47 protein-coding genes, 2 tRNA genes and 1 CRISPR repeat array (1 of these 50 running past the window's edge) are annotated in these 57671 nt (G+C 43.4%); of the genes, 13 read left to right on the forward strand and 36 right to left on the reverse strand.

Translation table 11 applies throughout. The annotated features are described in order from the left end of the window. The first annotated feature begins 29 nt into the window (after nt 1-29). Nucleotides 30-1182: direct repeats of the CRISPR family, unit length 36 nt; unit sequence GCTGTGATTTGATGTAATTTCTTAATAAGATATAAC. Between the two features lie 280 nt (nt 1183-1462). From D1136_RS09510 to D1136_RS09555, 10 genes are all read right to left on the reverse strand, one after another. Further along, complete coding sequence (locus D1136_RS09510) at nt 1463-1915, reverse strand: DUF4252 domain-containing protein (RefSeq protein WP_161877408.1); 453 nt, start codon at nt 1913-1915, stop codon at nt 1463-1465. Beyond that, nucleotides 1912-2442: a hypothetical protein gene (locus tag D1136_RS09515; RefSeq protein WP_161877409.1), complete on the reverse strand. Its 531-nt coding sequence runs from the start codon at nt 2440-2442 to the stop codon at nt 1912-1914. Before D1136_RS09515 ends, D1136_RS09510 begins: the two co-directional genes overlap by 4 nt. Beyond that, the gene (locus D1136_RS09520) at nt 2429-2941 is read right to left on the reverse strand and encodes an RNA polymerase sigma factor (RefSeq protein WP_161877410.1); all 513 of its coding nucleotides are present in this window, start codon (nt 2939-2941) and stop codon (nt 2429-2431) included. The genes D1136_RS09515 and D1136_RS09520 overlap by 14 nt, the downstream gene beginning before the upstream one ends. Beyond that, a complete protein-coding gene (locus D1136_RS09525) occupies nt 2928-3413 on the reverse strand; it encodes a DUF4252 domain-containing protein (protein ID WP_161877411.1) in 486 nt (161 codons plus the stop codon). Before D1136_RS09525 ends, D1136_RS09520 begins: the two co-directional genes overlap by 14 nt. Nucleotides 3414-3758: 345 nt before the next feature. Next, nucleotides 3759-4940, reverse strand: coding sequence for a sodium:proton antiporter (locus D1136_RS09530; RefSeq protein ID WP_161877412.1), 1182 nt, complete (start codon nt 4938-4940; stop codon nt 3759-3761). Nucleotides 4941-5114: 174 nt separating this feature from the next. Continuing rightward, entirely contained in the window at nt 5115-5336 is a 222-nt protein-coding gene (locus tag D1136_RS09535) for a DUF2795 domain-containing protein (RefSeq protein WP_161877413.1), read from the reverse strand. Between the two features lie 147 nt (nt 5337-5483). Then, complete coding sequence (locus tag D1136_RS09540; protein WP_161877414.1) at nt 5484-6353, reverse strand: cation diffusion facilitator family transporter; 870 nt, start codon at nt 6351-6353, stop codon at nt 5484-5486. 9 nt (nt 6354-6362) lie between these two features. Beyond that, nucleotides 6363-8141 carry a chloride channel protein gene (locus tag D1136_RS09545; protein WP_161877415.1) on the reverse strand — a complete coding sequence of 593 codons (1779 nt, stop codon included), beginning with the start codon at nt 8139-8141 and terminating at the stop codon, nt 6363-6365. A 24-nt stretch (nt 8142-8165) separates the two neighbouring features. Then, on the reverse strand, nt 8166-9290 hold the full coding sequence (locus D1136_RS09550) for a DUF4831 family protein (protein ID WP_161877416.1): 1125 nt from the start codon (nt 9288-9290) through the stop codon (nt 8166-8168). Nucleotides 9291-9312: 22 nt separating this feature from the next. Beyond that, complete coding sequence (locus D1136_RS09555) at nt 9313-10830, reverse strand: NAD(P)H-hydrate dehydratase (RefSeq protein ID WP_161877417.1); 1518 nt, start codon at nt 10828-10830, stop codon at nt 9313-9315. 93 nt (nt 10831-10923) lie between these two features. On the opposite strand from D1136_RS09555, the gene D1136_RS09560 reads away from it, so the two are divergent. From D1136_RS09560 to D1136_RS09575, 4 genes are all read left to right on the forward strand, one after another. Next, nucleotides 10924-12612, forward strand: a complete 1689-nt coding sequence (locus D1136_RS09560) for a peptide MFS transporter (RefSeq protein ID WP_161877418.1) — start codon at nt 10924-10926, stop codon at nt 12610-12612. Nucleotides 12613-12808: 196 nt separating this feature from the next. Then, a tRNA-Gln gene (locus tag D1136_RS09565) sits at nt 12809-12882 on the forward strand. 157 nt (nt 12883-13039) lie between these two features. Next, nucleotides 13040-13113 (forward strand) — tRNA-Arg (locus tag D1136_RS09570). 68 nt (nt 13114-13181) lie between these two features. After that, a complete protein-coding gene (locus D1136_RS09575; RefSeq protein ID WP_161877419.1) occupies nt 13182-14468 on the forward strand; it encodes a Na+/H+ antiporter NhaC family protein in 1287 nt (428 codons plus the stop codon). Here the strand turns inward: D1136_RS09575 and D1136_RS09580 are convergent, their stop codons facing one another. The 8 genes from D1136_RS09580 to D1136_RS09615 form a co-directional block, all read right to left on the reverse strand. Further along, nucleotides 14469-15737 carry a TolC family protein gene (locus D1136_RS09580; RefSeq protein ID WP_161877420.1) on the reverse strand — a complete coding sequence of 423 codons (1269 nt, stop codon included), beginning with the start codon at nt 15735-15737 and terminating at the stop codon, nt 14469-14471. It lies immediately after the preceding gene. Nucleotides 15738-15761: 24 nt separating this feature from the next. After that, nucleotides 15762-18827 carry an efflux RND transporter permease subunit gene (locus D1136_RS09585; protein WP_161877421.1) on the reverse strand — a complete coding sequence of 1022 codons (3066 nt, stop codon included), beginning with the start codon at nt 18825-18827 and terminating at the stop codon, nt 15762-15764. A 13-nt stretch (nt 18828-18840) separates the two neighbouring features. Next, nucleotides 18841-19893 carry an efflux RND transporter periplasmic adaptor subunit gene (locus D1136_RS09590; RefSeq protein ID WP_161877422.1) on the reverse strand — a complete coding sequence of 351 codons (1053 nt, stop codon included), beginning with the start codon at nt 19891-19893 and terminating at the stop codon, nt 18841-18843. 222 nt (nt 19894-20115) lie between these two features. After that, nucleotides 20116-22515 carry a gliding motility-associated ABC transporter substrate-binding protein GldG gene (gldG, locus tag D1136_RS09595; protein WP_161877423.1) on the reverse strand — a complete coding sequence of 800 codons (2400 nt, stop codon included), beginning with the start codon at nt 22513-22515 and terminating at the stop codon, nt 20116-20118. A gap of 45 nt (nt 22516-22560) precedes the next feature. Then, complete coding sequence (locus D1136_RS09600) at nt 22561-23340, reverse strand: 3'-5' exonuclease (RefSeq protein ID WP_161877424.1); 780 nt, start codon at nt 23338-23340, stop codon at nt 22561-22563. Nucleotides 23341-23412: 72 nt separating this feature from the next. After that, nucleotides 23413-24537, reverse strand: coding sequence for a DNA polymerase III subunit beta (gene dnaN, locus D1136_RS09605; protein WP_161877425.1), 1125 nt, complete (start codon nt 24535-24537; stop codon nt 23413-23415). A gap of 166 nt (nt 24538-24703) precedes the next feature. After that, complete coding sequence (locus tag D1136_RS09610; RefSeq protein ID WP_161877426.1) at nt 24704-26095, reverse strand: aminopeptidase P family protein; 1392 nt, start codon at nt 26093-26095, stop codon at nt 24704-24706. A gap of 86 nt (nt 26096-26181) precedes the next feature. Next, entirely contained in the window at nt 26182-26607 is a 426-nt protein-coding gene (locus tag D1136_RS09615; RefSeq protein WP_161877427.1) for a hypothetical protein, read from the reverse strand. A gap of 296 nt (nt 26608-26903) precedes the next feature. Here D1136_RS09615 and mce point away from each other — a divergent pair, with 296 nt between their 5' ends. From mce to D1136_RS09640, 5 genes are all read left to right on the forward strand, one after another. Continuing rightward, a complete protein-coding gene (gene mce, locus D1136_RS09620; RefSeq protein WP_161877428.1) occupies nt 26904-27308 on the forward strand; it encodes a methylmalonyl-CoA epimerase in 405 nt (134 codons plus the stop codon). 49 nt (nt 27309-27357) lie between these two features. Next, nucleotides 27358-28920, forward strand: a complete 1563-nt coding sequence (locus D1136_RS09625) for an acyl-CoA carboxylase subunit beta (RefSeq protein ID WP_161877429.1) — start codon at nt 27358-27360, stop codon at nt 28918-28920. A 12-nt stretch (nt 28921-28932) separates the two neighbouring features. Beyond that, nucleotides 28933-29301: an OadG family protein gene (locus tag D1136_RS09630; RefSeq protein WP_161877430.1), complete on the forward strand. Its 369-nt coding sequence runs from the start codon at nt 28933-28935 to the stop codon at nt 29299-29301. Between the two features lie 93 nt (nt 29302-29394). After that, nucleotides 29395-29823: a biotin/lipoyl-containing protein gene (locus tag D1136_RS09635; protein WP_161877431.1), complete on the forward strand. Its 429-nt coding sequence runs from the start codon at nt 29395-29397 to the stop codon at nt 29821-29823. A gap of 469 nt (nt 29824-30292) precedes the next feature. Further along, nucleotides 30293-31489 carry a sodium ion-translocating decarboxylase subunit beta gene (locus D1136_RS09640; RefSeq protein WP_370461330.1) on the forward strand — a complete coding sequence of 399 codons (1197 nt, stop codon included), beginning with the start codon at nt 30293-30295 and terminating at the stop codon, nt 31487-31489. Between the two features lie 116 nt (nt 31490-31605). Here D1136_RS09640 and pepT read toward each other — a convergent pair whose 3' ends face one another. The 4 genes from pepT to D1136_RS09660 all read right to left on the reverse strand — a co-directional run bounded on the left by pepT (nt 31606) and on the right by D1136_RS09660 (nt 37512). Further along, nucleotides 31606-32823: a peptidase T gene (gene pepT / locus D1136_RS09645; RefSeq protein WP_161877432.1), complete on the reverse strand. Its 1218-nt coding sequence runs from the start codon at nt 32821-32823 to the stop codon at nt 31606-31608. A gap of 42 nt (nt 32824-32865) precedes the next feature. Beyond that, on the reverse strand, nt 32866-34830 hold the full coding sequence (locus D1136_RS09650) for an OPT family oligopeptide transporter (protein WP_161877433.1): 1965 nt from the start codon (nt 34828-34830) through the stop codon (nt 32866-32868). 133 nt (nt 34831-34963) lie between these two features. Continuing rightward, nucleotides 34964-36688: a VWA domain-containing protein gene (locus D1136_RS09655; RefSeq protein ID WP_161877434.1), complete on the reverse strand. Its 1725-nt coding sequence runs from the start codon at nt 36686-36688 to the stop codon at nt 34964-34966. Beyond that, entirely contained in the window at nt 36685-37512 is an 828-nt protein-coding gene (locus D1136_RS09660; RefSeq protein WP_161877435.1) for an AAA family ATPase, read from the reverse strand. Before D1136_RS09660 ends, D1136_RS09655 begins: the two co-directional genes overlap by 4 nt. Nucleotides 37513-37619: 107 nt before the next feature. Here D1136_RS09660 and D1136_RS09665 point away from each other — a divergent pair, with 107 nt between their 5' ends. Further along, nucleotides 37620-38222 carry a nitroreductase family protein gene (locus D1136_RS09665; RefSeq protein ID WP_161877436.1) on the forward strand — a complete coding sequence of 201 codons (603 nt, stop codon included), beginning with the start codon at nt 37620-37622 and terminating at the stop codon, nt 38220-38222. Between the two features lie 46 nt (nt 38223-38268). On the opposite strand, the gene D1136_RS09670 is transcribed toward D1136_RS09665, so the two are convergent. The 8 genes from D1136_RS09670 to D1136_RS09705 form a co-directional block, all read right to left on the reverse strand. Next, on the reverse strand, nt 38269-40110 hold the full coding sequence (locus tag D1136_RS09670; protein WP_161877437.1) for an endonuclease/exonuclease/phosphatase family protein: 1842 nt from the start codon (nt 40108-40110) through the stop codon (nt 38269-38271). 58 nt (nt 40111-40168) lie between these two features. Beyond that, nucleotides 40169-40756 (reverse strand): nitroreductase family protein, encoded by a 588-nt coding sequence (locus D1136_RS09675; RefSeq protein ID WP_161877438.1) that lies wholly within the window; start codon nt 40754-40756, stop codon nt 40169-40171. A gap of 5 nt (nt 40757-40761) precedes the next feature. After that, a complete protein-coding gene (locus tag D1136_RS09680; RefSeq protein ID WP_161877439.1) occupies nt 40762-41757 on the reverse strand; it encodes an MBL fold metallo-hydrolase in 996 nt (331 codons plus the stop codon). 8 nt (nt 41758-41765) lie between these two features. Beyond that, on the reverse strand, nt 41766-42224 hold the full coding sequence (locus D1136_RS09685) for a shikimate kinase (protein ID WP_161877440.1): 459 nt from the start codon (nt 42222-42224) through the stop codon (nt 41766-41768). A 48-nt stretch (nt 42225-42272) separates the two neighbouring features. Beyond that, nucleotides 42273-44858 carry a DNA gyrase/topoisomerase IV subunit A gene (locus D1136_RS09690; protein ID WP_161877464.1) on the reverse strand — a complete coding sequence of 862 codons (2586 nt, stop codon included), beginning with the start codon at nt 44856-44858 and terminating at the stop codon, nt 42273-42275. A gap of 191 nt (nt 44859-45049) precedes the next feature. After that, complete coding sequence (locus tag D1136_RS09695; RefSeq protein WP_161877441.1) at nt 45050-46885, reverse strand: DNA topoisomerase IV subunit B; 1836 nt, start codon at nt 46883-46885, stop codon at nt 45050-45052. Nucleotides 46886-47130: 245 nt separating this feature from the next. Next, on the reverse strand, nt 47131-47874 hold the full coding sequence (locus D1136_RS09700) for a biotin--[acetyl-CoA-carboxylase] ligase (RefSeq protein ID WP_161877442.1): 744 nt from the start codon (nt 47872-47874) through the stop codon (nt 47131-47133). 12 nt (nt 47875-47886) lie between these two features. After that, nucleotides 47887-49734: an OmpA family protein gene (locus tag D1136_RS09705; protein WP_161877443.1), complete on the reverse strand. Its 1848-nt coding sequence runs from the start codon at nt 49732-49734 to the stop codon at nt 47887-47889. Nucleotides 49735-50073: 339 nt separating this feature from the next. On the opposite strand from D1136_RS09705, the gene D1136_RS09710 reads away from it, so the two are divergent. After that, the gene (locus D1136_RS09710; RefSeq protein ID WP_161877444.1) at nt 50074-50613 is read left to right on the forward strand and encodes a ferritin-like domain-containing protein; all 540 of its coding nucleotides are present in this window, start codon (nt 50074-50076) and stop codon (nt 50611-50613) included. Between the two features lie 78 nt (nt 50614-50691). Here the strand turns inward: D1136_RS09710 and rbr are convergent, their stop codons facing one another. Both rbr and D1136_RS09720 read right to left on the reverse strand, forming a co-directional pair. Continuing rightward, entirely contained in the window at nt 50692-51270 is a 579-nt protein-coding gene (gene rbr, locus D1136_RS09715) for a rubrerythrin (RefSeq protein ID WP_161877445.1), read from the reverse strand. Nucleotides 51271-51474: 204 nt separating this feature from the next. Next, nucleotides 51475-53160 (reverse strand): tetratricopeptide repeat protein, encoded by a 1686-nt coding sequence (locus tag D1136_RS09720; protein ID WP_161877446.1) that lies wholly within the window; start codon nt 53158-53160, stop codon nt 51475-51477. A 164-nt stretch (nt 53161-53324) separates the two neighbouring features. Here D1136_RS09720 and D1136_RS09725 point away from each other — a divergent pair, with 164 nt between their 5' ends. After that, a complete protein-coding gene (locus D1136_RS09725) occupies nt 53325-54164 on the forward strand; it encodes a 1-acyl-sn-glycerol-3-phosphate acyltransferase (protein WP_161877447.1) in 840 nt (279 codons plus the stop codon). Between the two features lie 7 nt (nt 54165-54171). Here the strand turns inward: D1136_RS09725 and D1136_RS09730 are convergent, their stop codons facing one another. The 3 genes from D1136_RS09730 to D1136_RS09740 are packed head-to-tail and all read right to left on the reverse strand — an operon-like array spanning nt 54172 to nt 56424. After that, nucleotides 54172-54972 (reverse strand): MBL fold metallo-hydrolase, encoded by an 801-nt coding sequence (locus D1136_RS09730; RefSeq protein WP_161877448.1) that lies wholly within the window; start codon nt 54970-54972, stop codon nt 54172-54174. 26 nt (nt 54973-54998) lie between these two features. Continuing rightward, a complete protein-coding gene (locus D1136_RS09735; RefSeq protein ID WP_161877449.1) occupies nt 54999-56060 on the reverse strand; it encodes a winged helix DNA-binding domain-containing protein in 1062 nt (353 codons plus the stop codon). A 13-nt stretch (nt 56061-56073) separates the two neighbouring features. Further along, nucleotides 56074-56424 (reverse strand): helix-turn-helix domain-containing protein, encoded by a 351-nt coding sequence (locus tag D1136_RS09740; protein WP_161877450.1) that lies wholly within the window; start codon nt 56422-56424, stop codon nt 56074-56076. Between the two features lie 167 nt (nt 56425-56591). On the opposite strand from D1136_RS09740, the gene D1136_RS09745 reads away from it, so the two are divergent. Next, a complete protein-coding gene (locus tag D1136_RS09745) occupies nt 56592-57119 on the forward strand; it encodes a DJ-1/PfpI family protein (protein WP_161877451.1) in 528 nt (175 codons plus the stop codon). Between the two features lie 79 nt (nt 57120-57198). On the opposite strand, the gene msrB is transcribed toward D1136_RS09745, so the two are convergent. Then, nucleotides 57199-57671, reverse strand: the 3' portion of a protein-coding gene (msrB, locus tag D1136_RS09750; RefSeq protein ID WP_237567048.1) for a peptide-methionine (R)-S-oxide reductase MsrB. 565 nt of this gene lie beyond the right edge of the window; only the last 473 of its 1038 coding nucleotides appear in the window; its start codon lies beyond the right edge, outside the window — the gene reads right to left on this strand; its stop codon occupies nt 57199-57201.

The raw sequence follows: 57671 nt of genomic DNA on the forward strand, positions 1-57671 counted from the left end.
AGGCTGAGTACGAGTAAAATGTCTATGACCGCTGTGATTTGATGTAATTTCTTAATAAGATATAACTGCCGTAAACGGCATGTGTTTGGACAAATCGCTGTGATTTGATGTAATTTCTTAATAAGATATAACCATATTATAAGGATTCAAGCCAGCAGCCTCGCTGTGATTTGATGTAATTTCTTAATAAGATATAACTTAGCGGCAAATTTTTTCTTCTTCTCATACGCTGTGATTTGATGTAATTTCTTAATAAGATATAACTTAGCAGCAAATTTCTTCTTTTTCTCATATGCTGTGATTTGATGTAATTTCTTAATAAGATATAACTCATCACAATGACACCGAATGCGAGCTTCGGCTGTGATTTGATGTAATTTCTTAATAAGATATAACACATCGCGAGACACCAACGGATCTACGGAAGCTGTGATTTGATGTAATTTCTTAATAAGATATAACTGAACATGATAGATACACATCAAAATGCCGGCTGTGATTTGATGTAATTTCTTAATAAGATATAACAGCGCGTAGAGTTAAATCATTAACAATAGGCTGTGATTTGATGTAATTTCTTAATAAGATATAACTAATGCTGATGTTGTTAAAACAACAGAGGTGCTGTGATTTGATGTAATTTCTTAATAAGATATAACGTGAGCTAAACTACCTAAGGCAGTTTGCTTGCTGTGATTTGATGTAATTTCTTAATAAGATATAACAAGACTGTTTGAAATCGAAAAGAATTGTAAGCTGTGATTTGATGTAATTTCTTAATAAGATATAACAAAATCTGCAAATGACGCATCACAATGCTGCTGTGATTTGATGTAATTTCTTAATAAGATATAACCTAATGCACGAGCATATTTACGAAGCTGAGCTGTGATTTGATGTAATTTCTTAATAAGATATAACCAAATTCACGAATAAGAAACTCGTTAATGCTGTGATTTGATGTAATTTCTTAATAAGATATAACACGTATAAGCTTCGTTCTGTTCCCATTGAGGCTGTGATTTGATGTAATTTCTTAATAAGATATAACTCGAACAATGAAGAGTTCATTGAAAGTCAGCTGTGATTTGATGTAATTTCTTAATAAGATATAACTTCATGTTTACCAAAGATATCCAATTCTTGGCTGTGATTTGATGTAATTTCTTAATAAGATATAACAGTAATGCAAATATAAGTTATTTGTATTAATTCTGAAACAGAGCCAGCTATGCTGCGGCATGTGCGCTCGTAGGACTACTTCGGTAGTTACTGCTGAAGCGGAGGTTAATCACCTGCCGCTTCTTTTATATAATAGTTTTGTATTTTATTGAGAAACATACAATAAAGGAATTTCCGGATTTAAAAGAAGTCATTATACCGGATAAAAAAGAGAAACTGATTTCTGAAAATACATCCGCGGATAACAAATGTAAACATTAGCTGTCCGTGGATGTGCTTCTTAATTGACAATGCCTTGCACTTCTTGCAACGTCAGCTTTCCTATGATAAAAATAAGGTTGAAATCTTCTTTTTGCCTGTTCACCAAAATAAACTCGTTGGTACCATTCTTATTCTGTTTCAGATAAATAGTGGTTTTTTCTCCCTCCTCGTTTATATCCATTAGTTCTTCATAACCATTTTTAGAGGTAATAAAAGAAGTTTCTTTCTTCAACTTAGCAATGAGTTCTGGTTTCTCACAACTAACTATCCGAATACAGTCCAGTTTGGAAGCTACTTTGCCTATGTCCACCCCCTCAGCCTGCACATCAGGTATCAACCTGAGCATCGCTTTGGATATATAGACGGACGTCACACCTTCCATATCGGCAACCTTATCGAAAAAACTGTCTTGTGCATAAGTAAACAAAGAACACAAGGAAAATAACAAAATAATGATAGAGGTACGTTTCATAATTTTATGTTGTTTATTCGGTTTAACTGTTTGTTTACACTCTCTTGAACTTTTCCGGTAGTTTCCTGTAAGGATTCTACCTTTGCCACTCCTTTGTTAAGGCAGACAGAAAGCATGACGAGTGCCTTTTGAGCCTGTACGTACGCTTCTTCGGAAGTAACACAGGTATCTTGCATCGTGGAGGAATAAGGTTTGTATAGGCATATCCCAACAGAGAACAAGATAAACAAACCGGCAGCTATGCTTCCGACCCATCGTGCCCGGGTCTGTCCAGTTCTGTTTACTTTCAGCGTTCGTTTCTCACAGATAGCCCACTCATCTATCTTTGCACTCAACCTGCATTCCAACCCGTCCGGTATTTCGGGTTCAGAGAAGTCACCCAATTGCATGAAAATTTCTTTCTGGGCAAGCAGATGAGCGGGCACGTCTTCTTCAGTAAAGAAACGCTTCAATTCCTTTTCTTCCGCCTCGTCAGTCACTCCGTCATAGTAACGAACTAATATTTTGTCTATTTCACTTGCTTTCATAATTCATCATAATACTATATTGTTCACGTATCTTTTTCCGGGCACGGCTCAACAACACACGAATGTTGACGGCACTCAGGCCTGTGGCCTCTCCTATCTCTTCAAAAGAAAAGTCATTCACATCCCGAAGCAAAAGCACCTGTCTCTGCTGGTCAGGCAAACGGTCGATCAGTCGCCTCAACTGGTTCACCTCATCTTGTTGTTCCACCTCCCGAATTATGTTCGTGTCTGCCGGAAGTTTTAGTTCTTCAGATACCCGTCCGTCCTTATCCGGTTGAACCCGGCGTAAGGTATCATAGCACAGGTTCTTGATAAAGACGACACAATAGGCTTCGGGGTTTAGGATTTCAGTCAGTTCATTACGCTTGTTCCACAATTTCAGATACGCTTCCTGCACCATATCTTCCGCATCCCGGGAATTTCCCATAAGCCGGTAGGCCGTCCGGTAAAGTTTCTGGTGGCAGGGCAAAAATTGTTGTTTGAATTCAGCTGCGTCCATGCTTCTTCCCTGTTTCCTGATTTACCAGTTTATCTATATCGTCTTTGGTAAATTTTCCGTTTATCTGTACTATTGCACAGTCTTCTTTTCCGGCACACACGAGCAATAATTCGCAAATAGTTTCTTTCTTCATCCTCATCAGCACACGCACCTTTTCACCTTCATCGTTTACACGTATCAGCTCATCATACCCGTTAAAGCATAGTTTATCCACTTCCCGATGAAAGCGTTCCTTTACGTTCGTCTGACAGTCATCCAAATCCAGAACTCTTATTGATTTTATCTTTCTCAATATCCAGGCATCTTCATCCTGTCCGACAAACATGCTCCCTAAGGACATGATTAGACGAGGGACTTTCACACATTCGGCATTCTTTTCGCTGCTAAATTTATCCAAAAGCCCGTCTACATTTGGGGCAAAACTCATGCAACAGACGCAAAATAGCAATAAAGTAAATAAACATTTCTTCATGGTTCGATTTTTTTGTTCACACTAAACTTGTTTTTTAAAGCGCTTTCAACATCATAGACGGGGAATAGAAAAAAGTTGTTACAAACAAAAATGATAATAATATTTCAATTACACTAAAATTCTCCCTTTATTCCTTCAAATTAAAGACCTACGGACTCTTCCCCCCCTCAGACAAAGTCTTTCAGAGATATATCCATAATGGCCATATCTGAACCGATACTGATATCTTCCAACCACAAAGCCCGACTGATTAACCGTACAGTTATACACCCGGCCGAGGCAAAAATAAACAGAGAAAAAAATCTAAAGGAAAGACAAGTCACCTTTATTCAGGATAAAAACATTCTATTCTTTTACCCCATACACTTTTTGGGCCAGCAATTTCACCCAATAAACAAAAACTCCGGTCAATAACAGATTTAATACCAAACTGAACACGGATATAATCAGGAAAGGGCCGCCTAAATTATACCCCAAAGCTATTACTATGATACCAGCTCCAACCTCTCCGCGGGTAAACATACCGATAGAAAGAGCCAACCGTTCCTGTATCTGGCGGTCACGATAGAAAAACAAAGGAAACATCTTTCCCAAATTAGACAAAAAAGTAACCACCAACACATGTCCGAACAAAACTCCCCAGGAAGGCATGGGCTGGGATGCAATCACACCGCTTGCCTCCACTGCCCGGGCAGCATGGTCTATCCCCATAAATTGAGGAGTACTTAACCCCACCAAAAACATAAATAAATAGGAAATGATTCCGGTCATCCTTTCCTCCTGCCGGCCGTGTTGATGTACGGTTTTTATTACCATCCCCAGCACGAAAGCAGGTAACAACACTTCAATATGTATTCCCCCATCCGCTCCCATCAACATCTTCGATAACAGATAAATACTTTCCGTAGCAGCAACGATACACACTGCATACAACAAAACAGCCTTCCATCCCTGCGGTATTCGAAAAGCACCCAATTTTTTCCATCCGATAGCCAGCAATACACAAACCACCACGATCACCACCAGCAATTGCCACTTGAATCCGATCATCAGAATCTGCAAAGGAATCATCAACAAGATGGTATCCAGATCATCAAAAATCGCCAACACTTGGGTTTTCTTATAAATCCACTCCTTTCGCAAACCCGCCGCAGCCAACATAGTAAAAAGAATACCCGCCGAAGTCGGAGCAGCAAACCGACTCAACAATAAATTTTCTTTACAAGCCTCCCAATTCCAGAACAAATGGGAAGGTAAAAGGCACATATAATAAAATGCAATCAATAACCAGGGAACAGCAGCCGTGGCCATTGCTATAAAATAATCCGCAGTATAGGACTTCCAACAACTTTTATCCAATTCAAACTCCCTACCAACATTAATCATGATAAAGGCCAGACAGACAAACATCAAAGTCTTGATCCCCTTTTCAATAACATCAAACGAACTCTCTAACCAGACAGGCAAACACTGTGAGAACACCAATCCCAACACCAAAAAGAAAGAAAACAATAAAACTTTTTTCATATACGCTAATTATCCATTTATTGTCTAAGAAAGTAACCATTCTTTCTTAATCCGGGGACAAAAATAAAAAAATAGGCAGATACCCCCAATGATACCAAAGAAAAATACCAGCGAGATAAACCATAAGGATTTGTTTATCTCGCTGGTATTAATTATTTAATCTTCTAAAACAGACTAATATTCATCCTCGTTGAAGAAAAAATCATCCTTGCTGGGATAATCCGGCCAGATATCTTCTATACTTTCAAAGATTTCTTCATCATCCTCAATATCCTGCAAATTCTCAATCACTTCCAGAGGAGCGCCTGAACGAATTGCATAATCAATTAACTCATCTTTGGATGCAGGCCATGGTGCATCTTCCAATTTTGAAGCAAGTTCCAGTGTCCAATACATAGCTATATTGTTTTTTAACGTTTCCCTAAAAATTTCCGCAAAAGTATATTTTTTTCTCTAATAAACAAGAATAATACATTAAATTAACACCTTGACTTTGCAAGAATGTTGATTTTAAAACGATATAAATGCGGAAATGTTACAATATCAGAGAGGTTCAATATGAATAGTTGCCTCCATATTCATTTTTTCCTTAATTTGCTTTTCAACAAGGGTTGCCTGGGTGTGAGCCTCCCGGACAGTCTCGTCCCCCAGAACCTTCACATGAAAAGTAAATTCTATATGGTCCCCGTAATGATGGATGTGGTAATGATGAGGATATGACTGCTCCCCCATATAAGTTTTCACAATAACAGCAACCTGCCGGGTAACATCTTCTGCCGGTTCCTCGCCAAGAATCTTATTAACAGCTTCCCGAATAATGCCATAGGCAGCATGAAAAAGCATCAGAGAAACAATTATTCCCAGACCTGCATCAATCCACCAGAAATAACCGCTTAAAAATAATCCGGCCAAAACCACCAATGAAGACAAGGCATCACTCCGATGATGCCAGCCATCCGCTTTTATGGAAGAATTTCCGGTCAAACGGGCTACACGGAAGGCATATTGTGCCAATGCCTCTTTCCCTACAACAGAAATAATCGTCACAACATAAGCAAGCCAACCGAAATCGGCAGTCTCATGCTGTTGGAACTTCCGGAAAGCACTTGTCACAAATTCAATTCCAACAAATACCAGAACCATAGCTATCATCAACGCAAAGACCTGCTCCCATCGTCCATGCCCGAAAGGATGCTTCTTATCCGGTTTCTGTGAAGAAAGACGGATGCCCCAAATCACCATAATGGAAGTCAGGGAATCGGACAAAGTATGCCACGCATCTGCCACCAAGGCAACAGAAGCGGAGACAATTCCTGCATAATATTTTACCGCAAAAAGGAAAAGATTCACCACAATCGAAACAATTCCTTCCCGATACCCTAAACCGGTATGCTGTTGCGTATCCGTATTCATTTTCTTTGACTATTCATCGGAAAAGTGTTGCAACACCCTGCGATAAGTGTTAAATATTTTCGCTTTAGATACAAAACCGACGTACTTCTCGTTTTCTATCACCGGTAAATTCCAGGCTTGCGTATCTTCAAATTTCTTCATAACAACATCCATCGGATCGGTTACATCCACAACAGTTGGAGGTGTTGTCATGAAATCCCGCACAAAAGTAGTATCGTATAAATCCTGATTAAACATTATCTTACGGATATCATCCAACAGAACAATACCCAGCAAACCTTCATCCTCATCTATCACCGGAAAAATATTCCGGCTCGAACGGGATACTTTCTTCACCAAATCACCTAAGGTGGCATTTACCGAAATAGTTTTCAGGTCTGTCTCAATCACTTTATCCAATTTCATTAAAGTCAAGACAGCCTTATCCTTGTTATGTGTAATCAAATCTCCTTTCATGGCCAGACGGCGGGCATAAATAGAATAAGGTTCCATCCCCCGTCCTGTAAGATGAGCAGTAACCGAAGCAATCATCAAAGGCACCAACAGGCTGTACCCGCTGGTAATCTCAGCAATCAAAAACATAGCTGTCAAGGGAGAATTCATAACACCCGACATCACTCCCGCCATTCCCGCCAAGACAAAATAACTTACCGGCACTGTCACGATCCCCGTCATATTAATCAAAGTAGCTATCAAGAAACCAGTCACCCCACCCGTAAACAAACTGGGTGCAAAAACTCCTCCCACACCGCCACTACCATTCGTCAATGCCGTTGCAACAACTTTCATAAAAACCAGACCCAGCACATATAAAACCAACACAAACGCATAATTCCGGAAATCAAAGAAATAGGTATTTTTTAAAATAGCATCGGCATTATCAGTCAATAAATTTTCCAAAGACGTATATCCCTCCCCATACAACGAAGGAAAAACATAAATCAATAATCCCAACAATGCACCTCCGATTAATATCCTCTTAAACTGATTCTTTATTCCCGTAATCCACTTTTCAATCTTTATATTCAGACGGATAAAGTAAACAGACACCAATCCGCAAAGAATGCCCAAAAGAATATAATAAGGGACATTCGCCAAGGCAAAATGGTCATGCACGGCAAATTCCAGCACAACCCCTTCTCCCATCAGAAAATAAACAATAACATACGAAGAAATGGCGGAAATCATCAAAGGCACCAAAGAAGCCATCGTCAAGTCAAGCATCAGTACCTCAAGGGTAAAAACGATACCGGCAATAGGAGCTTTAAAAATTCCGGCAATGGCCCCGGCAGCACCGCACCCGATCATCAGGGTCATTACCTTATAATTCATCCGGAAAAAACGGGCCAGGTTAGAACCGATAGAGGCACCCGTCAAAACAATAGTTGCTTCCGTTCCGACAGAACCTCCGAAACCTATCGTAATCGTACTGGCAATCATGGAAGAATAATTATTATGGGGCTTTATCATGCTGTTTTGCCTCGAGATGGCATACAACACCTTAGTAACCCCATGGCTGATATCCTCCCTGACAAAATAACGCACAAATAAGGAAGTGAGCCAGATACCAATAAAAGGATAGATAAAAAAAAGCAGACTGCCGCTGTCTATCTGCAAACGTTCCGTAAAAAACTGATGGGTAAGATGTACTGAATTTTTCAAAAATACACCGGCCAGCCCCGTAACAATTCCCACCAATAAACTCAGAATGATTATAAAATTTCTTTCCTTAATATGACGCACGCGCCAACTCAAGAAACTGACATACCAATTATTCCACCACGACATACCACAAATTTATCGACAATTCTTTTACTTACGGTTGATTTTTTTCAAAGAACCGAATTGAGGATAGAATTCTATGCTGATTCCTTCATTACTGATTATATCCACCGGAAACTTCTTGATTTCTCCCAACTGAGGAACAACAGCCCGAAAACTCATCACTTCCTCCTTTCCCCGTAAAAGTTGCAGTTCTCCGACAGCCGGTACCCGGTAAAATATGGCGGAAGTAGCAGTTTCCCCGTTTACCGGTGTGGAAGCAGCCACAGTAACATCTGTTATTTTTAAGCAATAAGCCAAAGCAGAAACATTCTTTTTATCCGCAATACCATTCTCCTCTGTAAAACGGAAAATCACCACCGGTTCCTCTTCTTTTTCGGGGACACATTCAAACACCCTTTTTATCCGGTAAGTTTCTTTCCCACCCATAAACAAACTCAGATAATTCTGCTCCATCCGGTCAAATTCTTTTAAAATAAGCTCCAACGACTTTCCGTCCGGTACATTGTTTTCTGCGCCTAAAAGCTTTACCCTTTCGGAACGAATCCGAAAAATCTCACTTACAGCCTCTTTCACATTATCTGACTCCGTCTTGGGAACATAACGAATAATCGGGTCCCATATCTTTTTCATGACTCCGTCTATCTCCTGAAAAGTATAATTTGTATCTAATACCTCTTTCAGATGATTGTAAGTATTCAGCTTCATCATATCTATACGGCTTTGTTCCGGTTGACGGTCTGACTGAAACTCCATCCGAAGCTCTTCATTGAACACACTTTCTTTTCCTGCCGACACTCCCGCCAGAAATCCCTCTCCGGTCAGGCTCAACATAACAGGCAGGTAATCTCCGCTGGCTGAAACGGAATAAACAGCTTTCTCATCCGGAATATACTGAGGTTCAATATCTATTGCTGTAACCTTCCAGACTTCCCTTGCCCTGTCAATCTCCGGCTTTATTCCCAATTCTTTCTCTGCATAATTCCGGTAAGGACCGGGTATATATTTTTCACATTCCAACATAACCTCTACCCGGTAAATCACCTTAGGCAGGCAATAGTTGACGTTCACCAACGTAGTCAGTTCCTTTTTCTTCTGTGCCTCTGCCGATACCCCCAGGCATACCGCCAATAGGACAACAAAAATACTTTTCATAAAAAATCACCTTAAATATTGATCAATTTTCCAATTCTTTCCATGCTTCACTCATTGCCTCTGCCAGCATACCGGCAGAAATACCACGGTAACCGTATTGACGGGCGAGAATATCTCCCGCCAGACCGTGAGCAAAAACTCCGCAGCGGACCACATCAAACACCTCCATCCCGCATGCAGCCAAAGCCAGCAATACTCCTGTCAGCACATCTCCGGCCCCTCCTTTCGCCATTCCCGGATTGCCGCTCATATTAAAAAAAAGCTTTCCTTGCGGGGTTGCAATGGCCGAATAAGCTCCTTTCAATACCACATACGTATGGTATTGACATGCAAAAATGCTTAATTTTTTTAATCTGTCAAAATCATTTTCACTTTTTCCTGCCAGCCTCTCAAATTCTTTCGGATGAGGTGTAAGAATACATTTCTCATGAAGTAAATCCAGCATTTCGGGATGCTCCGACATCAAGTTCAAGGCATCGGCATCCAGAACAGTCACCCCCCTCCATTCCTTCAACAACCGCCGTAAACCGGCACAAGTTTCGGGAGATTGGCCTAACCCCGGCCCGACAGCAACAGCATCAAACCTTCCACATCCGGAAATAAAAGAGAATCCTTCCTCACTGCTATCAAAATCCAGTATGGCTTCCGGAACCGACATTTGTAAAATCCCACCTTCCTGTTTCGGAACATGGCAATACAGCAAACCTATCCCCGAACGCAATGCAGCCTTTGCAGCAAGCACCGCCGCCCCCATCATTCCTCTGCGGCCGGCAACCAGTAAACCACAACCGTTCAAACCCTTATGAGCAAATTTCAACGGCACAGGCAAAAGCTTCTTCACCTCTTCTTTGTCAGTATAATACCAACAGGTTTCCGTATTAACTATGGCGCGAACGTCCAAGTGAATATCCACAACATGCCATTCTCCGACATATTCCGCATTCTCCGGCAAAAGAAAAGCCAGTTTGGGAAATTGAAAGGTAAAAGTATAGTCAGCCTTTATAATATTCTCCCTATCATTCAAAGTATTATCCTCCCCCATCAAACCGGAAGGAATGTCTACAGCCACCACCTGATTTGCCAGGCAGTTTATCAAACGAATGACTTCTCCCATTACTCCCTCCACTTTCCGGTTTATACCGCTTCCCAAAATAGCATCCACTATCACAGCCTGTTTTCCAGGAACAAAATCATCAGCTTGCCGCACATCCACAATTTGTCCGCCCATGTCCAACCATCGCTGATAATTCACCTTACAATCCACGGATTGAGTACTGTCAGGCATTAGACGAAAAACAGTCACATTCCAGTCATGCTCCGCCAACAAACAGGCAATGCAATATCCGTCTCCTCCGTTATTCCCGTTACCGGCAACAACCGCAACTTCAGCCGGAATCCTGAATACGTCCAGAAATTTTCGCGTCCAGACCATAGCCGCCCGCCACATCAAATCTAAAGGACTTACCGGCTCATACTCAATAGTATACTCATCCAGCATCTTTACCGAAGCCGCTTTAAAAATTTTATTTAACGTTTCCATAACATTAACTCAATCGTTCTAAAGACGAAAAATACAGAAAAATTCTTACATTTGCGCGTGTATCTATTAATAATAACTTAAAATAATACATCCATGTTTAACAATCAACCCAAAGGATTGTATGCCCTGGCTCTCGCCAACACGGGAGAACGTTTCGGGTATTACACCATGCTTGCTATTTTCACACTTTTCCTGCAAGCGAAGTTTGGCTTCAGTTCCGCAGCCACATCTAACATTTTTGCCGGATTCTTAGCCTTTGTATATTTCCTGCCTGTCTTAGGTGGTATTCTTGCAGACAAATTTGGCTACGGAAAGATGGTTACAGCAGGTATCATCGTCATGTTTGCCGGTTATACGTGTCTCGCCATCCCCACTGCCGGCAACTCATTCGGAATAGCAGCCATGTTCGGTGCGCTTTTTCTGATTGCCTTAGGAACCGGACTTTTTAAAGGAAATCTGCAGGTGATGGTCGGAAACCTATACGATGACCCCAAATATGCAGACAAACGGGACACCGCTTTTAGCTTGTTCTACATGGCTATCAACATCGGTGCACTTTTTGCTCCGACAGCCGCATCTAAAATCACAGAACACTTCCTGGGCAAAGCTGGCCTGAAATATCAAGGGGATATTCCTGCACTTTGCCATGAATATCTGGAAAAAGGGCAGCAAATGGCAACTGAGTCACTCCAGACTCTGACAGAATTTGCACAATCGCAAGCTGCTGCTTTCAATGGTGACTTAACAGTTTTTGCCCACAAATACATCAACGAGCTATCTCTTTCCTACCACTACGGTTTTGCTGTAGCATGTGTTTCGCTTATTGTTTCCATGCTGATTTATCAAGTATTTAAAAGAACATTCAAACATGCGGATGTAAATACCAAACAAGCAGCAACTTCCGGAAAACAAGAAAACATAGTCGAATTAACTCCGGCACAGACAAAATCCCGCATGACCGCTTTATTCCTGGTATTTGCAGTGGTGATTTTCTTCTGGATGGCTTTCCACCAGAATGGTCTGACCCTGACATTCTTTGCCCGCGACTACACGGCCAGAACAGCTGCCGGTGCGTTAGGTATGACTTTCAACGTATTTAACTTAGTATTTGTCATCACCTTAATATACAGCTTATTCTCTCTCTTCCAATCCAAAGAAGCCAAATCAAAACTGATATCTGCAGGTGTCGCATGCCTTTCTATTGGTATATTAGTATACAAATACATGACCCTGACGCCGGGCTCCTTTATCGAAGTTCTTCCTCAAATGTTCCAACATTTCAATCCGTTCTTCGTGGTTGCCCTGACACCGGTATCTCTGGCTGTATTCGGAGCGTTAGCTAAAAGAGGTAAAGAACCTTCCGCTCCGCGGAAAATCGGTATCGGTATGCTGATTGCAGCATTAGGCTTCACCATTATGGCCTTTTTCTCCATGGGCCTTCCGACTCCCAATCCGGACGGAGCAACGGTTGTTTCCAGCAATTTGCTGGTATCTCCCTCTGTGCTCATCAATACCTACCTGGTATTGACCTTTGCAGAATTGTTCCTGTCACCTATGGGTATTTCATTTGTGTCAAAAGTAGCTCCTCCAAAATACAAAGGACTCATGATGGGTATGTGGTTCGGTGCTACCGCTATCGGTAACTATCTGGTATCCATTATCGGTATGTTGTGGGGACACATGGAATTATGGGCATTATGGTCCATCCTTATCGTTCTCTGCTTGATCTCTGCCCTGTTCATCTTTATGATGATGAAACGTTTGGAGAACGCAACAAAATAATAGAGGCCAAAGCTTTAGAGCAAAAAGCTTTATCCTGAAATAAATAAAAGCTGTCCGTAACCGGACAGCTTTTATTGTGTACTTCCCCAACTTCCGAACGAATAAGAAAAATCAAAAGAAATCAGAAAAAAAATATTTTTGTTTTGTTGAAATAAAAAAAAAGACTACTTTTGTGTCGTCAAAGAAAAGAGACCACTGTTCAATGGTGTAATGGCAGCACAACAGATTCTGGTCCTGTTAGTCAAGGTTCGAATCCTTGTTGAACAACCAAAATAAAGTAGTTTGATATACAAACTACTTTATTTTTTTATGGAAATTTCCCTTTCCTAAAAACTTCATGAATCTTTGCACTCACTCAAAAAAACATGGATTTATTTGCAAAAAGGAATTTAATAACCTATATTTGCACCGCCAAACCGTAAATGTTGGTTCAGTAGCTCAGCTGGATAGAGCAACGGCCTTCTAAGCCGTAGGTCGTGGGTTCGAATCCCGCCTGAATCACGAAAAGCAACCTCTATATCGGTTGCTTTTTTTATTTGTCCCCAATATAACACCTTGATAAAACCGATATGGAACAAATACATAAACCCTCCCTGCTGGCTCTGACTCCCCTGTTCGTCTTTCTGGGGATATACCTGGTCACTTCGTTGATTGTCAATGATTTTTACAAAGTACCCATTACTGTCGCCTTTATCATATCCGCCATTTCTGCCCTGGCCATAACACGGCATTTATCATTATCCGAACGCATCACTCATTTTTCTGCAGGAGCTTCTGACAAAAATATATTACTGATGATCTGGATATTCATATTGGCAGGAGCTTTTGCACAATCGGCAAAATCCATGGGTGCCATCGAAGCCACCGTCAATCTGACCCTCTATCTCTTGCCGGATAATCTTCTTCTGGCGGGAATCTTTATGGCAGCCTGCTTCATTTCTTTATCCGTAGGCACTTCTGTCGGTACCATTGTGGCTTTAACTCCCGTAGCTGTCGGAATAGCAGAAAAAACAGCCGTTGAATTACCTTTCATGGTTGCCATCGTGATAGGAGGTGCATTTTTCGGTGACAATCTCTCTTTCATATCCGACACGACCATTGCAGCAACCAAAACACAGGAATGCGACATGAAAGATAAATTCAGAGTAAACAGTCTTATTGTCATGCCGGCAGCCATCTTTCTTTTCCTCTATTATATTTTCGCCGGAATCCGCATATCCGCCGTTCCCCAGCCGGTTTCCATAGAATGGATAAAGGTCATCCCCTACCTCATTGTACTGGGGACAGCCCTGGCCGGTACCAATGTAATGCTCGTATTATTTATGGGAATCCTTGCTTCCGGCATCATCGGTTTACTTACTTCAGGTTTCAGCTTTTTCGGATGGTTCGGCGCTATGGGCAATGGCATAACCGGCATGGGAGAACTCATCATCATTACCCTCCTGGCCGGGGGAATGCTTGAAATGATTCGCTATAATGGCGGGATTGAATATATCATCAACAAACTCACCCGGAACGTGAATTCCAAACGAGCCGGAGAGTTAAGCATTGCAGGCTTGGTATGCCTTGCGAACCTGTGTACGGCCAACAATACCATTGCCGTGATTACCATTGGCCCCATAGCAAAAAAAATTGCCGACAGATTCGGTATTGACAACCGGAAATCTGCCAGCATTTTAGATACTTTTTCCTGTTTCATCCAGGGAATTATCCCTTATGGAGCCCAAATGTTAATGGCTGCCAGCTTAGCAGCAATCTCCCCCTTATCCATCATCCGTTATCTGTATTATCCTATGCTTATCGGAATCAGTGCCTTACTGGCTATTTTACTCCGATATCCCCGAAGATATTCTTAATCACACTCCGGTATTTCCTAAAGCCTTTGCATAAGCAGCCAATGCCACCTTATACTGATAATTTACAGAAACCACATTCGTATAAGCCTGCAACCAGCTCACCTGAGCCGATAATACGTCCAGGATCGGAAGTTTACCTTCATTATAGCTAAAAGTATTCAATATCAGAGTCTCTTTAGCTATATCCAAAGAAGAATATACAATCTCCAGCTTCTTTGCCGTCTCAGTGACATTCACCCAAGCATGACTTAACTCCTCACTCACCCGGTCCTTTAACTGGCTGCGCTCCAATTCCCGCATCTCTTCCTGGCTACGTCCCAGTCTCACCTCCTGACGCATTTTTCCCCAATGAAATACGGGAATGTTAATTTGGGCAAAAGCTGTGGTAGCCCATTTGGCCTTCCCATCCACATTGATCAAAGTCGTACCATATTTTTCCTTTACTCCAACCACCAATTGAGGCAAAAACTGGGAACGGGCCAAGTCAGTCTGCAATTTAGCCATTTCAATATTCATAATAGCCGTCTGATAATCCGCCCTTCTCTCCAGAGCTTTATCCAAACCCTCCTCTTTCGGACCCCAAATTACCGACTGAATCGAATCAGTCAATACCACTTCATGGTCCGGTTCACTCCCCATCATAATATTCATGGCCTGTAAAGCTATTTTATAATTAGTAGAATTCGTATTCAGTTGCAACTCCGCTTCTTTCAGACGATTCTGTACCATCAGCACGTCGGTTTTACTAATAGCTCCTTCAACAAAACGCTTATTCACAATCGAGTACAACTCGTTAACTAACTTCACATACTGCCCCGACAATTCATACAAATCCCGGTTAGCAACCACAGCCCAGTAACTCAGGTCCGCCGCATACACAATATTATCTATCGTATGTTCCACACCCAATTGAGCAATCGCATGCTGTAATCTACCTACATCATACTGTTTACGGACAGCACTGCCGGAATACACATTCTGCACCAGACCGGCCTCTATTCCGTAATTATCATGTTTGAGGTCAGCTCCCGGAAGAAATTCTACCTCCTCCACCTGATAGGAATAATTGCCATTAACATCCAGTTTCGGGAAAAAATCGGTCTTCACACTTTTCAAGGAATACAGGGCGCTGTTTACCGCCTGACGAGACATCTGAATATCCTGATTATATTCCAATACCCGGTTTCTGTATTGTTCCACGGACAATGTCTGGGCTGTCAGCATACCCGCAAAAAACATTGCCCCTGTCATTAAAAATATCTTTTTCATAAACCCATTATATTTATCCACCTTTTACTCATCTATTGTCTCCTCTGTCCGGTCCGTCACTTTTACCCTGAACAATAAACTGTACGTAACAGGCAATACAAAAATAGTCAACAAACTGGCCACCAGCAGCCCCCCCATGATACAAGCGGCCATCCCCCCGAACATGGCATCAAACAACAACGGCAACATACCCAGGATAGTCGTACCCGAAGCCATAGATACGGGAACGATTCTCGACTTTGTAGCCTCTATGATAGCCTCAAGGCGCGGAGTTCCTTTTGCTTCTTCAATACCAATCTGATCCACCAACACAATGGCATTCTTAATATTCATCCCTATCAGTCCCAATACTCCCAAAATAGCAAAGAAATCAAGCATCTTGCCCGTAACGGCCAGCCCAAAAACCACTCCGATAAATATCAACGGAACCATCAACAGAATAATGGTCGGTTTTCGGTAAGTCCTGAACAAAAACAACAACACAACAAACATCAGAATAAAAGTCAACGGTAAATTAGCAGCCATAGCACTGTTTGATTCTTCCTGAGTTTCATCTTCCCCGAATATTTTCATCCGATACCCCTGCGGCACAGCAACCTCATCCTGTACCATCCGTTTCATTTGCGAAAAAGCAGCCATTGTATTAGCCCCCCTCTTAGAATCACACTGAGCCATCATTACCTTCTCCCGGTTATAACGCTTGACTACATTGTAATTATAATTAAAAGCAAAACTGTCAACCACCTGAGCCAGAGGTACAGCATAGCCCGATTGGGAAAAAACAGGCAACGTCCGCATATTGTCAATATCAGAAGATGCTATATTGTCTTCTTTCAACAAAATCGGCATAAACAAATCTTTTTCCCGATAATCCCCGATAGGCAAACCGTTAGTGGCAATCTTCAAAGCATAAGCAACTGCCTGTCGGGTGATACCCAGACGCTGACCGCGTTCCTGAGAATAAACCGGTTCCCATATCGGTACCTTATTCCCCCAACTATTTTTTATATCGGTTACCATATCACATTTTCTCATCACAGCCATCGCTTTCTCCGTAAGCATTGTCAAAGTATCGATATTGTCCCCGATAAAACCAAACTCAATATTAGCTTCCACGGCCGGCGACAATTTAAACAGAGAAGAGCGAATCAATATATTGGGATAATTCTCCCGCACATATTCATTCAGACGGGATTCTACTGCAGCAGTATATTTTTTATCCTTCACCTCCACCAACAGATTCCCAAAGTTGGACTTCGGCCCGAAAGAAGTACTGGCCAGATAATAACGCAAAGGAGAACTACCATAAGTGCCTGAAACATTCACCACTTCTTCCTGCTGCATCAGAAAATCTTCAATCTGTCCCATATCCCGTTCCGTTTCACGAATACTGTATCCTTCCGGCAAAAAACAATCGGCCCGGAAATAGGGTTTATCCATATTCGGAAAGAAATTCTGCGGCAACGCCCCCATGACCACCAACGACAACATAAAAAGTCCGATCATGACTACCAAAGTCGTGACTTTGTAACGGATCAGGAAACGCAGCAAACGTCCGAATTTATGATAAAAAGGTTTATCGTATGGGTCTGCACAGGCTTCTCCGTTTCCTTGTTTCAGAATAAAATTCCCGAAAACAGTTGTCTGGGTCAATGCCAATACCCAGCTCAATAAAAGAGATACCGCCAAAACAATAAACAAGGGCTTGACCATTTCAGCCACAGACGACTGGGCCAGATACAACGGCAAAAACGAAAATACAGCTATCATAGTAGCTCCGAGCAATCCCCATTGCGGAACCGTTGCTCCGTCTATCAAGGCTTGCCTGCGCCGTACACCGCGCTGGATAGCCACCTGAGCATTATCCGTCACCACAATAGCATTGTCAACCAACATCCCCATGGCAATAATAAACGCAGCCAGGGAAGTCCGGTTCAGCCCCACCCCCATAAACTGCATAATCAATAATGTCCCGCCGATACAGAAAACCAAGGAACTGCCTATCAACAAGCCAGCCCGGACTCCCATCACCAACAGGATAATCAGGATAACGATAAACACCGATTCTATCAGATTCAGAATAAATCCATTGTTCGCCTCCCTCGCAATCTGGTCCTCCGGATAAAGGGTGACCATCTCAATACCCACAGGCATCTGTTCTTCAAGCCGTGCCAACTTCAGGCGCACCGCCTCGCCAGCCTTCACCACATCATAATCCGGAGCGGTAGAAACGCCTATCCCGATTGCTTTCTTCCCATTTACCCGAATCAGCGTACCGGGCGGTTCAAGATATCCTTTCTCTATCATGGCAATATCCCCCAACCGCACCTGCTGACCGGTCTCCGTTGAAATCAACTGGTTCTTTATATCGGTCAGATTCTTGTAAGTTCCCTCGGCTAAAATTTTTAACTGAATACTACCAGCTCTTTTTTCCCCGGTATTAATCAGAGAATTCTGCGCCTTTATGGTCTGCATCAGATTATTCAGATTGATACCTGAATTAGCCAGTTTTGACATGGATATAAAGACATTCACTACCTCAGTCTGCTCACCAAACAACGCAACCTTTTGCACCCCTTCTATGGTCACCAGTTCAGTCTTGAGGCGCTGTCCCCAATCCCTCAGGTCGCGGTAAGTAAAGCCTTCATCTGCCGTTAATGAAAAATAAATCCCGAAAACATCCCCGAAGTCATCCGATACCTTAATGGTAGAAGCTCCCTGAGGCAACTGGGATTGTACATTCAGCACCTTACGCCTTAACTCATCCCACATCTGGGGCATTTCTTCCGGAGGTGTAGCAGGGCTCAACTCTATATTAATCTTGGACATCCCATAATAAGAATCAGATTTTATCTTATAAACCCTGCGCATAGACTGGATTTCCCGTTCAATGGGTTCCGTAATCAGTTCTTCCACCTCTTTCGGAGAAGCTCCGGGATATTGTGTAATCAATACGGCGGTTTTTATTACAAAAGGCGAATCTTCTTTCTTCCCTAAAGATCCGAATGACAATACTCCTCCTATCAGCATCACTGCCAGGAAAAAATAAATCACTTTCGGATTATCCAATGAATATTTGGCTATATTCATGTGCTTATTTATTTTAATTTTTAACGACAGAAACTTTCTGACCTTCTGTGATATAATTCACACCAGCCACTACAATCACATCATCTGCTGACAAACCGGTATGAATCTGAACACGGTCTGTTCCAAACAATTGTTCCGTCACAACCTTCTGACGTCTGACCGTATTTTCCGTACCATTATACAACCATACCGAAGTTTCTCCTGTCTTCAAATCCTCAAAAACCGCACTCAACGGTACAGAGTATCCCTCCCCGGACAGATTGGCTATGCTCAACATCACTTTACAAGAAAACCCGGGATAAACCTGATATTTCTCCCGGTTAAAAGCACTGTCAGTAATAGCCAGACGAACAGGAATACCGCTTCCGTCCGGAGAAGCATCCACAAATTCCTTTACCTGAGCATGAAACCATTTTCCCTTGTAAGTATCAAACTCCACAGCTACCTGCATTTTTTCCCTTGTCAACCGTACATTTGTCTCCGGAAGAATAAAACTAACCTCCAACTTATCCGGATTCACTAATTTTATAATCGGTTCACCCGGCTGCACCTTTTGATAATTCTCCACATACTTTTCTTCCACAAACCCTTCGAAAGGAGCTTTTAATTTGGTATCTGTCAAGGTATTCTGGGAAGTTTCATAAGCAGATTTCGCTTTCACGTAATTGGCTTCGGCAATCTCATAATCCTGCTTTGAAATGGCTTGCATAGCCAAGAGCTTTTTATTACGCTCCATCTGGGATTTACTGGTTATATAAGCCGCCTTATTGGCTTCATACTGCAAATTATAATCCAAAGGGTCTACCACCGCCACCACTTCACCTTTTTTCACCTTCTGGCCGGCATCTACATTCATTTCAATAAGCGGTCCTGCAACCTTAAAGGCCAGTTTGCTATATTCTTCTGCTTCCACAATTCCCGTATACATCTTCTGCATAGCACCCAAGGCCTGAACTTTTATCACCCTTACCGGACGGATAATTTCCTGATAACCTGTTTTCTTTCCCCCGCAAGAAATCCCTAAGACCACACATAAACCTGAAAAAATAATTAATTTTAATTTCATGAGAGATTTATTAATTCTAACTTTATTTTATTCCCGTATACATTTACGCCTCCTTCTACAAAAGACAAGCCAAAAGAATAGTCATAAAGTTAAAAAACGTTTCTTTATCTAAAGAAAATCAATTCCGTCAAAATCATCTTGTGTTTTTACGGAATTTTAATCAAAAAGTTCAGAAAAAACAGGCATTTATCGGACGACGAAATACCCTGAAAATATCAAAACCTATTTTCTTCCCGGTGCCATTTTATTCTTACGTCTCCACGCAAAAATTCCTCCGGCTAATACAACGATAAACAAAGGAAGTAACAAATTAACCATCTCCCATTTCCGGCGCTCGGCCTTCAAAAGAGTTTTATTCAGAAGATATAAATCCAGATGCCGGCCCCGCAACTGCATCCACCCCTCGTCATCACACAACCAATTCACACAATTCAGGATAAAATCCCGGTTTCCGTACATCTGGCCGCTATACTCATCATACCCGAGAGGCAGAGCCGTCGCATTTTCTCTGACACCCCGCACTTTATTCCGGATAATATCTCCGTCGGCAATGAAAACCATCCGGTTATAATCACTCTCAGAACGGAAATCAACATCCACAATCCCCGGCCTATTGCGATATTGAAACAAAGAAGAGAAATTTCCCTCTACAGCAACAGCCACCGGAACAAACTGCCGGTTGAACTTTTCAGGCGACATTCTCTCTTCCGTAATCTGCAAAGTCACAGGACACGGAGTCTTCAACAAAGCAGCATACCGGGAAGTCGACAACAAAACCGTTTTTTTTAATTTCTCATTCCCTCCAACGGTATCTACGCTATTGGCATAATCCGCTCTCACCGGATGAACACCCGCCGTAACAGGATGACGCTGCTGCCAGGGCATCAGCAAAGGAGAATAGTACCAACTCCCGGGATGATACTCTGCCTGACCTTCATGCACTCCCGTCACCACCGGAATAAGTACGCAATTCCCATCCAAAACCAAATCCGGATTTATTCTCACCCCAAAGCGAAACAATAAATCCTCAATATTCAATGGACGATAGACCGCCGCAACACTCTCCTGAATCTTGAGCGCTTCTTCTTCCACCTCCACCTCATCTATACACCATAATACCCGCCCCCCATGCATCACAAACTGATCCACAATAAACTTATCCTTTTCCGAAAAATCTTTCACAGGACGGGCAATAATCAAAGCAGCATAACGATTCAGGTCAGCTGCCAGAGAATCAGCCTCAACAAAATCCACCCGATAATAATAGGACAATGTATTGGCAATATCCTTCACTTCCGGATAGGGCAACTCTCCATGTCCGCTCAGAAACGCCACGGATTTTACCTCCTTACGCATCAACAGGCGGATCGCACGGGTAAGCTCATATTCCAAAGCTTCTATGGAATGATTGATATTCTGCTCGGCACTTTGTCCCGGAACATTCTGCAGTAATTCCACACTAACCTCCGTCTGATGGTCGTACACCAATAAACCGGGAAAAATATATTGTTGGGAAAGAGTTTCATCCTCCGTACGACGATTCAGACTAACCGGCTGAATGCCCCGGTCAGCCAAATACTTTACCAGAGCTTTCTTCTCTTCTATATCCGAAATTTCAGCAGGATCTATGATATCATACCGGAAATTTCCACCGGAAATACGCCTGAATTCCTCCACCATCCGGGTCAAAGCATATTGAAGTTTCTGCATCCCGGGAGGAAGAGACCCCGCTAAAAAAATATCCAGATGAATGGGACGGTCAACTTTTTCCAGCAATTGCCGGGTATTCTCCGATAAAGTATAACGTTTATCATTCGTAATATCCATGCGCCAGTACATCCGGGTACAGCACAGATTCAACAACACAAAACCAACAACCGGCAAAAACCACTTTAAACGGGTTCCTTTAAATTTTTTGACCGTAAACCACAGGAACAGTCCTATCAAAGAAAGGAAATACACCCCATCACTCCAGGCAAGTACCCCCCGGGACATCGGCTCATAATGATACTCTATCCCCCAAAAGCAAATCGCATTCTGATAATCGGCAAACGCCGGAATCTCCCCGAAATAATCCAATCCAGCATAACATACAAAAGCGGCCACTAAGGCATAAAGGAAAGCCACCACCTGATTCTCCGTCAGAGCGGAAGCCCATACTCCGGCAGCCACATATACCCCCGACAAAAACAAAAGTCCAAAATAAGAACCGATGATTCCGCCCCAATCCACATGTCCGGCAGGGAAAGCCAGCATTCCCAGCGTAACCGGATAAACCAAAGTCGGCAAGATAGAAAAAATAACCAGCAGCAAGCCGGCAAAATATTTTGCCAGTACAATCTTCCAAACCGAAACCGGACGGGTCAAAAGTAAATCCAAAGTCCCGGTCCGCCGCTCTTCAGCAAACAACCGCATACAAAGCGCTGGCACCAGAAACAAATACAAAACAGGAGCCAAAGAGAAAAAAGGTTGCAAATCGGCCAATCCGCTATCCAATATGTTGTAATTGCCCGGAACAACCCATAAAAACAGGCCATTGGCTACTAAAAAGAAAATCAAAACAACATAACCGGACAAAGAAGCAAAAAAACTTTTTAATTCCTTTCTGATCAACTCTACCATATCTTATACCTCCACTTAAACCGATTATCCCTTCCACTATCCAAATCAATGAACAACCATACCCGAGCTTTTCAGCTTGATTTTTGTCAACACTTTTTTAGTATAAAGCGGAAAATCACTTTTCATCATCCAGTCGTAATACCCCTGCTGCTCTCTCAATACTTTTTCTACCGGAATTCCTTTGTTTTTCCCGAAATTAAATACCTCCACTCCTTTCTCATCGTAAATGATAAAACCTGCAAAGTCAACGTTTTTATTCTGGGCAGAAAATTCACTCAAAAACCCGATATTATTCTCCAGTTTGTCCCCGTATTTGTCCAGCTGAGCCTTCAATACCTCATAGGTTGCCATCGTATCGGCAGCCGCAGTATGGGCATCTTCCAGACATTTACCGCAATAAAAATGATAGGCTGCAGATAGGGTACGCTGCTCCATCTTATGAAAAATAGTCTGTACATCCACAAACTTCCGTTTGCTCATATCGAAATCTATACCAACACGCAAAAATTCCTCCGCCAGCAAAGGTATATCAAAACGATTCGAATTAAATCCCCCTAAATCACACCCTTCTATATAATGTGCCAATTCCTTCGCCAGATTTTTAAAACTGGGACAATCCTTTACATCCTCATCATAAATCCCATGCACCTGGGATGCCTCCTCAGGGATATGCATCTCAGGATTCACCCGGATGGTTTTTTGCTCCTCTTTTCCATTAGGAAACACTTTCAATACCGAAATTTCCACAATCCGGTCTTTGGCAATATTTACCCCTGTTGTCTCCAAATCAAAGAAAACAATGGGATTAGCTAAATTCAAATCCATAATAACACCATATATTTTAAGAGTCGTCTGGCCTCCCAAACGACTCCCTATTTTTATTCTTCCGACCAGGTATTAAACCATCATCGGCATCAATAACATCAATAAATCCTCATCCTTATCCTCATTTTCATAAGGCAGGAACAATCCCGGACGAGTCGGGTCTGACAACTCCAGAACCATATTTTCAGATTCTATATTGGAAAGGATTTCAAGGACAAATGCGGCGCGGAAGCCTATAGCCATACTTTCTCCTTCATACTGGCAGGAAAGGGTTTCATGCCCCGACATGGAATAATCCATATCCTGGGCAGAAATAATAATGCGATTATCAGAAACCTCAAATTTAACCAGATTGCTCACCTCACTGGCCATCACAGAAACCCGACGCAGAGAATTGTACAACTCCTTCTTTTCCATAATAACCTTTTTCGGGTTGTTCTGAGGAATAACGGCATTATAATTCGGGAAACGGCCCTCTACCAATGTTGAAGTCATTTTATAATTCCCAAATACGAAACAAGCCATCTTATCATTGAAAGACAGACGCAATTCCGAATCATCTTTCGGTAAAATATTTTTCAGCATCAATGCCGGTTTCTTGGGCAATACCAAAGTAAACTGACCGTTTTCACTCTTAGCGTCAAAACGTTTATAACGAACCAGCTTATGTGCGTCGGAAGCTACAAAAGTAAAATTATCCTCGTTCATCTCAATGAGAATACAATTCATCACCGGACGTAACTCATCGTTTGCTGTTGCGAAAATAGTCTTCACAATGCCTTCCAGCACCAATCCGCATTTCGTTGTCAATTCATTACTATTCTCACCCAATGCAGATTGAATAGGATAATCCTCGGCACTCTCACCAGGCACAGAGAATTCACCTTTTTCTGAAATAATCTTTACCTCATTCGTCTCTGTATTGATATCAAAAGTCAATGGCTGTTCCGGAAATTCTTTCAGAATATCCAACAAACGTTTGGCAGGAATGGTGATCCGGCCTTCTTCCTCCAGACTCTCCAGTTCTATTTTCGCTTCCATGGTCGTCTCTTTATCGGAAGCCGTAGCGTATAACATACCTTCTGTAGCTACCAACAAAATATTATCCAGGATAGGTTGCACGTTTTTTCCTCCGATCACCTTACTTACCGCCTGTAAACGAGTCAGCATCGTATTACTTGATATAACAAACTTCATAAGTTCAATATTTTATGTTTTTAATATACTTCAAGTGAAATGAACGCCTAAATTAGTATTTTTTCCCTTGATATAAAAATTTACCCCAAAAAGATTTTTCCCGAAAAAATAGAGGTATAATATTTCATATACCTCTACTTCAGATATCCGGAATACGTATCTGTTTTTACTCTCCCATAATTCCTTCCACTTCCTCAACCGTAATCGGAGTGCGTTTATCTCCCAGGAATCGGGAACCTCCGGGAATAATCAAAATATCATCTTCCAGACGAATACCTCCGAAATCCTTATATGTTTCAATTTTGCTGTAATTCAGGAACTCCTTGTGTAACCCCTGCGCTTTCCATTGATCAATCAAAGCCGGAATAAAATAACATCCGGGCTCATCGGTAATGACAAAACCTTCCTGCAAACGACGCCCCATACGCAAGGAGGAAGTTCCGAACTGGTCAATCGGACGGGTCTCCTCATCATAACCCACGTATATTTGTCCCAGATCTTCCATATCGTGCACATCCAGTCCCATCATATGTCCCAGACCATGAGGCATAAATAAAGCATGAGCCCCGGCAGCAACGGCCTCTTCCACATCCCCCTGCATCAATCCGACATCCTTCAATCCCTGGGCCAATACTTTGCATACTTCCAGATGAACATGCTGATAGGTCACACCCGGTTTGGCAATCTCAATGGCTTTATTATTAGAAGCCAACACAATATTATAAATCTCTTTCTGGCGTTCCGTAAATTTTCCGCCCACCGGAATAGTCCGTGTAAAATCAGAACAATAATTGGAGACCTCCTCGGCACCGGCATCCGTGAGCATCAAACGTCCTCTCTCCAATATCTGACTATGGTCATGATTATGAAGCGTTTCTCCATGTTGTGACAAAATCACCGGAAAAGATACCATGCTGCCGTAAGAAGCCGCAATCCCTTCCAGCACCCCTGCAATATACTGCTCTTTTACTCCCGGCTTACAATTCCGCATAGCAGCCGTATGCATTTCATATCCGACATTGCAGGCTTTTGTAATTTCGTCTATCTCACACGGTTCTTTAACAGAACGCAATGCCACAACAGCCCGGATTAATTCCAAAGAAGCATATTCTTTGACCAAAGAATGATGGATACCTATCAAATCTTCAATCAGCAATTTGTTGCGGAAACGGTAAGGAGGTAAAAAATGAATCTTCCGGCCCTGAGCAAGTGCTTCCCTTAAACAATCCCCCAATTTCACAAAAGGAGCCGTATTTTTCACCCCTACGCCGGCAGCCAGATCCTTCACACTGGGTTGAGGTCCCATCCAGATAATATCATCAATATCCACATCATTACCGAATATATACTCTTCACCGGAATCCAGATCAATTACCCCGGCAAAGTCAGGCAGATTCAGACCGAAAAAATAAAGGAAAGAACTATCCTGGCGAAACTTATAGGTATTGTCTTTATAATTGGCAGAAGCTTCCCCATTACCTAAAATCAACACCAGGCCATGCTCCATTTTCTCACACAAACGGGCACGTCTGTTTTTGTAAACACTTGTTTCAAACATATCTTTTAATTTTAAATATCATTCAAAAAGTGTCACAAGATAAGGAAAAAAAGCTAAAAAAACTCCGTCCATTAAAAATAATTCTGCTACACCCTACGCCAGGGATGTTTCCGAAACAAATAAACTGCACAAGGTATCAATATACCCACCGCGACTATCATCCAGGATGCATAAGCCATGGATATCTGACTTCCCGGAACAGACTCCATCGCAGTTCCAAAACTAAATATCCCTTCCCGGGCAAACCAAACATCCGTCATCCGCCACAACATGATGAAAGAAGCCAGGAAACTGACAATACCGATACTCCAGGCAACCCCCATGCCCAAAGGTTCGCGGAGATTCTTACACAAGGCCAATACTACAACAATGAGAAACATGATAAAAGTAAACCACCCGAAAGAAGAAATCCCCGACAAGGTTCCCGCCTGAGCAATCCTATACCAAGGTAAAAAAGTGGCAATCATGCCGGTGACAGCAAGTACAATCACAACCAATCTTTGTCTGTTCATAATTCTTGGATTTTAGTATTCTCATCTTAATACGCCTAAACAGCCCAAAAGTTCCTTCCCCATGAAGACCGGAATCTCCCAAAACCATTCCGCATCGGCAATTATTTAGAACAATTCTAAACTCATAAATTATCTTAGTCTTTTATTTGATAATCGGAAGAACAATCTGTAATTTTGAAACGCTTTTTAAAATAAAACGTTTTCGGAAACAGCGTTTTCAGAATGTGCATATAGACGATACATATATAAATAACTGAAGAACAAATATTTTACAATTATTTTAATCCATATTTATTATGAAACCAACTCATATTGAACACATCGGCATTGCTGTAAAAAGCCTTGACGAAGCTATTCCTTTTTATGAAAATATCTTGGGGCTGAAATGTTATGCCATCGAAGAAGTAAAGGACCAGAAAGTAAAAACCGCTTTCTTCCAGGTAGGCCAGACTAAGATTGAATTACTGGAATCTACAGATCCGGAAGGACCGATTGGTAAATTCGTTGAGAAAAACGGCGGCGGCATGCATCACATGGCATTCGCAGTAGAAGATGTAGCCCAGGCACTGAATGAAGCAGCCGAAGCAGGGTGCCAACTGATAGACAAAGCTCCGCGCGCCGGTGCAGAAGGTCTGCAGATTGGTTTCCTTCACCCGAAATCAACCAACCGTGTTTTAACGGAACTTTGCGGAAAAAAATAAATACAGCTCAGGATACTTTCAGAATTTTCAAATCTTCAAATTATAATTTATGGCCACAAACCAAGATAAAGTAAAGAAACTGATTGACCTACGGGTACAGGCTAAGTTAGGCGGCGGTGAAAAAAGAATCGAATCCCAGCATAAAAAAGGGAAACAAACTGCCCGCGAAAGAATCGAAATGTTGCTGGATGAAGGCAGCTTCGAAGAATTCGATATGTTCGTCACCCACCGCTGTACCAATTTCGGTATGGAAAAAACCAAATTTTTGGGTGATGGCGTAGTAACCGGTCAAGGAACAATTGACGGCCGTCTGGTTTTCGTATTTGCACAAGATTTCACCGTATTCGGAGGAGCCTTGTCCGAAACCTTAGCTCAAAAAATCTGTAAAGTAATGGACAAAGCCATGATTGCCGGTGCTCCGGTAATCGGTCTGAACGATTCGGGTGGTGCCCGTATTCAGGAAGGAGTCACCTCCTTGGCCGGATATGCCGAAATATTCGAACGTAACATTTTGGCATCAGGTGTGATCCCTCAGATTTCTGCTATTTTCGGTCCGTGTGCAGGAGGAGCTGTATACTCTCCGGCCCTCACCGACTTTATCCTGATGACCGATGATACTTCCTATATGTTTGTAACCGGACCCAAAGTGGTTAAAACAGTCACCGGAGAAGATATCAGTACGGAAGACCTGGGAGGTGCAAGTATCCACTCCACCAAATCAGGAGTTGCCCATTTCCGCGTGGAAAACGAAGAAGAAGGCATCATGATTATCCGTAAATTATTATCTTACCTGCCGTCCAACAATCTGGAAGACGCTCCGATTATCGACTGTACCGACCCGATTGACCGCCTGGAAGACAGCCTGAACACCTTAATTCCGGACAACCCCAACCAGCCTTACGACATGGTACAAGTTATTGAAGCCATTGTAGATAACGGCGAATTCCTGGAAGTACACCGCAACTTCGCTAAAAATATCATCGTCGGTTTCTGCCGCATGGGCGGTATGCCGGTAGGCGTCATTGCCAACCAGCCCAGCTTCCTGGCAGGTGTACTGGATATTCAGGCTTCCCGCAAAGCAGCCCGTTTTGTCCGCTTCTGCGATTGTTTCAATATTCCTATCCTGACGCTGGTCGATGTTCCGGGATTCTTACCGGGTAGCGGACAGGAATACGGCGGTATTATCATTCACGGTGCTAAATTGTTATTCGCTTACGGCGAAGCCACCGTTCCGAAAGTAACTGTCACCCTAAGAAAATCTTACGGAGGAGCACACGACGTGATGTCTTGTAAACAACTCCGAGGAGATGCCAACTATGCATGGCCAAGTGCTCAGATTGCCGTGATGGGAGCATCCGGAGCAATTGAGGTATTGTACGGAAAAGAAGTCGCTGCCATCGAAAATCCGGAAGAAAAAGCTAAATTCATACAGGAAAAAGTAGATGCCTATGATGACGCATTTGCCAACCCATATCAGGCTGCTTCTTACGGTTATATTGATGATGTGATTGAACCCCGGAATACACGTTTCCGCGTCATTCGCGCATTCGAAAGCCTGCGGACTAAAAAAGTGGTGAACCCACCGAAGAAACACAGTAATATACCTTTATAATCCAAAGCGAATATGACAAGTTTAATCCTGTTAGCTACAGACCTGGCAGCCGAAGCCGGAGGATATACCATCTCGGTTGTGAGTATCATGGTGGTTTTTGCTGCACTGGGTATTCTGGTTTGTATTTTTATGACCATTCCTAAACTTCTGACCTGGAACATAAAAAGCAAACTGAGAAAATCCGGAACTCCCGTTCCGGAAACTGCCCATGTCAATGTCGAAGGTGATGTGAATGCAGCAATAGCCATGGCTCTGCATTTGTATTTTAATGAACTGCATGATGAAGAAAGCAACATCATCACCATTAAAAATGCAACTAAGCAATATTCTCCGTGGAGTTCTAAAATTTACGGGGTGCAAAATCAGCCTGTAAAAAAGTAACAACAAGGACTTGCTATCCACAGTAATGTAGAAAATGAAGGCCAAACCGGCAGGCTAAAACCCGGAAAAGTCCTCATATAAAAGAAAAATACAATGAAAAAATACAAATTCAAAATAAACGGTCAATCCTACGAAGCTGAAGTAGGAGAATTTGACGGAACAAATGTAACGGTATCCGTGAACGGAACTCCTTACCAGATCGAAATACAAGGAGAAGAGAAAAAAACCAAAACTCCCGTATTGGCCCGTAAACCGGTAGTAAACAAACCCGGTGAAGGAGAAATCAAAAAATCCGAAGGAGGCAGCGGAAGCTATAAAATCAATTCCCCCCTACCCGGTACAATCAAAAAAATCAACATCACTGTAGGAGCTACAGTAAAAGCCGGTGAATGCGTCATCATTATGGAAGCCATGAAAATGGATAATAATGTTATGGCCGAAAAAGGCGGTGTGGTTCAAGCTGTTAAAGTAAAAGAAGGAGACGCAGTCCTCCAGGGAGATACATTAGTAGAAATAGCATAAAAACAGAAATATGAAGAAAGTGATTTTCATCGTGCTATCCTCCCTGCTGATTGCATTGTGCGGAAACTTCTGCCAGGCGTCAAACGGCCGTAGCATAGAAGAAGAGCTTGTTCACGGCAAATGGATGAACAAAGCGGAAGGCTACATCCCAAAAGCCATCCGTAAACAGGATCTCAAGCCGGAGCAAAAAGAACAAACCATAGCCCGTTACAAGGTATATTCCTTTTTTAAAGACCATACCTTTACAATGGATTCCATAAAGCAACGGTATACCGGAACCTGGGAATTAGAAGGCAACCAAGTCATCATGACTTATAAACGCAAAAAAATAACGGAATTTTCTCCCAATCTGGATCCCAACGCTTCAGGACAGGGCTACGTCACACATGACATTGTAGTAGAACTGGGTACCCGTACAGGAACCATAAACGGTGACAAACTGGAATTCGGACACCCTTCCCTGACTGCCATCCATTATTCGGATGCAGTGGCCGGAATAAAAAATTTCTGGGAATTTACAGGATTTGCCAACGCTACCCTGGGAAATCTTTTCATGATTCTGGTGGCCCTCTTTTTTATCTGGCTGGCCATTAAGTTTGATTATGAACCCATGCTATTGATACCTATCGGAATGGGTATCATCATCGGTAACATTCCTTTTTACATGGGTGAAGCCTTCAATTTAAAATTAGGTATATATGAACCGGGATCGGTATTGAATATCCTCTATTCCGGAGTGATTAACGGCTGGTATCCCCCCTTGATCTTCTTGGGTATCGGAGCCATGACCGACTTCTCTTCCCTGATCTCCAATCCCCGGTTGATGTTGCTGGGAGCTGCCGCTCAAATCGGTATCTTTATCACCTTCTTAGGAGCTTTATGGTTAGGATTCCCTGCACCGGAAGCCGGAGCCATCGGCATCATCGGAGGTGCTGACGGGCCTACAGCCATCTTCCTGTCCTCAAAATTAGCCAACGGAGTGAATATGATGGCTAATGGAGAATTGGTGAAAAACCTGATCGGACCGATTGCTATTGCAGCCTATTCCTACATGGCTTTGGTTCCGGTTATCCAGCCCCCCATCATTAACTTGCTGACGACAAAAAAAGAACGTCAGATAAAAATGCGGGCTCCGCGTGCTGTCAGCCGACTGGAAAAACAATTGTTCCCCATCATCGGATTGCTGCTGACTGCTTTTATTGCACCTTCAGCCCTGCCACTGCTGGGTATGTTATTCTTCGGTAACCTACTGAAAGAATCTACCGTAACCAACCGTTTGGCCAATACCGCCAGCAATGCTTTGATTGATACCATCACCATGCTGTTGGGTATTACCGTAGGAGCTTCCACTCAGGCAGATGTATTCTTAACGGAAACTTCCATCAAGATATTTGTTTTAGGTGCTTTCTCCTTTGTAATAGCAACTGCCAGCGGTGTATTGTTCGCTAAAATTATGAATTGGTTATCTCCTAAAAATAATCCGATCAACCCGATGATCGGAGCTGCCGGAGTATCTGCAGTGCCCGACAGCGCCCGCGTTGTGCAAAATCTCGGTCTGAAAAACGATCCGACCAATTACTTGCTGATGCATGCTATGGCCCCCAACGTATCGGGAGTTATCGGTTCCGCTGTTGCTGCCGGTACCTTATTAAGCTTTTTGATGTAAAAAGCTCCACAGGCCTATAAATAAAAAAAGTCCGAAATATTTTCGGACTTTTTTTTATAAGAACATCGGTCTCAAAAGAGCAGGTTGCCTCAATCATACCAGCAACCTATTGCACTTTATTCCGCCCAGAGTTTCACCAGGTTCAGAAGAGTCTGCACCGCCTTTTGCATCGTATTTAACGAACAATACTCATATTTGCCGTGAAAATTCATACCTCCGGTAAATAAATTCGGACAAGGCAATCCCATATACGACAAGCGGGCTCCATCCGTCCCTCCGCGAATCGGACGTACAATCGGAGTCACATCAGCCTCCCTCATTGCCTGAAAAGCTTTATCAATCACTTCCGGATAAGGCTCAACCATTTCACGCATATTATAATACTGGTCCTTCAACGTCAATTTAATGACACCTTCACCGTATTTCTGTTGCAATAAAGCGACTGCCGCCTCGATAAACCGCTTTTTCTCCTCAAATTTCACCCGGGAATGGTCCCGAATAATATATTCACAAGAAGCTTGCTCCACCTCCCCTTTTACTCCGACCAAGTGATAGAATCCTTCGTATCCTTCCGTATGTTCGGGACGTTGGCAGGGAGGCAGCAAACTGTTCAATTCATGCACCACCTGCAAAGCATTCAGCATCTTATCTTTAGCATATCCCGGATGGATATTACGGCCCTGCACCTCAATTTTTGCACTGGCTGCATTAAAATTCTCATATTCCAATTCCCCTTCAAAACCTCCGTCCACAGTATAAGCAAACTTAGCTCCAAAGTGCTCTACATCAAAAAAGTCTACCCCTCGTCCTATTTCTTCATCAGGCGTAAATCCGATCCGTATTTTTCCGTGCTTTACTTCCGGATGCTGCACCAGATATTCCGCAACCGTCATAATCTCCGCCACCCCGGCCTTATCATCCGCCCCGAGCAGAGTTGTGCCATCCGTTGTAATCAGGGTATGTCCTTTATAAAAGGCCAGCTCCGGAAAATCAGCCACCGTCATGGTAAGCCCTTCATTCAATTTTATATCTCCGCCGTCATACTCCGGAATCACCTGGGGTTTGATATTTGCCCCGCTCATATCCGGACTGGTATCTACATGAGAGATAAACCCGATTACCGGACGGTTTTCATAGCCCGGAGTTGCCGGAATAGTTCCCATGGCATAACCGTTAGCATCCACTTCCACGTCTTCCAGCCCAAGCCCCTTCATTTCTTCCGCTAAAAAATTCAACAACAGCAACTGCTTGGCAGTAGAAGGAAAAGTATCACTCTCCGGATCGCTCTGGGTATCAAAACCGACGTATTTAAAAAAACGTTCTTTTAATTCCATGATTTCAGTTTATTAAATAAATCCATTTAAAATCTATAATGCTTATTCCTCCCGGGCCCTCAGCGAATCCCAGATGAAATACCCGATGATGGCAATATACATCACAACAGCCAGCCACTCCGCTCCGCTCCAACTCATATCCCAATCCGCTCCGAAATATTTCAAAACAGCACTCACAACTCCCATTAAAGCCCCGCCGGCAATGAAACCGGAAGCAATCAATGTTCCCCGTTCCCGGCGTATTTTATTCACTTTCTCCTCTTTGCTACGGGTAGAAACATACCAGCTGACCAATCCCCCAATCAACAGCGGGGTGTTTAAATCCAAAGGAATGAACATTCCCAGGGCAAATGCCAAAGCAGGTACTCCGATCATCGTCAGGATTAAAGCCAAAGCAGCGCCGGCAAAATACAGCATCCAGGGAGTAGCTCCGCCTTCCATCAAAGGTTTAATCACAGCAGCCATAGCATTTGCCTGGGGTGCAACCAAAGCATTCTCCCCGACAAAACCGTAAGTCTGGTTCAGGACCATCATTACGCCTGCCACCGTTGCTGCAGAAACAACCGTTCCTAAAAATTTCCATTTCTCCTGTTTAACCGGAGTCGTACCTATCCAGTAACCGATCTTCAGGTCGGTTATAAACCCTCCTGCCATAGATAAAGCGGTACACACCACACCACCGATGACCATCGCCGCCATCATGCCGCTCGTTCCACTCAAACCGGCACTAACCAATACCAAAGAAGCCAGTATCAATGTCATCAAAGTCATACCGGAAACAGGATTGGTACCCACAATGGCAATGGCATTAGCAGCTACTGTCGTAAAAAGAAAAGAAATCACAAAAACTATCAAAATAGCCACAATGGTCTGAAACAGATTTCCCAAAACCCCGAACTGAAAGAAAATGAATGTGGTAATCAAAGTAGCCAGCAATCCGGTCATAATAAACTTCATGGAAAGATCGCGCTGAGTACGCTCAGCCACCTCCTCATTTCCTTTTTTGCCACCCAGTTCCTTAACAGCCAATCCCAAAGCCTGTCGAATGATACCGGATGATTTAATAATTCCGATAATACCAGCCATGGCAATGCCTCCGATACCGATATGACGGGCATAATGGGTAAAAATCTGCTCCGGAGACATGTCCCGGATCAAGGCAGTCACCCCTTCTCCGACTACCAACGTCTGCCCATCGGCAAAATAACTCAGAAAAGGAATCAAAACAAACCACACCGTAAAGGAACCGGCACAGATAATGGCCGCATACTTCAAACCGACAATATATCCCAAGCCCAACACAGCCGCTCCGGTATTCACTTTAAACACCAGTTTGGCCTTTTCAGCCAGCATATCTCCCCAACCGATAATCCGTGTAGAAACATTTTCTGTCCACCATCCGAAGGTACTGATAAAAAAGTCGTACAATCCACCGATTAATCCGCTCACAGCCAGAAGCTTCGCCTGATTTCCCTTTTTTTCCCCGGAAACCAGCACTTCCGTCGTAGCAGTAGCCTCGGGAAAAGGATATTTACCGTGCATGTCTTTTACAAAATATTTCCGGAAAGGAATCAGCATCAGAATACCCAATAAGCCTCCCAACAAAGAAGATAAGAAAATCTGATAGAACTTTGCATCTAATCCCAAAATATACAAAGCGGGAAGAGTAAAAATAGCCCCGGCAACAATCACACCCGAACTGGCACCAATGGACTGGATAATCACATTCTGTCCCAGCATATTGTTTTTTTTCATCAGGTTTCCACAACCGACAGCTATAATGGCAATGGGAATAGCAGCTTCAAAAACCTGCCCGACTTTCAGGCCTAAATAAGCGGCCGCCGCCGAAAAGATGATAGCCATAATAATACCAAAGACCACCGAATAAGTGGTGACTTCCTTCGGTTGAGTCCGCGCCGGCATAATCGGTTTATACTCCTCACCCGGTTTTAATTCCCGATATGCGTTATCAGGCAATGAATTCAGCTTTTGCTCTTCTTGTTCCATAAAATTGTATTTAATAAATTCCTGCTATATATAATTTTCAAAAATAAGGATTTAAAGTAAAAAAGTAAAAGACTACAAGTAAAAAGATAAGCAAAACTCTCTTTTACCCTCTGTGAAGCATGTAAAACACCGCTTAAAAAGTGGCCCCGTCAGCGATGTTCGTAAACTTCCGGCGCAGCCATTGCACTAACCGGGTTGTCACTTCCGGACCGGAATAAGGAATAAATTCATCATACATATCCGATTGGTTGAAATTGGAAATCCCGATAGAAAGTACAATCACTCCCATCCGCTGTGCCTCCCGGACCATTTCCCGGACATGTATCCGGGGATCTTTTTTTCCCGCTGCCGCAGTCGGTGTCCCGTCGGAAATCATAAAAAGGAGCTTATTCTGCGTACGGGCCCGGAACTTCTGTAAAGCATAAGCAATAGCAAAACCATCTGCATTTACATACATTCCCTCTTGCGAAAAAAGTTTTTTTATTTCTAACCGCTTCCCCGCTTCATGAAACTTCACGATTTCTACACGTTCCTGCTTCACCCGGTGACCGTATATCGAAAAACGAATATCCGGATTTGCCTCAAACGCAATAGCCAGGGCAACCGATAACACCAATTGCAATTCCAGTTTATTCTCATCGGTCATGGAACCGGACAGATCCAGCATAATCACGACCTCCAGCATGGCGGAAGGAGCAGGAAACTCTTCCATAAAAACATGCGGGTTAAAGCGCACCTGATACAATTCGTCTTCATCTAACTCCCCGCTTTCCTGCTCGTAAAACACACAACTTTTATTCATTTTGGCCTGGAAAGTCAAAAAATTCAGACGAATTTTAGCTGCCAGCTCCCGGGCCTTACGCATCACCTGAAAATCAATGACCCCGCAGGAAGCCTCCAGCTCCCGGTACCGTTCCGATACCGGACTACCGGCTCTTTTCAAGGCTCCTTTCGTTTCTCCCTCAATCTGCTCATCAAAAGGCGTCAACTCCAACGATTTATTTAAATCCAAAAACAAATCGTCAAGAATTTTAACATCAATATCCACCGGAGCTCCTTCCACCTCTAACGGCAAATTCATCATCACCTTAGAATAGTAGTTAAACATCTTCGGAGCCTCCTCATCCGGCCTGGAAAGGAAACGGGCACTAATCCGACGGGCAAGGCCTGCCACCTGTTCCGGCTCCAGAGCCGCATAATCGGTAATCTCGTCCAGCAACAAATCAATCCAGCCGATACGGCTTCTATGAGGCAGCAAACGTTCCCGGAAAATCTCATAATCCAGTAATTCCGGATATAAAATCCGGGTAGCTAAATAATGATAACGTACATCATCCAAATCCGTAAACTTCAATTCCTGTTCCGCCCTCAGCAAAGCCAACACAAACCCTATTTTCCGGGCTGCATGCAAATAGTAATAATAACCCGGATAGGCCCTGACCATCCTGCCCTCCACCCTCCGGTCTTCAATAAGATGAATGAAATACTTTTGCTGAAAACTGCAATTGTACCTTTCATAAACACCACGGCTATAACAAATATGTCCCAACTGATGGATGTACTGCCCGAAAAAAACTTCCGAACGGATTTTCTCCGATACCCGCATGGAGAGAATTTCGGGATTGAGTATCACAGCATCAAAACCGGCAGAAACATGGGCATCTTTCGAGAAAACAACCCGCGGCAATTCACCGGTCACCTGTAAAGCTATACGGGCACATACCGGCATCAAACTGTAAACATTGGAAGTTTCCGGAAAATCCTTTCCCAACAATTCCTGAGGTTCAGGAAAGTCCCCCCACCAACCCCGGTCGAGAACCTCCTGCCGGTAAATAGCTTCAATCTCAGTCCGGTTCATATCATTTGCACTAAAGAACGTGCCACCAGCTGCTCTCCGGCAATTACATAATTGGTCAGAATCACTTCCTCCACCACCTCCCGCAAAGTATATCCCAACTGCAGATAAGCTGCCGCATCAAGCACCTGACGGGTAGAAAGCGATACGGTCAATGCCTCTTTCTGTTCTGCCTGACGCAACAACCGGGCCACATCGGCCAATTGCTGCGCCACAACCCTCTTCACAGCAGGAAAACGCTGTACAATCAGCCCAGCTTCCTCTTCCGGCGTAAGGTAGTCCAACTGCACTTTTACGAAACGGTCCTCAAAAGCAGAATCCAGCCGTTGGGTGGAAACATAAGCAAAACCGGTATTCCCTGCCGCGGCAAACAACACATTCTCGCCTTTATTATACCGGATTCCGGAATCTTCATCATACAGATAAGATTGTCTGCGATCCAGAATAGTCATCAGAAAATTCGCCGCAACCATCGGAATACGGGTCAATTCATCCAAAAAAATCAGCGTAGGACGTTCCGCCGTAAAAGCCGTAAAAAATTCAGAACGGACAGCAACAGTCTTTCCTTCATCCCCGATAACCAATCCCCCCAGAAACATCTTCTTCGGCTTAAAAGCCTGCCCCATATCAAAAGCATAATAATCCATTTTCATCGCCACCGCCAATTCCATCGCCACCGAAGATTTTCCACATCCCTTAGGTCCCAGCAAAAAAGGATATTTTTTCAGAAAAAGCGTATGGCATAAAAACTCCCATTTTTGCTGCGGAATACACAAATCCCCCGAATGCTTCGGAGGGGTAAACGAAGTTGTTCTATTCGATTGCATATATTCTTATTTCAAATTCACCATTTTTCCAATTTCACATTTTCCATACCCAACAGCATCTTATCTTTCCGGAACACGTATATAAAAAAAACTTAAAACAATAAGCTATGGAACGAAATCTCAAAGAAGCCCTGAAACACAGACGCAGTTATTATGCGCTAAGCAATCAAACCACGCTCCCCGACGACAATATCGAAGAAATTCTGGACTTCGCAGCTCTGCACATTCCTTCCGCATTTAATTCGCAATCCACACGGATGGTACTGTTACTAAAAGAACACCATCAAAAGCTATGGCAAATCGTAAAAGAAACACTGCAAAAAACAGTCCCTCCTCCGGCTTTCGCCACCACAGAAACAAAAATCAACAAATCTTTTGCTTCGGGATATGGCACCGTTTTGTTTTTTGAAGACCGGTCTGTCATTGAAAATCTCCAAAAAGCCTTTCCTCTATACCAGGATAAATTCCCGGAATGGTCCCAACAAACCTCTGCCATGCATCAGTTGGCCGTATGGACGATGCTCGAAGACGCCGGATTCGGAGCCTCCCTTCAACATTACAACCCATTGATTGACAAACAGGTCATAAAAGAATGGGAGCTCCCGGAACACTGGAATCTGATCGCCCAGATGCCTTTCGGAATTCCCTTGGCCCCCCCTGCCAAGAAAGAATTTAAACCCCTGTGCGAAAGAATCAAGGTATTTAAATAAACCCGGATTTTCAGGTGGCCTGATGGCCATCTGAAATCGTTCACTGTCACACTTCTATTTCGTCCAACACATCTCCCTTAGCATTCAACACCTTCACAGTCATTTTGTTTCCTTCCTTTTTCAGAATCATAACCGTAGCATCTTTCAAGGAATACCCGCCTCCGACAAAAACAGGAAAATTATTTCCGGCACTCCCTTTCGGATGATAGGCATATCGGTGGGTATGTGCATTCAGGGAAACATGAAAAGGTGCTTTCGCCAATATCTTTCCCCACAAATCCGTACAAGGTTTATATTCATCCACATTTCCATAAACCGGAATATGGTGTATCAAAACCCGCCTGGCAGCTTTCCGGAAAGCCCTGGAATGGATTTCCTTCTCCAAAAACTCAGCCTGCTCCTGCCGGAAGCGGGAAAAATCATTCAATCCGTAATACACCCAATGATCATCCGGTTTATCTTCACCGCAATCCAACAGGACAAAACGGGTATCTCCCCAATGAAAGGCACTGTATGTTTTTCCTCCTGCATTATCAAGCAAACCGGGAAGATAAATAGAATAAGCATTCCGGATTTCATGGTTTCCCCTCAAATAAAATACAGGCACCCGGTCTGCCCCCACTTTGTTATTGTAATAACTCAGGGAACGTACTGCATCATCCTCTTTTGCAGGTGCATCAAATACATCTCCGTTAAAAACAACAAAATCATAATCCATATCTTTTACCCGCTCATACAAAGTGTCCAATGTCTTATGCTGATTATGAACATCATTAAATATCAAAGCCGTAAAATCTGAATCCTGTTCAGCCGGAAGGGTAAAAGTACGGAATGCAGAAACCGCCGTATCACCAAAGACTTTACTATAAGCCCGATAAGACAATATCTCCCGTGAACATACCCGGTAATAATAAGTCGTCCCCGGTTTCAACTGCTCAAGCCGCACTTTGTGAATATAGTTATTGCAAACCGCCTGACCGTTCATAAGAGTACGTGCCTGCTTCAATTCAACCGTATCTGTCCCGTATTCCACCCAACTATACACAGGAGCATGGGTCAGCCAGCTCACCGTTATACCGCCGTCTACCGGATTTTGTAAATAAGGCTGAGTCCGGAAAATCCGGTCCGCCGGGGTCTTCAAACGAAGGTCAACCAAAACAGGACGGTGATCAGAAGCAACCGTATCTTCAATCACCCAACTTCCCAAAACGGTATAGGTAGTCCCGTTTCCCGTATAACCCAAGACATAGTCCAGGCATTTCTGAGGTTCGTTAGCCGGATAAGTTTTCTTTTTTACATCCGATAATGGCACAAACTTTTCTTTCAAAGCTGTAAATACATAAGACTCCGGGGTAGAATTCAAATCTCCCAACAGAAGTACCGGCTTGTCCGTTTGCTGAACAGCTTCGGTAATCAGCGCAAGAGAAGCCATCCGGTCCTGCGGGACCAAAGAAAAATGGGTACAGGCACATATATAACCGGCAAACTCCGCTATCAGCAGAACCCGTTTTTCCTCCCTGCCGGGTAAAGCCAAAACACGCTGCCGGAGAGGTTTTTCCTTAGACAACAACCCAATGCCATATTTACCCCCTTCATAGTCTATAGAAGGAGCATACAACCGGTGCATTAAAGTATAGTCGGCCAAACAGTGCAGAACATCCACACCGGAAGAACGCCGGGTGACACTGTCTGCTTCCTGGATAGCCACAATATCAGGAGCATAACGATTAATAACTTCTGCAACACGTTCATAATCTGCCTGATGATCCATTCCCACCCCATTGTGGATGTTGTAACTCATCACCCTTAAGGTTTTCTGGGCATTCGCTGTATGAAACGTAAAACCGTAACATAGAATAAAAGTCCAAAACAAAACTCTTTTTATCATTTACGGATAAGGTTAAATGCTATTTCTGATTTCAGTTCATTCCAATCAATCCGCTTGCTCACCATACCTCATAGTGAACTTTCTCCGGATTCCACTTGTCTTTCGGATGATAGGGTATTGCCGGATAGCCGACAGGAATAACACACAAAGGTTGAATCCGGTCGGGTAATTGCGTATAACGCCGCACCACTTCCATCCGGTCGGGATAAGGATAAGCCGCAGTCCAGACCGCACCTAAATCCAAGGCCTCCGCAGCCAATAAAATATTTTGAGCCACTGCCGAACAATCAACATACCAATAGGACGATTTAATGGCATCTCCGCATACGACGATAGCCATAGGGGCCTCTTTCAACATTTTTGCATATGGCAACCCCTCTGCCATAGAATCCAGCACAGCCCGCCCACGGACCACCACCAATTCCCAGGGACGTACGTCCTTACCACTGGGAGCAGCCATACCCGCTTTCAGCAAAAGTTCAACCTTCTCATCTTCCACAGGTTGCTGCAAATATTTGCGGACACTCTTCCGGGAAAAAATATTCTCTATCGCATCTTTGGTACCGCATTTCCGGTCTTGCCGCGAAGAATTACACGCTGTCATAATCATCAAAATAAAAGAAAGTACTACTAAAACAATTCTCATATCACTTATATCTTGTTTAATTTCACAATCTCCCCCAAAGCCGGAATCAGAACTTTTATCTGCCGCTTACGGGCCTCTTCGGCAAACACGGCAGGAGGGTCACTCAACGGTTCATCCGACAGGTCAAAAGTACCGTAATGCATGGGTATAGTCACCCTTGCCTGCATTTGCGCGGAAGCAGTCAAAGAATCGTACGGAGAAATATGGTTGGGCTGCATAAACCACCGGGGCTTATAAGCCCCGATTCCCAGCAAAGCATAATCCGGAGGACCGAAAAGTTCCTGAATCTCCGTAAAATGTGTCGAAAAACCCGTATCTCCTCCGTAATAAACGGACAAATCTTCTCCCTGCAACATGAAAGCTCCCCAAAGACGCTGTCCGCCATCACTCAATGAACGCTTGCTCCAATGTTGTGCAGGCAAAAAAGTAATCTTCAATCCCTCATCAGCAATTTGCTGATACCACCCCGCCTCAATGACTTTCATCTCCGGAAACCATCCTTTTACCAATTTTCCTGTCCCCAGACCACAAAACAGAGTCAAGCCAGGATTATTCCGATAGAGCCGGGCAATGCTCGGCTTATCCAGATGGTCAAAATGGTCATGACTGATCAACAGGTAGTCAATTCCCCGGAAAATATCAGGCTCAGCCGGAAACTTACTTTTACGACGGACAAAGGGTATATTTCCAAAAACCGGGTCAAACATAATCCGCTTACCGGCCAGTTGCATAAAAAAAGAATTATGCCCAAGCCATACCAAAGAATGGCCGGTCACATTCTGAAGGGTCTTCAAAGGTAATAACTGAGGCTCCCAGATCTCCCGGCGTTTCTCTTTACGTTGAGGATTAAGGGAAAACCGCCACTTCATGACACTTCCTATCCCGTGTTTCATCTTATGCTGACGATTAACAAAATGTCCTTTCACCACCGGATTCCCGCGCCAGTAAGGCTTCACCGTAATCAAGCCCTCATTTCTCCGAAAAGTGATGTGTTCTCCCATAACCTACGTCATTTAACAATTTCTTTCGCCTGCTGATAATAAGGTAAACGCTCTTCCAAATGACGATAAACAAAATCCCGGATTTCATCGTCTCCGAGTTTACTGACCATCGGCCGTTTCTGCTTTCCCCGGATCAACCGCCCTATAATAACCTCCGGGTCGGTATTCAGGAAAAGCGTATGCCCCCGGGCATTCATATATTCCATATTATGACCAAAACAGGGAGTTCCTCCTCCGGTCGACAGCACAAAACTTTCATATAAATCACAAACTTCCTGCAAATAGCGGGTTTCCAGTTTTCGAAATCCTGCCTCCCCTTCTTTTGCAAAAATCTCCGGTACAGAACGACGCTCCCGCTCTGTAATATAAGCATCCAAATCTATAAAACGAATCCCCAGCTCATCGGCCATCTCTTTTCCCCGGTGGGTCTTACCGCAAGCCATATAGCCGACTAAAAAATATTTCATACTCAACAGACTCGTTACACCTTACAAATTCCGGATATTCTTATCCCGTTATTCAAAATCGAGGGTCATTTGTTCCTCCCCGACTAATTCTTCCGGATTGGTAATCTCAAATTCCACCTCATTGTTTATCTCCGCCGGTTCCTCTTCCTTTACCAAAGGTTCTATTTCCCGGATTGTTTTCACCTCAAAGGTTGTCAATCGTTTTCCCCGGGCCTTAAATGATTTTTCAGCAATAAATTCATCTGCCACAACCACTTCTGCCGGCCGGGCCTCATAACGTCCCCCGAATAAAATTTCAAAACGCGGATGACGCTCACAACTCAAAGCAACCAACCGGGAACCTTCCGATTCTCCTATTATGGTATTCAACCGGGCCGATTCTTCAAAACGGAAACGCTTCAGATAGTAATAATTCTGTTCTGCATCAAAAAATACAGCCGACCAGACCTTTCCGGCTTCAAACTTTTCAAACACCAGATAACCATCCTCATAGTGATTATTCAAATCAAAATCGGTAGTATAATAAGTTCCATTCTTATTCACAATCAATATCCGGTCCTCCCCCTGGAACTCACCCAGGTATTTTCCCCGGTTATCCGTATTCAAACGCAACACATCTTCATCCAGCCAAATTTTACATCCCCCCAGCGTTGATATACCTTTTTGTATGACATTGATTTTATGAATATCATTTTTTGAAAGCGTATTCCCCTGCGAATCGCGTCCTTTAATGGCCAGATCAGCAAAGTCATATTCAAATACCAGCTTTTTCAGATTGGGCTTCGGTTTCAGGCATACTTTCACCACTTCAGCCTCCCCGTTGGGATTCGCCGAAAAATGCAGCACCTTAGAGCCTGAAGCCCCTTTCGTCAGGTTATATACCTTATCGCGGGTCACTCCGGTCACATTAAAACGCTTCACATACGACGAGCCGTATTTCCCATCCCGGTAAATCACATTGTAAATGGTACGTTTATCATTTTTCTTGAAGACATTCACATACAAAATATCCTTACCGACAAAAATTTTATCCGCTACTTTCGTCACATAATAAGTCCCGTCTTTCTTAAAGATAATCAGGTCGTCCATATCCGAACAATCGCAGATGTACTCATCCTTTTTCAATGCCGTACCGATAAAGCCCTCTTCCCGGTTCATATACAATTTCTCATTGGCAATCACCACCTTTGCAGCCTCAATATTCTCAAAATTGCGAATCTCGGTTTTCCGTTCCCGTCCCTTTCCGTACTTGTTTTTGATTCGTTCATAGTAAGCAATAGAATAAGGAATAATGTGCTCTATGTCATACTTTACCTGGGCAATATCCTTTTCCAAACCTTCTATTTTCCGGTCGGCCTCTTCCGTGTCAAAACGGAAAATCCGTTTCATTTTTATCTCAAAAAGCCGGAGTATATCCTCATCGGTTATCTCCCGAAAGAATCTCCCGACGAAAGGCTGTAAACGCATCCGCACATGAGGGATGGCTTCTTCCCCGGATTTGCTCTCTTCGTATTCCTTATCTTTATAAATCTGCTGCTCAATAAATATTTTTTCCAAAGAAGCACTATGCCACTCCTCCTGCAATTCATTCAAACGAATTTCCAATTCCAATTGCAACAACCTCACCGTATCATCCACCGATTGGCGCAAAATATCCGAAACCGGCATAAAACGCGGCTTCTCATTTTCAATCACACACGAATTGGGAGAAATGGATAATTCACAATCGGTAAAAGCATATAAAGCATCTATCGTTTTATCCGAAGATACTCCCGGAGCCAGTTGAATCAATATCTCTACATCCCGGGACGTATTATCATCTATCTTTTTGATTTTGATTTTTCCCTTCTCATTTGCTTTCAGAATACTGTCTATCAAAGTGGAAGTTGTGCGTCCAAAAGGTATCTCGGTAATCTTCAACGCCTTATTGTTATTGTCTTTTTCTATCCGGGCCCGGATTTTTACTCCCCCCCCCCGCATACCGTCATTATACTTAGACACATCAATCATCCCTCCCGTAGGGAAATCAGGATATAACACAAAATCTTCATGCTTCAGATGAGCGATACAGGCATCCATCAACTCATTAAAATTATGAGGCAGAATTTTTGAAGCCAGTCCCACCGCAATTCCTTCCACACCTTGCGCCAACAACAAAGGAAACTTCACCGGCAGCGTAATCGGTTCTTTATTACGCCCGTCATAAGAAGGCTTCCAAACCGTCGTTTTGGGATTAAAAACCACCTCCAACGCAAACTTAGACAAACGGGCTTCAATGTATCGGGGAGCTGCGGCATCATCGCCGGTAAGAATATTTCCCCAATTCCCCTGACAATCCACCAACAGTTCTTTCTGTCCCAACTGCACCAACGCATCTCCGATAGAAGCATCCCCATGCGGATGATACTTCATGGTATTACCGATAATATTGGCTACTTTATTATAACGTCCGTCGTCCAATTCCCGCATGGAATGTAAAATACGGCGTTGAACCGGTTTCAGGCCGTCATTGATATAAGGCACTGCACGCTCCAGAATAACATAAGAAGCATAATCCAGGAACCATTTCTGATACATTCCGTCCAAATGCTGGATGGAACGGATACTTCCGTTTTCCTCGCCGGCACGGTCCATAACCAACTGAGGCTCGTCCTCCTCTTCCTTAGCACCGGAAACCGCACTACCCCCCGACAGTCCGCTAACCGACGGCACTACATCCTCCACACCTCTTTGCTGCCTAACTCCTTCGCGGAATTCCTCCCCTTTTTCTCCCTCCAGGTTCAAATCTATATCCATGATATCTTCACTCATAAATCGTCAATATATTACCTCAGTTCGTCTTTTTCAATATACAGGTTATCAATAATAAAATCCTGGCGCTCGGGAGTATTCTTGCCCATATAATAACTCAACACCTTATCTATGGAATCTCCCTTTGACAAACGCACCGGCTCCAATCGGATATCTTTACCGATAAAATGAACAAATTCATTCGGAGAAATCTCGCCCAAACCCTTAAACCGGGTAATCTCCGGCTTCGGTCCCAATGCCCGTATCGCCTGTTCCCGCTCGGCATCCGTATAACAATAACGGGTTTCTTTCTTGTTTCTCACCCGAAACAAGGGAGTTTGCAAAATATAAACATGCCCCCCCCTGACCAAATCCGGGAAGAACTGCAAAAAAAATGTCAGCAGCAACAAACGGATGTGCATACCGTCCACATCGGCATCCGTAGCAATAATGACATTATTATAACGCAGGTCTTCCAACCCGTCTTCTATATTCAGGGCCGCTTGCAAAAGATTAAACTCTTCATTCTCATAAACCACTTTCTTAGTCAGCCCATAGGAATTCAACGGTTTACCCCGTAAACTGAACACCGCCTGCGTATTCACATCCCTGGATTTGGTAATGGAACCACTGGCAGAATCCCCTTCCGTAATGAAAATAGAAGATTCGGTTTTTTGTTCGTGGTTGCTGTTGAAATGCACCCGGCAATCCCGCAATTTCCGATTATGCAGGCTCACCTGTTTAGCTCTTTCCCGGGCAATTTTCTGAACACCCGACATGGCTTTCCGCTCTTTCTCTGTCTCTACAATCTTCCGCAGCAACAATTCCGCCGTATCCGGATTCCGGTGCAGATAATTATCCAACTCCTTCGTCACGAAATCCATGATAAAATTCCGTACGGTAGGTCCGCCCGGACCTACATCTTTCGACCCCAGCTTGGTCTTCGTCTGCGATTCAAACACCGGTTCCTGCACCTTGATACTGATAGCACCGATAATCGAAGTACGAATATCCGACATATCAAAATCCTTCTTATAAAAATCACGGATTGTCTTAGCCACAGCCTCCCGAAAAGCCGTGAGATGGGTTCCTCCCTGAGTGGTATGCTGCCCGTTCACAAAGGAATAATATTCCTCCCCGTACTGCCGGCCATGAGTCATAGCCATCTCAATATCATCCCCTTTTAAATGGATGATTGGATATAACCCCTCACCATTCATATTCTCCACCAACAAATCATACAACCCCCGCTTGGAATAAAATTTATGCCCGTTAAAAACAATCGTCAGGCCCGTATTCAGGAAAATATAATTCTTCACCATCGCCTCCAGATACTCAGCGATATAATGATAATTCCCGAAAATATCCTTATCTGCCAGAAAAGTAACCTTGGTACCATTAGGCTCCTGGGTCGGTTCGATATCCCTTTCCTCCACGATTTTAGCCCGGCTGTAACAAACGTATTTAGTCTCACCGTCGCGGAAAGACTGAATCTCAAATAATTCAGACAAAGCATTCACCGCTTTAATACCGACACCATTCAACCCGACCGACTTTTTAAAAGCTTCTGAATCATACTTCGCTCCGGTATTCATTTTAGAAGAAGCATCCACCAATTTACCTAGGGGAATCCCTCGGCCAAAATCCCGGACCGTCACCTTCCTGTCCTCCACGGTAATCAAAATCTCTGAACCAACCCCCATGGCAAATTCATCAATGGAATTGTCCACCACCTCTTTGACCAGAATATATATACCGTCGTCAGGTGCAGCCCCATCCCCCAATTTGCCAATATACATACCGGGACGCAATCGGATATGTTCCTGCCAATCTAACGTCCTGATCGAATCTTCCGAATAATTCTCAACCATTAAACCTTATAATATTATTAAGACTTTATAATCCGTCCGCAAAAAATATAATCCAACAGAAGAAACAATTCTTTCAGCTTGAAAGACTTTTGAATTTACAGATTTCACAACTGTTTTCCCGGACTGTCAGGCAAAAATAATCAAATTTTACTTATTTTCCCAGCCGGAATTTCGCTTTTTTCTTCCTGTTTCACCTCCGTTCTGTCCCATCCAATCCGTTGCCTGTCCCTTTTTCCGGTATCTGTCTAACAGTATTTAACTTCTTTAAAGGCATAAATTCTTTTCCGGCCCTGAATATCCCTTAAAACCAACTGCCCGTATTCATCAATTCCCGCCACTGAGGCCTCAAACCGTCCCGCTTCATCCTCCCACCAATACACCCCGTCGGCCCGGTACATGTATTGCAAAAAATCTTCCTCCAAAGCCTTATAATCATTAATCTGAACATAGCGGCTTCCGATACATTCCAACAAACCGGCCAGAGCATCATCCAGCAACATTTCCCTGCCGGTCAGCTGTAGCAAGGAGATCGGATTTGGAGCATCAGACAAGAATTTCTCCTGATTTATATTCACTCCTATACCACACAACGAATTCCGTACAAAAGGACCGGCAATACGATGCTCTATCAAAATCCCTGCGATTTTCCGGTCACCGGCATACACATCATTCGGCCATTTCACTGACACCTGTCCCACATACCGCTTCAAAAAATCCAGACATCCCAGGGCAATGACCATCGACACAGCAAACTGCTTTCCGGCTTCCAGAAGTTCCGGACACAAAATTACTGTCATGGAGATGTTCCGATTCGGAGCACTTTCCCATTTATTGGTCGCCTGCCCCCTGCCCCGGGTCTGCTTCCGGGTAAATATCACCGTCTTATCCTTCAGCTCGCTTGATGCTATCTCTTCTGCCAAAGTATTGGTCGAGGCAAGCTCATCGTACTCCACAACCTCAAAACCGCCCGACCTGTAGTTTCTTACCATAATTCCGTCCTCTTAACTGTCAATAATCTTGATTTCCGTCCTTCTGTTTTTCGCCCTTCCGCCCTCCGTATCATTCGGAGCCAAAGGCCGGTCTTTTCCGTAACCTTTATATTCCATCCGTTCCTTCGGCACTCGGTGCAAAAACAAAAATTTATATACCTCAAAGGCCCTGTCCTCAGACAACCGGTAATTATGCTCATCCCCGCCCGTATCATCAGTATGTCCGGCAATTTCTATTCTTACCTTAGGATTCAAACGCAGGAAAGCCAGCAACTGCCTTAATTCAGGATAAGATTCCGGCTTCAGCCGGTAATCGTCTATATCAAAAAAGATTCCTTTAAGTACCAATGTTTGATTTTTTTCAATAGGCTTCAATTGTATCTTGCACACCGGAGCAATATCTCCTGAACTCTGCAAAGTATCTGAATAATACAAATATCCTTTTTTCATCACGCCAACCAAAAGCAAACGATTCTCCGGAACACAGGCCAATATCCGTTCCGGCATGTAATTCTTATCATACCATGCCACAGTATCTGCATGCGCAATATCTACTAAAGTGAAACGGTCCGGAACAGCAGCCTCTCCTCTTTCATCCAAAACCAGAAACTCTGTATAAACAGCCGCAGGGCAAGCAACCGAATCTTCCAAACGATAGCGGTAAATACACCGTTTCCCGCTTCTGTCGGAAGAAAAATACCCCCATTTCCCGCTGGCATCCACCATAAACCCGAACTCATCTTTCTGACTGTTTACCGTAATGCCAATGTTCAGAGGTTCGGATGCCACATCCAGGTCCACTTTATAAATATCCTTTTTTCCCATTCCCGGATATCCGTCTGATGCCAAAAAAAGCGTCCGGTTATCAAAATACAGGAAAGGAGCCATCTCATCCTCCGGAGTATTAAAATAAAGGGATTTCGGCACAGACCATACCTGACGTCCGTCCGCCTCCCGTCTTAATAAACGGGAAAACCAGATATCACTCCCTCCCCGTCCTCCTTCCCGGGTAGAAGCAAAAAACAAACGGGTGCCATCCGCAGAAATAGCCGGCTGCGCATCCCAACTTTCTGTATTCACCGGATATCCTAAATTCACCGGTTCAGACCAGGTCGTATCTGTCAAACGGTAAGATACATAAATATCAAAACCATTCCGCTCCCCGCTATGCATAGAAAAATACATGACTTTCCCATCCGCCGTTAAAGAAGGTGCGCCATAATTACCCGTCACCTGAAAATTCAAGGGATAACGGACACTATCCCGCAACATCCACATGGCTTCTTCCTCCCCGTTCTGCTCGGTAAACAATAAAGTATTCCCTTTCACATCCAGCGAAGGCCAGTAAACCGGCAGTTTTCCTTCCAGATACAACTCTGTCGCCGGCTTCTCAAAGCTTCTCAAGGCCTGCAAAGCAAAATCACAATTCCTGATTTGCCTCAGGGCTTCGCGTTCCGCCTGTTTCCGCTTATCTTTTCTCAAATAAAGCCGATAGAATCCCCGGGCCTCTTCATATCTTCCCTCTTCAAAACGCTCTCCTGCCAAAACAAAATAATAATAAGGATGGTCCGCAAGCGAATCCAAGCGAATGGCTGCCTCAATAGCTGAAACCTCTTTTGCCTTATTCCCCTGTTTATGATAAATGTCTGCTTCCAGCAAATACAAAGCAGAAAAGTCCGGAGCGCAGGACTTCGCTTTGTTCAGCATCTCCAGAGCCTTTTCCTGTTTACCTTCCCGGAAAGCTTGTCGCGCATGCTGGAAAAATCCCAAAGCTTTCTTGTTTACTTCCCGCCTTTCCTGTCCTTCTGCCAACAATACCAGCAACAGACTCATAAAAATAAGACCTGCCATTTTCCACATATCAACTAAAATAAAATCATTTATACATTCACAGAATCTCTCTCTTCCGCATCCCCCAACCATAACCGTTCAATTCCTTTTACAAAGATACCTCAAAATCCCTATAAAAAAAATAAAGACAAACCTCACATGGCCATTTATCCCCCAGACTTTATATACACAAAATACACGAATCCAACAAAACAACGAAAGAATACCGGATGAATACAAAACTGATTTTCATTTATTTACGCAAAATAATTAAGTTTAATATATTGATTATCAACAACAATACGACAAATACGTAAATAACAATAAAAGAATACCTACCAGAATAATAACAATAAAACAAAGAAGATTATGGAAACAAAAAACAACAACTCAAAAGAAAACAAACCGAAAACGGACAATGGCAAATTCAGGGAATTTTTTATAGACCAATTAAAGGATATTTATTGGGCGGAACAAGCCCTACAGAAAGCATTACCCAAAATGATGAAAGCTGCCACAAGCAAAAAATTAGCCCATGCTTTCGAAAAACATACCAAAGAAACCGAAGGACAAATCCAAATTCTGGAACAAGTATTCAAACTCATGGGCGAAAAACCGGAAAGCAAAAAATGTGAAGCCATGGCAGGGCTAATCAAAGAAGCCGACAGCATAATCGAAGACACAGAGAAAGATTCTTACACCCGGGATGCCGGACTGGTACTGGCCGCACAAAAAACAGAACACTATGAAATCGCCTCTTACGGAACACTGGTGATTTTTGCCGAACAAATGGAAGAAAAAGAAGTAGCCAAATTACTGCAAAAAATTCTGGCCGAGGAAAAGAATACGGATATATCACTTACTCTCATATCCGAAAACGGAGTAAATAAAAACGCCGTACAAGAATAAAACTAAAACAATATCCCCTTGAATTTCTTTTCAAGGGGATATTTCACTTTCCGAAAAAACAATTTTCCCTGCAGATTTTCAATAATTCTCCGGAAACAATTCGAAATAGGCTTTAGGATGCAAACAGGAAGGACAAACTTCCGGAGGAGTCTTCCCAACATGTACATATCCGCATTTCCGGCAATACCAGCGTACCTCTTCCGGACGTGAAAACACCAGATTTTCCCTCATGTTTTCCAGCAATTTCAGATAGCGTTGCTCATGCATTTTCTCCACTTCCGTGACATACTTAAAAGTAGCCGCAACCTTTTTAAAGCCCTCTTCCTCAGCTATTCTTCCAAAAGCAGGATATAAATTAAATGCTTCATCGTGTTCTCCGTCAGCCGCTTCAATCAGATTTTGCGGAGTATCTAAGATAGCTCCCGCAGGATAAGCAGCCGTAATTTCCAGCATCCCCCCTTCCAAATAACTGAAAAAACGCTTGGCATGCATCTCTTCCTGCAAAGCTGTTTCGTAAAATATTCCGGCAATCTGCTCATAACCTTCCTTCCGGGCTACCTCCGAGAAAAAAGTATAGCGGTTTTTTGCCTGCGATTCCCCGGCAAATGCCTTTAACAAGTTCTTTTCCGTTTCAGTTCCTTTAATCATTCTATCCATAATCATTCATTTTGTAGATGTAATTAAAAACTTTTACGGAAAATGTCAAAATAAGTTTAAAAATCAGACACAATACATACCCAATAATCATGTTATCCCAACAGAATACCGTATATGCCGATAATTGTAAATTTAGTGTAATAAAATAGCGCATATACGGTATTCCTCATACCATACATGCGCTAAACTAAAAAAACACTTCCCCTATTTCACAATTTGCATATAAACGGGGTCGCCTTTATAAGGATAAAATGCTATATCGGTGGCAGCCCGTTTTTTCAGGTCCGGTTGCATATCAACGGCTTTTGTCAAAGCTGCACCCATTTCCTTGGTATCTTTCACTCTCGCTGCGGCAACTGCCATCAGATAGTAATCCATAGCGTTCTGCATCTTAATCTTATGAAAAGTATTCAATGCTGCCCGGTTATCATTATTCATCAACTGAGAATAAGCCAAATAAATATTCGGCTGATCTTTCAAATAAGGAATAGCTTTGGCATAGTTTCCGTCTTCCATCAAAACCAGTCCCATATTATAGCGGGCTTCTTTACGAAGCTTAGCTTTGTCAAAACACTGGGCAGCTTCCCGCTTATGCCCCATTCTTGCATGAACAACCCCCAGATTGTTATTTACCGTAGCATCCTGCTTCAAAGCAATAGCAGATTCCAGCAATTTCTGAGCCTTGGCATATTCCTTGTTATTAATTGCCATGACAGCCAGGTCATTCAGCAACTGCCAATTCGTCTGAGCCGTCACCGCAGGCGTCTTTTCCGTCAGCTGAGGGGCAAAATAAGTGAGTTGAACATCCTCCTGCACAGTTGTCGGTTCCGTATAGAACACAAAAAAGTCTGCACGGCGAAGAACCGGAAGGATGACATCTTGCAACTCAGGAACTTTTGAAATATAAGAATCAATCACTTTATTCCGGGCCTTTGCGTTCGGTGCATCTTTCAACTCTTTAATAATCTGTTCTTTATTCTGAATATCAGAATCTTCAAGCAACATATACAGTCCGTTCCAATTTTCAGATACCGTCTGCTGCACTACAAACTTCGGATTACGGGCCATTGGCGTATTCTGCAAATTCAAATCCTTCTCAAAGAATGTTTTAGCCGAACGGAAACGATTATTGGCTAAGTTCTTATTCAGGCGTTCTGCCCCTTCCGGCGAGTTGGAAACATAAATAAACATATTTGTAATCTTAGCATTTTTATCTGCCAACACTTTTTCCATAGCCTTCACTGCCTGAGACATCACCGGAGAATTCTGTTGAGCCTCAGAAATAGCAGACTTACCTAAGGGAAACATGACATAACCACTCACAACGCCGACACCGGTAGCCGGAACATCCTCCACAAAGGTCTCTGTCATAACCGGAACATAATTCACCCCATTCAATGAAAATGCCGGTTGTTTCCATACCTTTATCCCGTTCTTATTCAAAATAACCGGACTCAACATAAAGGCTTTCTTCCCCCGCATGGCTTCAATATCTGCCCAAAGCACCCCATTTTCCATACCCGGCTTGAAATTAAAAGACATTTTTTGGGTAAAACTACTCCCTTTATCATAGTCGACAACCGGATAGTTGGCATCTTTCACCTTCTCTCCCTGTAAATACATCGGCTGCAATTTCAGCATTTGATTCCCGTATTGCAATTTCGGGGTAATCTTCAGAATCAGTTTCTTGTCAAATTGTTTCGGAGCAAAGTTCACCGTATAATTAAAGTCCACCACTCCGTTTACTGCCTCCAATTGCTGCGGATTAACATAACCAACGACTGCCGTTTCAATCACCTCCTTTTGTAACTTTTTCATTGAATTACAACCGGCCATGAAAAACGCCAGTACCAGCGCAATCAATCCCGTCATAAAAAATGTACGTTTCATACCTCTTGTTTTTAGTTTAACTTAATTCATTCCATTTTTCTACTACATACCTCTTTTAACGCACGGCAAAAACGAAAGTTACTCCGCAATCCCGGATTTCATCCGATATCAGAAGTTATAATTTCCGTTTTATTCCTATCTTTGTAAACCAAAATCACTATCTTATGACAGACAATAATCGCTTAAAACCAATATATATCGAACAAATATTTAAAGGCAAAAACCCCGGACTCGCTAAAATGATTCCGGGTTTCATCTATACTTATCTGAAAAAAATTATTCACCAGAACGATATAAACGACTTTATCACCCGGTACGGCGACCGGACGGGACTGGATTTCTCAGATGCCATTCTCGAATTTCTCCGGGTATCCTACAAAGTTGTGGGTGAAGAAAACCTGCCTCCTCAAAACGGACGCTATATATTCGTCAGCAATCACCCATTGGGTGGACCGGACGGTATTATCCTGATTTCTTTCCTGGGCACACACTATCCCCGGTTAAAATTCCCGGTCAATGACCTTCTGCTGAACCTGAAAAAACTGAACAACATCTTCCTTCCGGTAAATAAACACGGCGCACAAGCCAAAGAAGCCGTAACTGCAATAGAAGAAGCCTACGCTTCCGACTGTCAAATGATTATGTTTCCCGCCGGACTGGTCAGCCGCAAACAAAAAGGAGTCATCCGGGACCTCGAATGGCAAAAAAGTTTCGTTTCCAAGGCAATTCAACACCAACGGGACATCATCCCTATTTTTATAGAAGGGAAAAACTCCGACTTTTTCTATCGCCTGGCTAATTTCCGGAAAAAAATCGGATTAAAAGCCAATATCGAAATGCTTTACCTTCCCGACGAAACATTCAAACAACGCGGCCGGACTTTCACCATCCGCATCGGCAAACGTATTCCCTGGCAAAGCCTGGACCATAGCAAAAAACCGCTGGAATGGGCCCAGGAAATCAAAAAGAAAGTTTACGGGCTCCAGGAACTACAAACGGAATAAAAAAAACTCATATTTCCATCCGCTCCAAATCGTCTGGCACAAAAACATTTCCGGAAAATACCTCCCTGGCTTCAGACGAATACCTTATTTTGCGAGAAGCCAGGTTTTTATCCTCCGTATGATACAAAACCAGATTTTTTATTCCCAATTTCCCCGCCAGCCTGCCTGCATCCAAAGCTGTACTATGGTGTTTCTCATAGGGTGAGAATATTTCCCGCTCGGCGTATAAACAAAAAGCCTCACACAGCAACCAATCCGCCCCCTCGACATAATTCCGGCAAACCTCATTATAAGGTTCGTCTCCCAAACAAACCAGCAATTCCCCGCTTGACAACTCAGCCCGGAAACCGAACTGCTTCATCTTGGTGGAAGCAATATCGAAAAACTGCAATTTCATCCCGCATACCTCTGCCCGGCTACCGTCCTCCACTCGCTGAAACACAATACGCTCTCCGATATACTTCACGATCTTTCCCGACAGCGTCAAACGACAAAAAAGAGTCAGTGCATCAATCACTTCTTCATGACCATACACCACAAAATTACCTGTATACTCTCCTTTAGACATCAGTGTCGCTATCTTCCGAATCACCCAGATACTCCCTAAAATATGGTCTGTATGGGCATGGGTTATAAACATACGGTGGATAGACATAAAAGCAATATCCGCCTTTTCCAATTGATTGAATATTCCGTTACCGCCTCCGGCATCTACCAGAAAACACTCCCCTTCCTGACAAAAAGCAAAACAGGTATTATAACAACGGGTTGCCATAGCATTCCCCGTACCCAGCATGATTAATTCCATATCAAAATTATTTCATAAAACTCTTTTCAATATCTTCCGCAAAACCTCAGAAATTCCTTCCCTGCCGATTCCACCAACCTGGGTTCAACTCCGTTTTCCTGCTCAAAAAAAGAGACAGTAAAAGAAATCCGTTCCTTCCCCTGTTTTTTTGTCCAGTTCCCAACAATCTTTCCCTGATAAAGGAGAACAGGATAAAAAATTCCCCACTTGTTATGAACCTTCGGAACATGTACAGCATCCAAAGCGGCACTCCGGTCCTTGTAAGCAATTAAATATTCGTCATAAGAGGGCAAAAAATGAAAACAATCCCCCTTCCCGCTCTCTCTGCAAGACTGATGGAACAAAAACTCCTGACCGCCTATACATTCGCGGCACAACCCGTTTCCCAACGCCCCGACAGCCCTCTTTGCTTCCGAAATCGTCAAACCGGACCACCAGATAAAATCTTTCAAGGTAGCCGGAGCATGGCTCCGGAAATAATTCAAGGCCAACTTAGCCAGCGCCTCTTCTCTGCTTAAATCAGGAGCAGGAGCTACCCATTCATCCAAAAGGGCATACGTCGGTTTCCCCCCTTCATCCGCCCCACTACACAAAATCCCCTCCACCTCACTCCGAAGCAGATAACGTCTCACCCGCTCCGCATCAACAGGAATTCCCGCCCTTTTCAACTCCTCCTCTATCCTCTCCTTCGTCATACACCGCCGCCCCGATAAAACTTTTCCGAACAAATCATTACAACGGGTGTATAAATCCTCCGGTATATCAATTCCTTTTCCTTTCGACCATAAATCAATACATTTTTTCACCCGCAGCCCGGACAACTTCAACATCCAACGTATATCCTCCCCGGCAACCAGATGCCATGTAGGCCGCATAACATGCATCCGCACAATTTCCCCCCGTTGCAAAGCCTCATTTACAGTAGCCAGAGAACCTTGCTTCAACCGTAACCCGACAGCCCATTTGACCATAGCATAATCCTGGGCCTGCATGGCCCCCATCCACCCTACCAGTTCTCCGGCCCGTTCAAAAGCAGGAGTAACCAACTGCTGATTTTTTATCCTGACTTTTATAATCTCCTCTACCATACACATTTATAATTTAGAGACGTTGCTCTCTCTCCAACACAATCTCCTGCATATGAACAAATGCCCACTCTATCAGCCCCTCCAGATAAGGCATCAAACTATATCCCCTTTCCGTCAGGCGATACTCCACCCGGGGAGGCACCTCCGGATAGACCTTCCGCACCACCAAACCATCCGTTTCCAAAGTCCGAAGCGTTACGGCGAGCATCCGCTGAGAAATATCACCGATACTCCGCTGTATATCATTAAAACGCATGACCTCATTTGCTTTCAAAGTCACCAATACCAGCATTCCCCACTTGCTACTCAACCGGCTTAATACATCCCTGACCGGACAATGGTCCGTATGATGAAAATTTTTCATTTTTTAACTATTGTCTATTTCATTGAAACCCAACATCCGTTACTTTTCTGTAACCAACTTATCTGCAGGTGCGTTCTTGTTTTTCGAATTCATCACACCTACCTTCGCATTACAAAAGTAATAAAGTTACGAAAAATAACTAATGTTCCACTTTATAAAATTAACACATGACAAAACAAGTAGCCATCTTAGCTGTAAACCCGGTAAACGGAGCCGGATTATTCCAATATCTGGAAGCTTTCTTCGAAAATGGTATTTCCTGCAAGGTATTTGCAGTAGCAAACACCACCACCATCCGGAGCAATTCCGGCATTACTCTCCAGGCCGACGATATTGTAGCCCACCTAAAAGGCCACGCCAACAACTACGATGCACTGGTATTCGCCTGCGGGGATGCCGTTCCGGTTTTCAAGGACCACGCCGGAGAAACATTCAACCTCGATATGCTCTCCGTCATCAAAGAGTTTGCAGAAAAACACAAAATCATGGCAGGCCATTGCGCAGCAGGACTGATTTTTGAAATAGCAGGAATAACAGAAGGCAAAAAAATCGCCCTCCATCCTTTAGCCAAACCCGCTATACAAAAAGCAATAGCTACGGATGAAGCAGCTGTAATCGACGATAACTTTTACACAGCGCAATGCGAACACACTATTCCTGTTCTTTTGCCCCAACTACTCAAAGCGCTGCAATAGCATCACCAGTTACAATAAAGCCGGAAACCCGCCTCTGCGGCAAAATTTCCGGCTTTTCCCTGTAACTCACAATTGGTTATCAATTCCTCCCGCCAAGAAAGGATAAATATTCCCCATACCCTTCTTTCTCCATCTCGTCTTTGGGAATAAAGCGCAAAGAAGCACTGTTTATACAATAACGTAACCCACCCCGTTCTTGCGGCCCATCTGTAAACACATGCCCCAAATGGGCGTTTCCGGTTTTGCTCCGGACTTCTGTTCTCCTCATCCCGTGAGAAGCATCCGACCGTTCCTCAATCACATCCGGCCGGATAGGCTTTGAAAAACTGGGCCATCCGCAACCGGATTCAAACTTATCGGTAGATACAAACAAAGGTTCTCCGGTAGTTATATCCACATATATCCCCTCCCGGTTTTCATCCCAATAAGCATTCCGGAAAGGAGTTTCCGTTGCATTCATCTGAGTTACAGCATATTGTAACGGAGTTAGTCTTTCCTTCAAAACCGCATCTCCGGGACGGCTAAAAACACGTTTCTCCACCGCTTCCGGAA

Source organism: Odoribacter sp. Z80, from assembly GCF_009935865.1.
Classification (GTDB): Bacteria; Bacteroidota; Bacteroidia; order Bacteroidales; family Marinifilaceae; genus Odoribacter.

Coding starts and splice junctions, on each gene's coding strand:
- D1136_RS09510 (WP_161877408.1), bottom strand. CDS start 1,915: ATGAAACGTACCTCTATCATTATTTTGTTATTTTCCTTGTGTTCTTTG.
- D1136_RS09515 (WP_161877409.1), bottom strand. CDS start 2,442: ATGAAAGCAAGTGAAATAGACAAAATATTAGTTCGTTACTATGACGGA.
- D1136_RS09520 (WP_161877410.1), bottom strand. CDS start 2,941: ATGGACGCAGCTGAATTCAAACAACAATTTTTGCCCTGCCACCAGAAA.
- D1136_RS09525 (WP_161877411.1), bottom strand. CDS start 3,413: ATGAAGAAATGTTTATTTACTTTATTGCTATTTTGCGTCTGTTGCATG.
- D1136_RS09530 (WP_161877412.1), bottom strand. CDS start 4,940: ATGAAAAAAGTTTTATTGTTTTCTTTCTTTTTGGTGTTGGGATTGGTG.
- D1136_RS09535 (WP_161877413.1), bottom strand. CDS start 5,336: ATGTATTGGACACTGGAACTTGCTTCAAAATTGGAAGATGCACCATGG.
- D1136_RS09540 (WP_161877414.1), bottom strand. CDS start 6,353: ATGAATACGGATACGCAACAGCATACCGGTTTAGGGTATCGGGAAGGA.
- D1136_RS09545 (WP_161877415.1), bottom strand. CDS start 8,141: ATGTCGTGGTGGAATAATTGGTATGTCAGTTTCTTGAGTTGGCGCGTG.
- D1136_RS09550 (WP_161877416.1), bottom strand. CDS start 9,290: ATGAAAAGTATTTTTGTTGTCCTATTGGCGGTATGCCTGGGGGTATCG.
- D1136_RS09555 (WP_161877417.1), bottom strand. CDS start 10,830: ATGGAAACGTTAAATAAAATTTTTAAAGCGGCTTCGGTAAAGATGCTG.
- D1136_RS09560 (WP_161877418.1), top strand. CDS start 10,924: ATGTTTAACAATCAACCCAAAGGATTGTATGCCCTGGCTCTCGCCAAC.
- D1136_RS09575 (WP_161877419.1), top strand. CDS start 13,182: ATGGAACAAATACATAAACCCTCCCTGCTGGCTCTGACTCCCCTGTTC.
- D1136_RS09580 (WP_161877420.1), bottom strand. CDS start 15,737: ATGAAAAAGATATTTTTAATGACAGGGGCAATGTTTTTTGCGGGTATG.
- D1136_RS09585 (WP_161877421.1), bottom strand. CDS start 18,827: ATGAATATAGCCAAATATTCATTGGATAATCCGAAAGTGATTTATTTT.
- D1136_RS09590 (WP_161877422.1), bottom strand. CDS start 19,893: ATGAAATTAAAATTAATTATTTTTTCAGGTTTATGTGTGGTCTTAGGG.
- gldG (WP_161877423.1), bottom strand. CDS start 22,515: ATGGTAGAGTTGATCAGAAAGGAATTAAAAAGTTTTTTTGCTTCTTTG.
- D1136_RS09600 (WP_161877424.1), bottom strand. CDS start 23,340: ATGGATTTGAATTTAGCTAATCCCATTGTTTTCTTTGATTTGGAGACA.
- dnaN (WP_161877425.1), bottom strand. CDS start 24,537: ATGAAGTTTGTTATATCAAGTAATACGATGCTGACTCGTTTACAGGCG.
- D1136_RS09610 (WP_161877426.1), bottom strand. CDS start 26,095: ATGTTTGAAACAAGTGTTTACAAAAACAGACGTGCCCGTTTGTGTGAG.
- D1136_RS09615 (WP_161877427.1), bottom strand. CDS start 26,607: ATGAACAGACAAAGATTGGTTGTGATTGTACTTGCTGTCACCGGCATG.
- mce (WP_161877428.1), top strand. CDS start 26,904: ATGAAACCAACTCATATTGAACACATCGGCATTGCTGTAAAAAGCCTT.
- D1136_RS09625 (WP_161877429.1), top strand. CDS start 27,358: ATGGCCACAAACCAAGATAAAGTAAAGAAACTGATTGACCTACGGGTA.
- D1136_RS09630 (WP_161877430.1), top strand. CDS start 28,933: ATGACAAGTTTAATCCTGTTAGCTACAGACCTGGCAGCCGAAGCCGGA.
- D1136_RS09635 (WP_161877431.1), top strand. CDS start 29,395: ATGAAAAAATACAAATTCAAAATAAACGGTCAATCCTACGAAGCTGAA.
- pepT (WP_161877432.1), bottom strand. CDS start 32,823: ATGGAATTAAAAGAACGTTTTTTTAAATACGTCGGTTTTGATACCCAG.
- D1136_RS09650 (WP_161877433.1), bottom strand. CDS start 34,830: ATGGAACAAGAAGAGCAAAAGCTGAATTCATTGCCTGATAACGCATAT.
- D1136_RS09655 (WP_161877434.1), bottom strand. CDS start 36,688: ATGAACCGGACTGAGATTGAAGCTATTTACCGGCAGGAGGTTCTCGAC.
- D1136_RS09660 (WP_161877435.1), bottom strand. CDS start 37,512: ATGCAATCGAATAGAACAACTTCGTTTACCCCTCCGAAGCATTCGGGG.
- D1136_RS09665 (WP_161877436.1), top strand. CDS start 37,620: ATGGAACGAAATCTCAAAGAAGCCCTGAAACACAGACGCAGTTATTAT.
- D1136_RS09670 (WP_161877437.1), bottom strand. CDS start 40,110: ATGATAAAAAGAGTTTTGTTTTGGACTTTTATTCTATGTTACGGTTTT.
- D1136_RS09675 (WP_161877438.1), bottom strand. CDS start 40,756: ATGAGAATTGTTTTAGTAGTACTTTCTTTTATTTTGATGATTATGACA.
- D1136_RS09680 (WP_161877439.1), bottom strand. CDS start 41,757: ATGGGAGAACACATCACTTTTCGGAGAAATGAGGGCTTGATTACGGTG.
- D1136_RS09685 (WP_161877440.1), bottom strand. CDS start 42,224: ATGAAATATTTTTTAGTCGGCTATATGGCTTGCGGTAAGACCCACCGG.
- D1136_RS09690 (WP_161877464.1), bottom strand. CDS start 44,858: ATGGACCGTGCCGGCGAGGAAAACGGAAGTATCCGTTCCATCCAGCAT.
- D1136_RS09695 (WP_161877441.1), bottom strand. CDS start 46,885: ATGGTTGAGAATTATTCGGAAGATTCGATCAGGACGTTAGATTGGCAG.
- D1136_RS09700 (WP_161877442.1), bottom strand. CDS start 47,874: ATGGTAAGAAACTACAGGTCGGGCGGTTTTGAGGTTGTGGAGTACGAT.
- D1136_RS09705 (WP_161877443.1), bottom strand. CDS start 49,734: ATGTGGAAAATGGCAGGTCTTATTTTTATGAGTCTGTTGCTGGTATTG.
- D1136_RS09710 (WP_161877444.1), top strand. CDS start 50,074: ATGGAAACAAAAAACAACAACTCAAAAGAAAACAAACCGAAAACGGAC.
- rbr (WP_161877445.1), bottom strand. CDS start 51,270: ATGGATAGAATGATTAAAGGAACTGAAACGGAAAAGAACTTGTTAAAG.
- D1136_RS09720 (WP_161877446.1), bottom strand. CDS start 53,160: ATGAAACGTACATTTTTTATGACGGGATTGATTGCGCTGGTACTGGCG.
- D1136_RS09725 (WP_161877447.1), top strand. CDS start 53,325: ATGACAGACAATAATCGCTTAAAACCAATATATATCGAACAAATATTT.
- D1136_RS09730 (WP_161877448.1), bottom strand. CDS start 54,972: ATGGAATTAATCATGCTGGGTACGGGGAATGCTATGGCAACCCGTTGT.
- D1136_RS09735 (WP_161877449.1), bottom strand. CDS start 56,060: ATGGTAGAGGAGATTATAAAAGTCAGGATAAAAAATCAGCAGTTGGTT.
- D1136_RS09740 (WP_161877450.1), bottom strand. CDS start 56,424: ATGAAAAATTTTCATCATACGGACCATTGTCCGGTCAGGGATGTATTA.
- D1136_RS09745 (WP_161877451.1), top strand. CDS start 56,592: ATGACAAAACAAGTAGCCATCTTAGCTGTAAACCCGGTAAACGGAGCC.